Origin of the sequence: Micromonospora sp. WMMA1363 (assembly GCF_030345795.1) — a bacterium.
Classification (GTDB): domain Bacteria; phylum Actinomycetota; class Actinomycetes; order Mycobacteriales; family Micromonosporaceae; genus Micromonospora.
On record NZ_JAUALB010000001.1, the window covers coordinates 112,932 to 170,602 of the forward strand.

46 protein-coding genes and 3 pseudogenes (1 of these 49 only partly in view) are annotated in these 57,671 nt (G+C 70.8%); 29 read left to right on the forward strand and 20 right to left on the reverse strand.

Going from position 1 to position 57,671, the window contains the following annotated elements:
- Positions 1-9: 9 nt before the first annotated feature.
- Entirely contained in the window at positions 10-1,074 is a 1,065-nt protein-coding gene (locus tag QTQ03_RS00575; protein WP_289276205.1) for a beta-ketoacyl synthase N-terminal-like domain-containing protein, read from the reverse strand.
- A complete protein-coding gene (locus QTQ03_RS00580) occupies positions 1,071-2,390 on the reverse strand; it encodes a beta-ketoacyl-[acyl-carrier-protein] synthase family protein (protein WP_289276206.1) in 1,320 nt (439 codons plus the stop codon). The genes QTQ03_RS00575 and QTQ03_RS00580 overlap by 4 nt, the downstream gene beginning before the upstream one ends.
- Positions 2,391-2,632: 242 nt before the next feature.
- On the opposite strand from QTQ03_RS00580, the gene QTQ03_RS00585 reads away from it, so the two are divergent.
- From QTQ03_RS00585 to QTQ03_RS00625, 9 genes are all read left to right on the forward strand, one after another.
- Positions 2,633-2,959: a TcmI family type II polyketide cyclase gene (locus tag QTQ03_RS00585; RefSeq protein WP_289276207.1), complete on the forward strand. Its 327-nt coding sequence runs from the start codon at positions 2,633-2,635 to the stop codon at positions 2,957-2,959.
- Positions 2,952-3,407 (forward strand): cupin domain-containing protein, encoded by a 456-nt coding sequence (locus QTQ03_RS00590; protein ID WP_289276208.1) that lies wholly within the window; start codon positions 2,952-2,954, stop codon positions 3,405-3,407. The genes QTQ03_RS00585 and QTQ03_RS00590 overlap by 8 nt, the downstream gene beginning before the upstream one ends.
- Complete coding sequence (locus tag QTQ03_RS00595; protein ID WP_289276209.1) at positions 3,404-4,681, forward strand: beta-ketoacyl-[acyl-carrier-protein] synthase family protein; 1,278 nt, start codon at positions 3,404-3,406, stop codon at positions 4,679-4,681. Before QTQ03_RS00590 ends, QTQ03_RS00595 begins: the two co-directional genes overlap by 4 nt.
- Complete coding sequence (locus tag QTQ03_RS00600) at positions 4,678-5,898, forward strand: ketosynthase chain-length factor (protein ID WP_289276210.1); 1,221 nt, start codon at positions 4,678-4,680, stop codon at positions 5,896-5,898. Before QTQ03_RS00595 ends, QTQ03_RS00600 begins: the two co-directional genes overlap by 4 nt.
- A 60-nt stretch (positions 5,899-5,958) precedes the next feature.
- On the forward strand, positions 5,959-6,429 hold the full coding sequence (locus QTQ03_RS00605; RefSeq protein ID WP_289276211.1) for an SRPBCC family protein: 471 nt from the start codon (positions 5,959-5,961) through the stop codon (positions 6,427-6,429).
- Positions 6,430-6,456: 27 nt separating this feature from the next.
- Positions 6,457-8,079 (forward strand): FAD-dependent monooxygenase, encoded by a 1,623-nt coding sequence (locus QTQ03_RS00610; RefSeq protein ID WP_289276212.1) that lies wholly within the window; start codon positions 6,457-6,459, stop codon positions 8,077-8,079.
- A complete protein-coding gene (locus tag QTQ03_RS00615) occupies positions 8,076-8,771 on the forward strand; it encodes a TenA family protein (RefSeq protein ID WP_289276213.1) in 696 nt (231 codons plus the stop codon). Before QTQ03_RS00610 ends, QTQ03_RS00615 begins: the two co-directional genes overlap by 4 nt.
- A gap of 209 nt (positions 8,772-8,980) precedes the next feature.
- Entirely contained in the window at positions 8,981-10,492 is a 1,512-nt protein-coding gene (locus tag QTQ03_RS00620) for a right-handed parallel beta-helix repeat-containing protein (protein ID WP_289276214.1), read from the forward strand.
- Between the two features lie 180 nt (positions 10,493-10,672).
- Positions 10,673-12,070, forward strand: coding sequence for an NAD(P)/FAD-dependent oxidoreductase (locus QTQ03_RS00625; protein ID WP_289276215.1), 1,398 nt, complete (start codon positions 10,673-10,675; stop codon positions 12,068-12,070).
- Positions 12,071-12,152: 82 nt separating this feature from the next.
- Here the strand turns inward: QTQ03_RS00625 and QTQ03_RS00630 are convergent, their stop codons facing one another.
- On the reverse strand, positions 12,153-13,181 hold the full coding sequence (locus tag QTQ03_RS00630; RefSeq protein ID WP_289276216.1) for an LLM class flavin-dependent oxidoreductase: 1,029 nt from the start codon (positions 13,179-13,181) through the stop codon (positions 12,153-12,155).
- A gap of 286 nt (positions 13,182-13,467) precedes the next feature.
- Here QTQ03_RS00630 and QTQ03_RS00635 point away from each other — a divergent pair, with 286 nt between their 5' ends.
- Genes QTQ03_RS00635 through QTQ03_RS00645 form a run of 3 tightly spaced genes read left to right on the forward strand, consistent with a single transcriptional unit; the run spans position 13,468 to position 16,590 of the window.
- Entirely contained in the window at positions 13,468-14,325 is an 858-nt protein-coding gene (locus QTQ03_RS00635; protein ID WP_289276217.1) for an LLM class flavin-dependent oxidoreductase, read from the forward strand.
- Between the two features lie 7 nt (positions 14,326-14,332).
- Positions 14,333-15,562: an FAD-dependent oxidoreductase gene (locus QTQ03_RS00640; protein WP_289276218.1), complete on the forward strand. Its 1,230-nt coding sequence runs from the start codon at positions 14,333-14,335 to the stop codon at positions 15,560-15,562.
- 14 nt (positions 15,563-15,576) lie between these two features.
- Entirely contained in the window at positions 15,577-16,590 is a 1,014-nt protein-coding gene (locus QTQ03_RS00645) for a methyltransferase (RefSeq protein WP_289276219.1), read from the forward strand.
- 344 nt (positions 16,591-16,934) lie between these two features.
- Here QTQ03_RS00645 and QTQ03_RS00650 read toward each other — a convergent pair whose 3' ends face one another.
- Positions 16,935-17,942: a methyltransferase gene (locus QTQ03_RS00650; protein WP_289276220.1), complete on the reverse strand. Its 1,008-nt coding sequence runs from the start codon at positions 17,940-17,942 to the stop codon at positions 16,935-16,937.
- Positions 17,943-18,118: 176 nt separating this feature from the next.
- Here QTQ03_RS00650 and QTQ03_RS00655 point away from each other — a divergent pair, with 176 nt between their 5' ends.
- The 7 genes and pseudogenes from QTQ03_RS00655 (at position 18,119) to QTQ03_RS00685 (ending at position 32,783) form a co-directional block, all read left to right on the forward strand.
- Positions 18,119-18,307 carry a ferredoxin gene (locus QTQ03_RS00655; RefSeq protein ID WP_289276221.1) on the forward strand — a complete coding sequence of 63 codons (189 nt, stop codon included), beginning with the start codon at positions 18,119-18,121 and terminating at the stop codon, positions 18,305-18,307.
- 86 nt (positions 18,308-18,393) lie between these two features.
- Positions 18,394-19,974 carry a multicopper oxidase family protein gene (locus QTQ03_RS00660; RefSeq protein ID WP_289276222.1) on the forward strand — a complete coding sequence of 527 codons (1,581 nt, stop codon included), beginning with the start codon at positions 18,394-18,396 and terminating at the stop codon, positions 19,972-19,974.
- A gap of 304 nt (positions 19,975-20,278) precedes the next feature.
- Positions 20,279-27,394: an RHS repeat-associated core domain-containing protein gene (locus QTQ03_RS00665; protein ID WP_289276223.1), complete on the forward strand. Its 7,116-nt coding sequence runs from the start codon at positions 20,279-20,281 to the stop codon at positions 27,392-27,394.
- Between the two features lie 29 nt (positions 27,395-27,423).
- Positions 27,424-27,879: a hypothetical protein gene (locus QTQ03_RS00670; RefSeq protein ID WP_289276224.1), complete on the forward strand. Its 456-nt coding sequence runs from the start codon at positions 27,424-27,426 to the stop codon at positions 27,877-27,879.
- 759 nt (positions 27,880-28,638) lie between these two features.
- Positions 28,639-29,805 (forward strand): annotated as a pseudogene (locus QTQ03_RS00675) (RHS repeat-associated core domain-containing protein); the annotation flags it as partial.
- A 150-nt stretch (positions 29,806-29,955) separates the two neighbouring features.
- Positions 29,956-31,161 (forward strand): IS256 family transposase, encoded by a 1,206-nt coding sequence (locus tag QTQ03_RS00680; RefSeq protein ID WP_289280611.1) that lies wholly within the window; start codon positions 29,956-29,958, stop codon positions 31,159-31,161.
- Positions 31,162-31,247: 86 nt separating this feature from the next.
- Positions 31,248-32,783 (forward strand): ISL3 family transposase, encoded by a 1,536-nt coding sequence (locus QTQ03_RS00685; protein ID WP_502889670.1) that lies wholly within the window; start codon positions 31,248-31,250, stop codon positions 32,781-32,783.
- A gap of 57 nt (positions 32,784-32,840) precedes the next feature.
- Here the strand turns inward: QTQ03_RS00685 and QTQ03_RS00690 are convergent.
- Together QTQ03_RS00690 and QTQ03_RS00695 are read right to left on the reverse strand one after the other, a co-directional pair.
- Positions 32,841-33,857 (reverse strand): annotated as a pseudogene (locus tag QTQ03_RS00690) (IS256 family transposase); the annotation flags it as partial.
- A gap of 101 nt (positions 33,858-33,958) precedes the next feature.
- Positions 33,959-34,861, reverse strand: coding sequence for an IS982 family transposase (locus QTQ03_RS00695; protein ID WP_289276225.1), 903 nt, complete (start codon positions 34,859-34,861; stop codon positions 33,959-33,961).
- A gap of 593 nt (positions 34,862-35,454) precedes the next feature.
- On the opposite strand from QTQ03_RS00695, the gene QTQ03_RS00705 reads away from it, so the two are divergent.
- From QTQ03_RS00705 to QTQ03_RS00720, 4 genes are all read left to right on the forward strand, one after another.
- Positions 35,455-35,616, forward strand: coding sequence for a DUF397 domain-containing protein (locus QTQ03_RS00705; RefSeq protein ID WP_289276227.1), 162 nt, complete (start codon positions 35,455-35,457; stop codon positions 35,614-35,616).
- A gap of 212 nt (positions 35,617-35,828) precedes the next feature.
- Complete coding sequence (asnB, locus tag QTQ03_RS00710; RefSeq protein WP_289276228.1) at positions 35,829-37,688, forward strand: asparagine synthase (glutamine-hydrolyzing); 1,860 nt, start codon at positions 35,829-35,831, stop codon at positions 37,686-37,688.
- A 28-nt stretch (positions 37,689-37,716) separates the two neighbouring features.
- Entirely contained in the window at positions 37,717-38,313 is a 597-nt protein-coding gene (locus QTQ03_RS00715) for a nitroreductase family protein (protein ID WP_289276229.1), read from the forward strand.
- 28 nt (positions 38,314-38,341) lie between these two features.
- The gene (locus tag QTQ03_RS00720) at positions 38,342-39,718 is read left to right on the forward strand and encodes an NAD(P)/FAD-dependent oxidoreductase (protein WP_289276230.1); all 1,377 of its coding nucleotides are present in this window, start codon (positions 38,342-38,344) and stop codon (positions 39,716-39,718) included.
- Between the two features lie 123 nt (positions 39,719-39,841).
- Here the strand turns inward: QTQ03_RS00720 and QTQ03_RS00725 are convergent, their stop codons facing one another.
- The 4 genes from QTQ03_RS00725 to QTQ03_RS00740 form a co-directional block, all read right to left on the reverse strand.
- Complete coding sequence (locus tag QTQ03_RS00725; protein WP_289276231.1) at positions 39,842-40,624, reverse strand: SDR family NAD(P)-dependent oxidoreductase; 783 nt, start codon at positions 40,622-40,624, stop codon at positions 39,842-39,844.
- 120 nt (positions 40,625-40,744) lie between these two features.
- Complete coding sequence (locus QTQ03_RS00730) at positions 40,745-41,425, reverse strand: SDR family NAD(P)-dependent oxidoreductase (RefSeq protein WP_289276232.1); 681 nt, start codon at positions 41,423-41,425, stop codon at positions 40,745-40,747.
- Positions 41,422-42,576 carry a cytochrome P450 gene (locus QTQ03_RS00735; protein ID WP_289276233.1) on the reverse strand — a complete coding sequence of 385 codons (1,155 nt, stop codon included), beginning with the start codon at positions 42,574-42,576 and terminating at the stop codon, positions 41,422-41,424. The genes QTQ03_RS00730 and QTQ03_RS00735 overlap by 4 nt, the downstream gene beginning before the upstream one ends.
- Before the next feature lie 44 nt (positions 42,577-42,620).
- Positions 42,621-43,340, reverse strand: coding sequence for a TenA family protein (locus tag QTQ03_RS00740; RefSeq protein ID WP_289276234.1), 720 nt, complete (start codon positions 43,338-43,340; stop codon positions 42,621-42,623).
- Positions 43,341-43,567: 227 nt separating this feature from the next.
- On the opposite strand from QTQ03_RS00740, the gene QTQ03_RS00745 reads away from it, so the two are divergent.
- Positions 43,568-44,320: an SDR family NAD(P)-dependent oxidoreductase gene (locus QTQ03_RS00745; RefSeq protein WP_289276235.1), complete on the forward strand. Its 753-nt coding sequence runs from the start codon at positions 43,568-43,570 to the stop codon at positions 44,318-44,320.
- A 51-nt stretch (positions 44,321-44,371) separates the two neighbouring features.
- Here the strand turns inward: QTQ03_RS00745 and QTQ03_RS00750 are convergent, their stop codons facing one another.
- Entirely contained in the window at positions 44,372-46,207 is a 1,836-nt protein-coding gene (locus tag QTQ03_RS00750) for an AfsR/SARP family transcriptional regulator (protein ID WP_289276236.1), read from the reverse strand.
- Between the two features lie 556 nt (positions 46,208-46,763).
- Here QTQ03_RS00750 and QTQ03_RS00755 point away from each other — a divergent pair.
- Positions 46,764-47,123, forward strand: coding sequence for an antibiotic biosynthesis monooxygenase family protein (locus tag QTQ03_RS00755; RefSeq protein WP_289276237.1), 360 nt, complete (start codon positions 46,764-46,766; stop codon positions 47,121-47,123).
- A gap of 56 nt (positions 47,124-47,179) precedes the next feature.
- Here QTQ03_RS00755 and QTQ03_RS00760 read toward each other — a convergent pair whose 3' ends face one another.
- Positions 47,180-48,805 (reverse strand): FAD-dependent oxidoreductase, encoded by a 1,626-nt coding sequence (locus QTQ03_RS00760; protein WP_289276238.1) that lies wholly within the window; start codon positions 48,803-48,805, stop codon positions 47,180-47,182.
- Positions 48,806-48,995: 190 nt separating this feature from the next.
- On the opposite strand from QTQ03_RS00760, the gene QTQ03_RS00765 reads away from it, so the two are divergent.
- The 3 genes from QTQ03_RS00765 to QTQ03_RS00775 are packed head-to-tail and all read left to right on the forward strand — an operon-like array spanning position 48,996 to position 52,550.
- Positions 48,996-50,666 carry an acetyl-CoA carboxylase carboxyltransferase subunit alpha gene (locus tag QTQ03_RS00765; protein ID WP_289276239.1) on the forward strand — a complete coding sequence of 557 codons (1,671 nt, stop codon included), beginning with the start codon at positions 48,996-48,998 and terminating at the stop codon, positions 50,664-50,666.
- Positions 50,663-51,151: an acetyl-CoA carboxylase biotin carboxyl carrier protein gene (locus QTQ03_RS00770; protein ID WP_289276240.1), complete on the forward strand. Its 489-nt coding sequence runs from the start codon at positions 50,663-50,665 to the stop codon at positions 51,149-51,151. The genes QTQ03_RS00765 and QTQ03_RS00770 overlap by 4 nt, the downstream gene beginning before the upstream one ends.
- Positions 51,152-51,173: 22 nt before the next feature.
- Complete coding sequence (locus QTQ03_RS00775; protein WP_289276241.1) at positions 51,174-52,550, forward strand: acetyl-CoA carboxylase biotin carboxylase subunit; 1,377 nt, start codon at positions 51,174-51,176, stop codon at positions 52,548-52,550.
- Positions 52,551-52,634: 84 nt separating this feature from the next.
- On the opposite strand, the gene QTQ03_RS00780 is transcribed toward QTQ03_RS00775, so the two are convergent.
- The 8 genes and pseudogenes from QTQ03_RS00780 to QTQ03_RS00820 form a co-directional block, all read right to left on the reverse strand.
- A complete protein-coding gene (locus QTQ03_RS00780) occupies positions 52,635-53,021 on the reverse strand; it encodes a SchA/CurD-like domain-containing protein (RefSeq protein WP_289276242.1) in 387 nt (128 codons plus the stop codon).
- A pseudogene (locus tag QTQ03_RS00790) lies at positions 53,021-53,754 on the reverse strand (SDR family NAD(P)-dependent oxidoreductase). Before QTQ03_RS00790 ends, QTQ03_RS00780 begins: the two are co-directional and overlap by 1 nt.
- 52 nt (positions 53,755-53,806) lie before the next feature.
- Positions 53,807-54,142 (reverse strand): antibiotic biosynthesis monooxygenase family protein, encoded by a 336-nt coding sequence (locus tag QTQ03_RS00795; protein WP_289276244.1) that lies wholly within the window; start codon positions 54,140-54,142, stop codon positions 53,807-53,809.
- Complete coding sequence (locus tag QTQ03_RS00800; RefSeq protein ID WP_289276245.1) at positions 54,142-54,867, reverse strand: SDR family NAD(P)-dependent oxidoreductase; 726 nt, start codon at positions 54,865-54,867, stop codon at positions 54,142-54,144. The genes QTQ03_RS00795 and QTQ03_RS00800 overlap by 1 nt, the downstream gene beginning before the upstream one ends.
- A 20-nt stretch (positions 54,868-54,887) precedes the next feature.
- Positions 54,888-55,364, reverse strand: coding sequence for an anthrone oxygenase family protein (locus QTQ03_RS00805; RefSeq protein WP_289276246.1), 477 nt, complete (start codon positions 55,362-55,364; stop codon positions 54,888-54,890).
- A 46-nt stretch (positions 55,365-55,410) separates the two neighbouring features.
- Entirely contained in the window at positions 55,411-55,665 is a 255-nt protein-coding gene (locus tag QTQ03_RS00810) for an acyl carrier protein (protein ID WP_289276247.1), read from the reverse strand.
- A 99-nt stretch (positions 55,666-55,764) separates the two neighbouring features.
- Complete coding sequence (locus QTQ03_RS00815) at positions 55,765-56,841, reverse strand: oligopeptide:H+ symporter (protein ID WP_289280614.1); 1,077 nt, start codon at positions 56,839-56,841, stop codon at positions 55,765-55,767.
- Entirely contained in the window at positions 56,787-57,320 is a 534-nt protein-coding gene (locus tag QTQ03_RS00820) for an MFS transporter (protein WP_289280615.1), read from the reverse strand. Before QTQ03_RS00820 ends, QTQ03_RS00815 begins: the two co-directional genes overlap by 55 nt.
- 247 nt (positions 57,321-57,567) lie before the next feature.
- Here QTQ03_RS00820 and QTQ03_RS00825 point away from each other — a divergent pair, with 247 nt between their 5' ends.
- Positions 57,568-57,671, forward strand: the 5' end (the start) of a protein-coding gene (locus tag QTQ03_RS00825; protein WP_289276248.1) for a PadR family transcriptional regulator. 499 nt of this gene lie beyond the right edge of the window; 104 of the gene's 603 nt are visible here — the first part of the coding sequence; its start codon is at positions 57,568-57,570; its stop codon lies beyond the right edge, outside the window.

Here is a 57,671-nt window from a genome sequence, read left to right on the forward strand (position 1 = left end):
CGAGGTGGGTCAGCCGACCGGGTGCGGCACCCGGGAGCCAGGCGCCAGGACGGCGGCGGCCACCTGGCCGTCGGGGTCGATCGAGGTGACCAGGGTGACGCCGATCGTGCGCTCCACCTGAGCGTCCACGATCGCACCGGCCACCCCGAACGCCGCCGAGGCGCCGTACGTGTCGCCGATCCGTGCCGCTGGGTCCAGCACCGGCGCGTCGGGCACGATGTCGGCGAGGACCGTGGTCTCGTCGTCGGCGTACCGGCCGGGGGCGGCGGCGCCCCGGACGACCGTGGCGACGTCACCGGCGGCGACGCCGGCCTGCCCCAGAGCCCGGGTCACGGTCCGGTGCAGTGCCGTCCGCCCCTCGTCCGGCTCCGGGAAGAAGCCGGCGGTGAGTGCCAGCGGGGTGGCCAGCACCCGCCGGCCGGCCCGTTCGGCCGTTGCCGCCGTCTCGACCAGGAACACGCAGCAGCCCTCCGCGGGTAGCGGGGTGGCCCGGTCCGCCGCCGACTCCAGCCGCAGCCGACGCGGGCTGAGCGCCTCGAACGCGCCGGCCAGTACGGCGTCGGCCCGGCCGGCCGCGACCAGCCGGCGGGCGCAACCCAGGGCGGTGAGCCCGGTGGCCCTGCCGGCTGTCACCGTGACGTTCGGGCCACGCAGGTCGAAGCGGATGGCCGCCTGGCTGCTGGTGTAGTTCATGATGCCCGGCGGCATCAGGTTGTGGTCGATGAAGTGCGGCTTCGCGCCGGCCAGCGAGCCGCCGGAGACAGCCAGGTAGGAGTCGAGGCTGGCCAGCGCGCTGCCGAGCACGAGACCGCGCCGGGCGACGGGCACGTCGTCGAGCCGGTACGTGGCGAGCAGGGCGCCGACCGTGCCGACGGCCAGTGCGGACGAGCGTTCCTTGAGCCGGACGCGGCGGTTGGGGGTGAAATCCTCGCCGGTGAGTTCGGGCAGCCGGGCGACCGGCGGATGCTCGCCGCGCGTGGCGGCGGGCCGCGCGGCCCGCCGCCCGGCCGCGAACGCCCCGGTCCCGAGACCGTACGGCGAGACGACCGCAAGGCCGGAGATGACCACGTTCATGCGTCGGTTCCTCCCGCCGAAGGCTGCGGCCCGGGGCCGCGCAGGACCAGGGTCGCGTTGTTGCCGCCGAAGCCGAGCGAGTTGACCAGCGCGGTGCGCACGGCGGCTGGACGGGCGACGTTGGGTACGCAGTCGACCTGGCAGTCCGGGTCGGGCTCACGGAAGTTCACCGTCGGTGGCAGGAACTGGTGCTGCATCGCCAGCAGCGCGGCGATGGCCGTGTGCGCCCCGACGGCACCCATGGTGTGGCCGATCATCGACTTGACCCCGACCACCGGCGGCGGGGGCCGGTCGCCGAGGACGTCCCGAATGGCCCCCACCTCCATCGGGTCGCTGGCGCGGGTGCCGGTGGCGTGGGCGAAGATCACGTCCAGCTCGCCGGCGTCGACGCCGGCGTCGAGCAGGGCTCCCGTCATGCACTCGGCGACCCGCCCCCGCACCGGTGCGGTCGGGTGGTCGGCATCACAGTTGAGGTGCAGGCCGAGCACCTCGGCGAGGATCGGGGCGCCGCGCCGCCGGGCGTGGTCGAGGCCCTCCAGGACCAGCATGGCGGCGCCCTCACCCCACATCGTGCCGTCGCGGTGCCGGTCGAACGGCCGGCACCGCTCGTGGGCCATGGCACCCATCCGGACGAAGCCGGCGAACGCCATCCGGTTCACCGCGTCGGCGCCGCCGCAGATCGCGTACTCGGCGTCGCCGGAGCGAATGGCGTCCACCCCGTAGCTGATCGCGTAGTTGCCCGCGGCGCAGGCGGTGGGGATGGTCAGCGTCTCCACGTCGCGCAGGTCGAGCTCGGCCGCGGCGGCCGTGGCGAGACGGCCGGGCTGGAGCAGCCGGGCGAGGTCACCAGGCGGTACCGTGTCCGGTTCGCGCCGTTCCACCTCCGCGAGCGTGTCGAGGTCCAGCGACTGCCCGCACGTGGTGCCGACCGCGATCAGACCGGCCTCGTCGCGGACCGTGGCGAGGTCGAGGCCGGCGTCTCGGACCGCCATCCGGGACGCCGCCGCGGCGAGAGCCGCCACCTGCCCGCTGCTCTTCGGATCCAGGCGTTCCAGCACCGACGCCGGGTCGAAGTCGGTGACCTCGCAGGCGTGGTCGTGCGGAAAACCGGTGGCGTCCCATTTGCTGATCGGTTTTGCGCCGCACCGGCCGGCCCGCAACCCGGCCAGGTACTCCGCCCGCCCGGATCCAATGCTGGAAACGACGCCGAAACCGGTGACGACGACCCGGCCGGTCGGATCATCGGTCCAATTCTTCCCGCTGCGGTGGGGAGTTCGGGGACTCGTCAACGCGGCCTCCGGAATGGATGGGGACACCGGACCCATTGTCGGCGGCCGGGGCCCGGCCGACCACTGGGGGAATCCCTGGTGGCGGGTCACGGCACTGGGCCCTGCCGGCCAGGTGACGCGACTCGCGGGCTGCGCCGTCGAGCGGCTGTCGAGGCCCGCACGGGACCCTCCGTAGCGGTCCGCCGGTTGCCGGCGGCGTCGAGCAGCGTTCGACCGCACCTGTCGGCGGATGCCGCATCATCGGCGGCAACGACTGAGAGGTGATTGGTGTGCATCGAACGCTGATCGTTGCCCGGATGGCCCCCGAGAAAGCGGACGACGTGGCCACGATATTCGCCAGCTCGGACTCCACCGATCTGCCGCGGATGATCGGCGTCACGCGCCGTACGCTGTTCCGTTTCCACGATCTGTACTTCCATCTGGTGGAGGCCGACGAGGACATCTCGTCCCGGCTGTACCAGGCCCGGAGCCACCCGCTCTACGGGCAGATCAACGAGCAGCTGTCCCACCACATCCGGCCGTACGACCCGAACTGGCGCGAGCCGAAGGACGCCATGGCCGAACCGTTCTATGTCTGGGAGGCCCCCGGTGAGTGAACTCGCGCAGACCCCGACCCGTCCGCTGCGGGTCTCCGCCCGCGAGGTGCCGGCCAACCGGCGGCGCGGCGGGGATATCCGGGTGGTGCTCAGCCCGAGGACGGTCGGGTCCACATCCGGCTTCATGGGCACCCTGACCCTCGCCCCCGACGAGTACGTCACCGAGCACTACCACCCGTACTCGGAGGAGTTCCTGCTCGTCGTGGCCGGCCGGCTGACCGTCCGGGTGCAGGACGCCGGTGAGCTCGATCTCGTCGCCGGCGAGGGACTGCTCGTACCGATCGGCAGGCGTCACCGGGTGTGGAACGCCGGCGCCGAACAGGTGCGGGCGGTGTTCCACCTCAGCCCGCTGGCACCCCGGCCCGAGCTGGGGCACGTCGACACCGAGGAACTGCCGTCCGGTACCGGCGGTGCCCCGGTCCCGGACGTGGGGGGCCCGCGCCGATGACCGGACACCGTCGGGTGGTCGTGACGGGCATCGGTGTGGTGGCGCCCGGAGGCATCGGGACCAAGGCGTACTGGGACCTGCTCACCGCCGGGCGTACCGCCACCCGTCCCATCACCCTCTTCGACGCCACCCACTTCCGGTCCCGGATCGCCGCCGAATGTGACTTCGACCCGGCCGCGCAGGGGTTGAGCCCGCAGGAGATCCGACGGATGGACCGGGCGGCGCAGTTCGCGGTGGTCTCCGCCCGCGAGGCGTGGGCCGACAGCGGTCTGCGGGACGCCGGCGTGCCGCCGGAGCGGACCGGCGTGAGCATCGGCAGCGCGGTCGGCTGCACCACCGGGTTGGAGGAGGAGTACCTGGTGCTCAGCGACGGCGGCCGGCGCTGGCTGGTCGATCCGGCGTACGCGGTGCCACAGCTGTACGGGTACATGGTGCCGAGCACGATGGCCACCGAGGTGGCCTGGACGGTCGGCGCCGAGGGGCCGGTGTCGCTGATCTCCACCGGCTGCACTGCCGGGCTGGACGCGATGGGCAACGGTGCCAGCCTCATCTGGTCCGGGCGCGCCGACGTGGTGGTCGCCGGAGCGACGGACGCCCCGCTGTCGCCGATCACCGCGGCCTGCTTCGACGCGATCAAGGCGACCTCGCCGGACAACGACGAGGCGGCCCACGCGTCCCGTCCGTTCGACGCGAAGCGGCGCGGGTTCGTCCTCGGCGAGGGTGCGGCGGTGCTGGTGCTGGAGGAGTGGGAGGCCGCCCGCCGCCGGGGGGCGCACGTGTACGCGGAGATCGCCGGCTACGCCAGCCGCAGCAACGCGTACCACATGACCGGGTTGAAACCCGACGGGCGGGAGATGGCCGAGGCGATCCGGCAGGCCCTGGCGGCGTCCCGGCTCGACCCGTCCGACATCGACTACATCAACGCGCACGGCTCCGGCACCCGGCAGAACGACCGGCACGAGACCGCCGCGTTCAAACGGGCGCTGGGCGACCGGGCGTACCAGGTGCCCGTCAGCTCGATCAAGTCGATGGTCGGGCACTCGCTCGGCGCGATCGGCTCGATCGAGGTGGCGGCCTGCGCGTTGGCCCTGGAGCAGCAGGTGGTGCCACCAACGGCGAACCTGCACAACCCGGACCCGGAGTGCGACCTGGACTACGTGCCGGTCACCGCCCGGGAGCACCGGATGCGTGGCGTGCTCAGCGTCGGTAGTGGCTTCGGCGGTTTCCAGACCGCGATGGTCATCACCAAGGACCGCGGGGAGGCTCCGCGGTGACCCGGGCAGCCGTGGTGACCGGGATCGGGGTCGCCGCCCCCAACGGGCTGGGCACCGAGGCGTACTGGGCGGCGACGCTCGCCGGCCGCAGCGGCATCGACCGGATCAGCCGTTTCGACCCGGCCGGCTACCCGGTGCGGCTGGCCGGCGAGGTCCGCGGCTTCGACGCCGCCGCGCACGTGCCGAGCCGGCTCATCCCGCAGACCGACAACTGGACCCACCTCGGGCTGACCGCCGCCGCGTGGGCCCTCGCCGACGCCGGCGCCGACCCAGCGGCCTTCCCCGAGTACGAGATGGCCGTCGTCACCGCCAGTTCCTCCGGGGGTACGGAGTTCGGGCAGCGGGAGATCGAGCGGCTCTGGACCAGGGGGCCGTCGTGGGTCGGGGCGTACCAGTCGATCGCCTGGTTCTACGCGGCCACCACCGGCCAGATCTCCATCCGGCACGGAATGCGCGGGCCGTGCGGTGTGGTCTGCACCGAGCAGGCCGGGGCGCTGGACGCCGCCGGGCAGGCCCGGGCGCTCGTCTGGCAGGGGACCCGGCTGGTGGTCACCGGCGGCACCGACGCCTCGCTGTGCCCGTACGGGCTGACCGCGCAGCTCAGCAAGGGCACGTTCAGCGGGGGCGATGACCCGCGGCGGGCATACCTGCCGTTCGACGCCGACGCCGGGGGGCACGTGCCGGGCGAGGGCGGAGCCATGCTCATCGTCGAGGACGCCACCGACGCGCGGCAACGCCGGGCACCGCAGGTGTACGGCGTGATCGCCGGCCAGGCGGCCACCTTCGACCCCAGGCCGGGCTCCGGCCGGGAGCCCGGCCTCCGCCGGGCGATCGAACTGGCCCTGGCCGACGCGGGCGTCGCCGCGGGCGAGGTGGACGTGGTGTTCGCCGACGCGGCGGGGGTGCCCGACGCCGACCGGGCGGAGGCGGCGGCGATCACCGCGGTGTTCGGCCCGGCCGGGGTGCCGGTGACCGCGCCCAAGACGATGACCGGCCGGCTCTACGCCGGCGGCGCCGCGCTGGACCTGGCGTGCGCCCTGCTCGCCCTCCGGGACCAGGTGATCCCACCGACCGTGGGGGTGGGCCGGCTGGCTCCGGGGTGCGACCTGGACCTGGTACGGGACGTGCCCCGCGAGGCGCGACTGCGGGCGGCGCTGGTCGTCGCCCGCGGGTACGGCGGCTTCAACGCGGCCGCGGTCGTCGCCGTGGCGGGTTGATCGAAACGGCCGGCCGGGTGGCGTGACCCGGGCCGGTGTCGAGTGAGGAGAGACAGCACCATGGCAGGACACACGGACAACACGATCGTCATCGACGCGCCGATGGACGTGGTGTGGGACATGACCAACGACGTGGCGTCGTGGCCGCAGCTGTTCAGCGAGTACGCCGCCGCGGAGATCCTCGAACGGGACGGCGACAGCGTCACGTTCCGGCTCACCATGCATCCCGACGAGGGCGGCACGGTGTGGAGTTGGGTGTCGAAGCGCACCGTCGACCGACCGCGCCGCGAGGTGCGGGCCCACCGGATCGAGACCGGCCCGTTCGAATACATGCACATCCACTGGACGTACACCGAGGTCGACGGCGGGGTGCGGATGCGGTGGGTGCAGGACTTTCACATGTTGCCGCAGGCCCCCGTCGACGACGAGGCGATGACCGCGCACCTCAACCGCAACACGGTGATCCAGATGGACCGGATCAAGGGGTTGGTCGAGGCCGCGGCGCGCGGCCAGGTGGCCAGGGCGAGCTGAGCCGACGACGAGCCCAGGAGGAACAGCATGTACGACGAAGAGGTTCCGGTACTGGTCGTGGGTGCCGGCCCGGTGGGCCTGTCCACGGCGGTCTTCCTCGGCCGGCACGGGGTGCCCACCCTGGTGGTGGAGAAGCGTCCCAACACCTCCCGGTTGCCCCGCGCCCCGGGTCTGCAGGCGCGCACCATGGAGCTGTTCCGCGCCGCCGGCATCGGCGCGGACATCCGGGCGCTGGAGATCGGCGACTCGCACCGCTACTTCGAGGGCGGGATCCTGCGGGTCAACACGTACTCCGACATCGCGAACGCCCAGGTGCTGGAGGCGCCGTCGCTCGACGGCCCGGAGATCAGCCCCGAGCGGGTGATGGGCTGCGGCCAGGATCGTTACGAGGTGGTGCTGGCGGCCAAGGCGCAGGATTTCGGCGCACAGATCCGCTTCGGTGCCCGGCTGACCGCCATCGCGGCCGACGACGAGGGTGTCACCGCCACGGTGACCGAGTCCACCGGTGCCGAACGGACCATCCGGGCCCGCTACGTGGTCGGCGCCGACGGCGCCGGCAGCTCGGTGCGGGGTCTCCTGGGTGTCGGCCGCTCCGGTCGCGGCTCGGTGTTCCACGCGTTGAGCATCTACTTCCGGGCGCCCGAGCTGGAGCGGATCCTCGCGGATCGGCCGTTCATCCTCTGCTACGCCACGGTGGGCGGGACGATGACCGGGCTGTCCCGGCTGCACGGCTGCGACCCGTGGCTGGCGGCGCCGGTCTACCACCCGGACCGGGGCGAGTCGCCGGCGGACTTCACCGACGAGCGCTGCGTGGCCATCGTCCGGGAGGCCGCGGGACGACCCGACATGGCGGTCGAGGTGGTGGCGAAGGTCCCGTGGGAGGGCTCGCAGCTGGTCGCCGACACCTTCCGGGTCGGCCGGGTCTTCCTGGCCGGGGACGCCGCCCACGTGCACCCGCCGGCCGGCGGGTTCGGTGCCAACACCGGCATCCACGACGCGCACAACCTGGCGTGGAAGCTGGCCGCCGCGTTGCAGGGATGGGGTAGCTCCGCGCTGCTGGACACGTACCACCAGGAGCGGCACGCGGTGGGCGCGGCGATGGCGGAGCAGGCCATGGTCCGCAACCGGATCCGGCACGGACACAGCGACGGCCGCCCCGACAGGGAGATGGTGGACGACATCATCATCACCCTCGGCTACCGGTACCGTTCGGCGGCGGTGCTCGCCCACGATCACCCGCCGGTGCTCACCGCGCCGCTGACCCTGGCGGGCGAGCCGGGCACCCGGGCTCCGCACCTGTGGCTGCGCTCCGGCGCCCGGGAGCTGTCCACGATCGATCTGTTCTGGGACTCGTTCGTGCTGCTCAGTGGCGTCGAGGACGACGGTTGGCATCAGGCGGCGACCCGGCTGGCGGCCCGGACGGCGGCGCCGCTGACGTCGGTGCGTGTCGGCCCGGGCGGGGACGTCACCACGACCGGTGTCGACTGGGCTGCGGCGTTCGGCGTCTCCGTGCGCGGCGCTGTGCTGGTCCGGCCGGACGCGTTCGTCGCCTGGCGCAGTGTCGAGGGCTCGGGCGAGCCGGAGGAGGTGCTCACCGATGTGCTCGCCGTGGTAGCCGGCGCCGAGCGGCTGACACCGGCGGTGTCGTGACGGCGGGACCGGCGGCCCGGGTCCGACCCCAGGACGAGCTGGCGGACATCGCGGCGCCGTTGGTGGAGCGGGTCACCGCCCACCGGTTCTGGGCCGGGCTGCGCGACGGGACGCTCCCGCCGGAGGCGTTGTGGTGGTTCGCCGAGCAGGACGCCCGATACGTCGTGCCCGCGTACGCGCGGGCGTTGGCCCGGTGCGCGGCGGGCGCCGAGCGGGCGGAGCACGCCGGCCTGCTGGCCGGGGCGGCGCAGGCCACGATCGGCTCACTGCCCCGGCTGGACCGGGAGTTGGCCCGGCTGGCGGTATCGCTCGGACGCCCCGCCGACCCGGCTCCGGCCGGCCCCGGCCCGGCGGTGCACGGGTACACCTCGGTGATGGTCGCGGCGCCGGTCACCTCGTTCGCCGCGGGGGTGGGCGCGCTGCTGCCGATGAGCTGGTTCCACCTGCTCGTCTCCGACGACCTGCGGCGCCGCGCCGACCGGTCGTCGCGGTACGGGCCGTGGATCGAGCAGTATCTGGCGTACGACGGGTTCGGCGACTACGTCGCCGGCTGGCTGTCGATGGTCGACGAGATCGTGGCGGCCGGCGGGGACGAGGACCGGAGCCGGCTCGTCGAGTGGTTCTTGACTGGCGCTCGCTGTGAGTTGGGTTTCGCGGACGCAGCGTGGCGCCGGCAGGGGTGGGCGGTGTAACGACGGTCGCGGGTCCCGGCCGTCGAGCCCTCATCGAGACGGCGACTCCACGATGGACCGGCCACCGCCCGTCCGCACCGGGCCCGCCGTCCCCGCAGCCGGGGCGGTGGGACCGGGGCCCAGCCACTGGAGTCCGTGTCATGACAGATACCCCCGGCCGTCCCCGAACACTTCTCCGCGGCGTACGTCGAATCGGAGGTCGCATACTCATGGTCTCCCTGAGCGCGAGCCTGGCGGCGGCGGTCACCCCCGCCTCGCCGGCGAACGCCGGCTCCTGGCAGGCCCGGACGTACCACGTCGACTGCCTGGCGGGCGACGATTCGGCCGACGGCATGCTGCCGAGCACCGCCTGGCGGTCGCTGGCGCGGGTCAACCAGGCCACCTTCGGCCCCGGCGACTCGATCGTCTTCCGCCGGGGCACCACCTGCGAGGGTGTGCTGGAGCCGAATGGGTCGGGCACCCCGTCTGCGCCGATCAGGGTCGGGGCGTACGGCTACGGCCTTCGGCCGAAGATCGTCGCGCCGGGCACCCGGGCGGCCGTCTTCCTGCGCAACGTGCAGGGCTACGAGATCCGTGACCTTGAGGTGACCAACCCCGGGCCGGCCGACGGCACCGCTCGGGTCGGCATCTACGTGCTGCTGGAGGATTTCGGTATCGGCCGGCACTACCTGGTGCAGAACGTCCACGTGCACGATGTTCCGGGCTGTGACTGCCTGGACCCGGATCTGGAGAACAGCGGCGGTATCCTCTTCGAGGCCGCCGGCGACGCGGTGCCCACCGGCTTCGACCGGATCAAGGTGGCGGGCAACACCGTCAGCGGCGTGGACAACGTCGGTATCGGCACGCTCTCCAGCTGGTCCAAACGCGACCTGTTTCCCGGCGGGAGCAACCATTTCGTACCGATGACGCACGTGCGGTTCCTCCGTAACGTGCTGTCCGACCTTGGTGGTGACGGCATCCTGGTGATGAACGGTGTCGACTCGCTGACCGCGCGCAACAAGGTCGACGGCTTCGGCCTGCGGGCCGCCCAGTCGCACGCGGGGATCCTCGCCTACAACTCCGACCGTCCGGTGATGCAGCGTAACGAGATCACCGGCGGCGCCGCCTTCCCGCCGTCGTTCTCGCTCACCGTCGACGCCGGCAGTCAGGACCCGCTTTACCAGTACAACTACAGCCACGACAACGACGGGCCGTTCATCCTGTTCTGCGCGTCGGAGGGGTCGCACGGCGACGGGGCGGTCATCCGCTACAACATCAGCGACAACGACAGGGACGTCGACCTCAACGGCTTCATCATCCCGGTGGTCGCGGCGGGCTGCGACAACGGGATCACCAACTCGAAGTTCTACAACAACACGATCTACGCGCCCAACGCGGAGAACCTGGCGGGCGCGTTCCCGCACACCTCGATCGCCTTCACCAACAACATCTTCTCCGGTAAGGAGACCGGCGCGCGAATCGACGACCCGGTGGGTGTCTACGACCACAACCTGTACCACAACGTCACCGCCGTGGCGGCCAACACCACGAACGCGGTGAGCGGCGACCCGCTGTTCCGCGACCCGACCGTCGACCGGCCGGTCGGGTTCGGGCTCCGGTGCGGCTCGCCGGCCATCGGTGCGGGCGCGGCCGTGCCGGACAACGGCGGCCGCGATTTCTGGGGCAACCCGGTCACCGGCGACACGCCGAACATCGGCGCCTACGAGGGCCCCTGCCGGTAACCGACCGCTCCCGGGCAGCCCCACCGCGCGAGCGGTGGGGCTGCCCGCGGTTCCGTCCGGGTTGGGCTCCTGCTCCGCCGCCGGCCTGCGAATGGACCTGATCGTGCTGGCCCGGCCGGTGGGGTTGCCCCTCGACCCGCGATCGACCGGCAACCCATCGGCGATCATCATGCTGTCGGTATGCGAGAAGCAACCCAGATTCTGATCATCGGTGGCGGCCCGGCGGGCTCCACCACGGCCGGCCTGCTGGCCCAGGAGGGCTTCCAGGTCACCCTGCTGGAGCGGGACCGCTTTCCTCGTTACCACATCGGAGAGTCGATTCTGCCGTCCTGTCGCCCGATCTTCGAGAAGCTGGGCGTCTGGGAGAAGATCGAGGCGCACGGGTTTCAGCCGAAGGGCGGCGCGTACTTCGCGTGGGGCCCGGAGGAGTGGGAGGTGCGCTTCACCGACCAGGGCTCCGACAACACCAACGCCTTCCAGGTCGTCCGCAGCGAATTCGACCAGATCCTGCTCGACCACGCGCGGGAACTCGGCGTCGAGGTGGTGGAGGGGGTCACCGTCCGTGACGTCGAGTTCGACGGGGACCGGGCGGTCGCCGCCCAGTGGCAGGAGACGAAGAATGCCGACACCGGTGGCCGCATCACCTTCGACCAGCTGGTCGACGCCTCCGGGCGGGGCGGCGTCCTGGCCACCCGGCACCTGCACAGCCGCCGGTTCCACGACGTGTTCCGCAACGTCGCCGCCTGGTCGTACTGGAGGAACGCGCGGCCGCTGGGCAAGGGACCGGACGGGGCGATCGCGGTCTGCTCGGTGCCGAACGGCTGGTTCTGGGCGATACCGCTGCACGACGGGACGCTCAGCGTCGGCCTCGTGACCGGGCGGGACCTGTTCAACGACGGCCGGCAGCGGCTGGGCGGCATCCAGGCCGTCTACGACGAGGCCCTCGCCACCTGCCCGACCGTGCTGGAGATGCTCGACGGTGCCGAGCGGGTCGCCGACACGAAGGTCGAGCAGGACTACTCGTACGTGTCGGAGACCTTCGCCGGGCCCGGCTACCTGCTCACCGGCGACGCGGCCTGCTTCCTGGACCCGTTGCTCTCCACCGGTGTGCACCTGGCCACCTACAGCGGGATGCTCGCCGCGGCCAGCATCTCCAGCGTGCTCCGTGGCGAGGTCGGCGAGGACCAGGCGGGACACTTCTACCAGACTGTCTACCGGCACGCCTACGAGCGGCTGCTGGTGCTGGTGTCGGTGTTCTACGAAAGCTACCGCGGCAAGGACTACCACTTCTACAACGCGCAGCGGCTCACCGGCGACGAGCGGGACCGCCTGCACCTGCAGGCGGCGTTCGACCGGATCATCACCGGCATCGCCGACCTCAACGACGCCGAGCACGCGTACCAGCTGGTCCAGTCGCACCTGCACGGCGACACCAGCGGTGACCCCAACCCGCTGAACAACCTCAACCGGGTCCACGAGATGAAGCAGTCCCCGTTTCATCCCGACAACGCCGTGGCGGGCCTCTACCTGGCGTTGCACCCCCGACTCGGGCTGAAGCACCGGGAGCCGGCGGCCTGATCCCACCCTCGCCCCACCTCCCCCAGCGGAGGTGGGGCGTCGTCGGGCTCAGCCGGCGCGGACGGCGCCGCGGCCCGCCGGGTCAGGCCGTCGTCGCCCGGTGCAACCGGCGGAGCAGGCCCGCCGGGTCGGCCAGCGGCGGCAGCGCCGCCAGGATGCCGGACACCCCGACCTCCGCCAGCCGGCGCAGGTGGGCGCCGACCTCGCCTTCGGTTCCGGTGATCCCGGTCAGCTGCAGAGCCAGGTCGACCAGACCCAACTCCGCCAGCAGCCGCGCGTTCTTGCCGCCGACCGTGTGGTCCCACACGTCGTAGCGCCGCTCCATCTCCTCCACCGCGGGCAGCAGCTCGGGCGGGACGGTGGAGCGCATGTGCGGTGACTTCAACCGCAGCGCCACGTCCGAGGCGAGCGCGGCGCCGATCTCGGCGTTCGCCTCGGCCTGGCTGTCCTGGACCGAGACGAAGCTGAAGCCCCACACCCGCACCGCGTCCGGATCCCGACCGGCGGCTTCGGCGGCGGCTCGGACCTGGGCCACCTTGCGGGCCACCCGCTCGGTGGACATGCCGATGGTGGTCACCACGCCGTCGGCCAGCTCGCCGGCGAGCCGCAGGCTCTTCGGGTAGTCGGCGGCCACCAGCACCGGCACGTCCCGGACCCGGTCCAGCGGCTCGGTGTCGAAGCCGTCCACCCGGGCCGACCCGCCGCGCAGCACGGCCCGTACCGCGGTCACGTAGTCGCGCAGCTCGCGCGGGGTGGCCACCGGGGACCGGCCGACGATCCGCCGGACGCTGCCGCCGTTGCCGACCGCGAGCATCGCCCGGCCGCCGGTCACCTGGTCCAGGGTCGAGATCGCGGTGGCGGTCGCCGCCGGGTGGCGGAAGAACGGCGTCGTCACCATCGGGGCCAGCGTCGCCCGTCGCGTCTCGTACGCCGCGACGGTGAGCGACACGTACATCTCGTAGGCGCGGGCCGGTGTGTCGCCGACCCCGATGACGTCGTAGCCGAGGTCGTCGGCCAGTCGGACGACGCTCCGGAACTCCGCGAGGTCGTCCGCCCATTCAATGATCGCTCCGAGTTTCAGGGGGCATCCCTCCGCCGGTACGGCTGGCACGGCCGGTGCGCAGCTCACGGACATTGCGCGCGGGCGCGCGACCTCCATCGGACATGACCGACCTCGAGAGGGTGTCGAGCGCGTCCGTACCCCGGGCGCCGGCTGCTGGCCGGCGGTGCCGCCAGCCCCCGCCCCGACCGCCGGTCGACCGCCGGTCGACCGCCGCTCGACCGCCGCTCCGGTGCGCCCGGCCACAGTGGCCGCACCACCGCTCGGAGCGGGCGGTGCCGCCGGGCGCCCGAACGCTCGGCAGGAAACCCGACCGGTGAATCCCAGGGAGTCCGCAATGGATATCGGAGTCTGCCTGCCGACGACCATCCCCGGCGCGCAGGGACGGCAGTTGATCGAGTTCGCCCGCCGGGCCGAACAGCTCGGCTTCCACAGCCTGACCGTCGCCGACCGGGTGGTGTACGACAACTACGACGGCATCGTCTCGCTGGCCGCCGCCGCGGCCGTGACCGAACGGATCAAGCTGGTCACCGGGATCCTGCTCGCCGCGTACCGGCCCAGCCCGGTGGACCTGGCCAAACAGCTCGCCAGTCTGGACCGGCTCTCCGCCGGCCGGCTGATCATCGGTGTCTCCGCGGGTATGCGGGCGGACGACTACACCGCCACCGGCACCGACTTCCACACCCGGGGCCAACGGCTCGACGCGATGCTCGACGAACTCCGCCAGGTGTGGCAGGGTGCCGGGCCGGTGCCCGGAGTCGGGCCGCGGCCGACCAACGGCGACATCCCGATCTGGGTCGGCGGCCACTCGCCGGCCGGCCTGCGCCGGGCAGCCCGCTACGGCATCGGCTGGATATCCCCGGGTGGGCCGCCGCACAAGTACCCGGAGCTGGTAACCAAGGTCAAGGAGCTGTGGGCCGAAGAGAAGCGCGCGGGCGAACCACGGATGGGGGCCAACCTCTACGTGTCGCTCGGTCCGGACGGGCACCGACTCGCCATGGAGCACATGCACAGCTACTACGCGCACATGGGCCAGCTGGTGGAGCACCTCGCGAAGGGTGCCATCACCGACGAGGGCAAGCTCCGCGACGTGGTCGACGGGTACGCCGCGAACGGCTGCGACGAGCTGCTGATCCTGTCCTGCACGGCCGATCCGGACCACCTCGACCGGATCGCCGACGTGGTCCTGGGCTGACGGCGCGATGGGAGGCCAGAACGTCGGGCGGCCGCGGGTGCTGGTCGTCGGCGGCGGCATCGGCGGGCTCTGCCTCGCCCAGGGGTTGCGGCAGGCGGGGATCGCCGACGTCACGGTCTACGAGCGGGACACCTCCGCCGAGGGCCGGATGCAGGGGTACCGGCTGCGGATCAGCCCCGAGGGCGAGGCGGCCCTGCGCGAGTGCCTGCCCCGGCGGGCGCAGGACCTGCTCACCGCCACCGCGAACGACCGGCACCAGCTCGGCCTGGTCGCCTTCGACGAGCGGTTGAACCCGCTGCCCGCACCGACCTTCGACGACCCGCGCGGCGACGCGCCGGACAGAATCGACGCGGTCGACCGGGCAACGCTGCGCCGGGTGCTGCTCGCCGGCATCGGGGACGCGGTGCGGTTCGGCAAACGGTTCGTCCGCTACGAGCAGGCCGGCGGCGAAGTCGTGGCACACTTCGCCGACGGCGACCGGGCGGTCGGGGACGTGCTGGTGGCGGCCGACGGGGCGCATTCCGCGATCCGCGCGCAACTTTGCCCCGACGACAACATCCAGGATCTGGGGGTGCGGGCGATCCTGTCCCGTACGCCCCGGGCGGTGGCGATCGCCACCGGACTGCCGGAGTCGCTGCGGGACCGGTTCGTCAACGTGACCGCACCCGACGGGCTGCGGCTGGCGCTGATGCCGATGGTGTTCCGGACGGCGCCGGCCCGGGCTGCCGTGGAACTCTGGCCGGGGTTGGAGATGGGCGGGTCCGAGGACTACTACATGTCGGTATTCAGCGTCCACAAGGATCTGCTCGGCCTGACCGACGACGAGTTCTTCGGGCTGACCGGCGAGCGGCTGCGTCAGCTGGTGCTGGACCGTACCGTCGGGTGGCACCCGGACCTGCGTGGCGTCTTCGCCCATGCGCAGCCCGCGGAGACCTACCCGCTGGCCCTGCGGGCGACGGTGCCGGTGCGGGCGTGGGAACCCGGACCGGTGATCCCCCTCGGCGACGCGGTGCACCTGATGCCGCCGACCGGGGGAGTGGGCGCGAACACCGCCCTGCGCGACGCGAGCGCGTTGTGCCGGGCGTTGACGGCCGTCGCCCGGGGCGAGGCGGCCCTGGTCGAGGCGGCGACCGGTTACCAGGCCGAGATGGTGCGGTACGCCACCGAGGCGATCGAGATGTCCCTCAAGATCGCCCGATGGTCCATGAAGAAGATCGACGTCGGTGCTCGAGCGTAAAGGCAGGCGGTTCAGTGACCACGACAGCGACAGACGTCAGCCGGCCGGCCGGCATCCTGCGGCTGGCCAACTCCTTCTGCGACGCCAAGGCACTGCTGACGGCGGTGGAACTCGGCCTCTTCACCGCGCTTCGACCGGGCCCGGCCAGCCTGGATGAGATCCGTACCAGGCTCGGCCTGCACGGCCGGGGCCTGTCCGACTGGCTTGACTTGTTGGTCGAGCTGAGCCTGCTGGAGCGAACGGACAGCCGCTACCGCAACGCCGAGGGTGCCGACCGGTTCCTGGTGCGCGGCGAGCAGTCGTACATCGGCGGCTTCATCGAGCGGTCCAACCGCAACCTGTATCCGGCGTGGGGCCGGCTTTCCGACGCGCTGCGGACCGGCAAGCCGCAGTCGGGCAGCAGCTTCGAGGCGGTGGTGGCGAACCCGCAGATCCTGAAACAGTTCATCCACTCCATGGATGCCCTGACCCGGGTGCTCGGCCCGCAACTGATCGAGGCGTTCGGCGAGTGGGCCGACCACAGGTCGGTGCTCGACGTCGGCGGCTGCCGGGGCAGCCTGGCGGCGCAGATCGTGACCGCGCACCCGAACCTGGCCGGGCACGTCTTCGACCTGCCGCAGATGGAGCCGTTCTTCGCCGAGCAGGCCGCCGAGACGGGGCTCACCGACCGGCTGATCTTCCATGGTGGCAGCTTCTTCGAGCAGCCGCTGCCGACGGCCGACATCGTGGTGCTGGGGCACGTGCTGCACGACTGGGACCGCGACCAGCGCGGGTTCCTCGTCGAGAAGGCGTACCACGCGGTCAACCCGGGCGGTGTCCTGCTGGTGTACGACCGGATGCTCGACCGCCCGTCCAGCCGCGTGGAGAACCTGGTGATCAGTCTGGACATGTTGCTGGTCACCGATGGCGGCTCCGAGTACACCGTGGGTGAGCTGCGTGAGCACGCCGAGGCCGCCGGTTTCGCCAAGATCGAGGATCGTCTGCTGGGTGACGACGACACCCTGGTCGTGGCCCGCAAGCCCGCCTGACAGGACCGCGAGGCCGGGGTACGCCGACGGCGCGCCCCGGCCGCTGCTGGCTGACCGAGGGGCCGACCGTGCCTGATCGCCGGGTCAGCCGTGCCCGACCGTCGGCTGACCGAGGGGCCGGGCCGTGCCCGACTGCCGGGTGGCCGAGAGGGCTGGGCCACGCCCGACAGAGGCCCGGGATGGGCGATGTCGCAACGAGCGGTATGCCTGTCAGGCATAAATATGCCTGACAGGCATACCGCTCGTTCGGCACACCTGCCTGGGCGCCCCCGGCTCCGGGCAGCCAGTTCTCGCGGGGAGACGAGCCGGTGCCCGATCTCAGGGAAGGCGGCCGGGGTGGCCGGTCAGGCGGCGCGGTGGCAGGTCACCAGGGTTTCGTTGTCGTCCAGGGGGCGCCGGCGCACGGATGTGAAGCCGGCCGCTCTCGCGTAGGCCGCCAGCTCGCCGACCGGGTACTCGGAGCCCTCCTCGGTGACCAGCGCCATGATCAGGCTGGCCACCAGGTTGTCGACCCGGGGTGTCGCCTCGTCGAGCATCCGGTCGTGCACCAGCAGGACGCCGCCCGGGCGGACCGCGCGGTACCCGGCGCGGACCAACTCCTCGCGTTGCCGGGGCCGCCAGTTGTGCAGGATGTGCCCGAACACCACCACGTCGGCCGGCGGCAGCGGGTCGGCGAAGAAGTCGCCGGCGTGGAAGGTAACCCGGTCGGCGGTGCCCAGCTCGGTCATGTGCTCGGCGAAGACCGGGGCGAGCTGCGGCAGGTCGAACACGTGCCCGGCCAGGTGCGGGTGAGCCAAGGCGAGCTGCCCCACCAGGCTGCCCCGGCAGCCACCCACGTCCAGCACCGACCCGTACGCCAACCAGTCGACGGCGGCCAGTAGCCGCGGCAGGAGCGGGCGGAGCGCACCATCCATCATGTGCGCGTACCGGCGGACCCCGGCCGGGTCGGCGAGCATCCCGGCGAAGTCGTCCGCCGGGGTACGCGGCCGTCCGGTGCGCAGTGTCTCGGTCAACCCGTTCCACACCGGGTACAGGTTGGCCTTCGCGCCGCGCAGGAAGCCGGTCACGTCCCGCGGCCCCCGGCCGGTGAGGAACCGGTCCACGTCGTCGGCGTTGCCGTACCGCCCGTCCTCGACGTGCAGCAGGTCCAGCGCGACCAGCAGGCTCAGGAAGTCGTGCAGCCCGCGCCCGGACAGCCCCAGCCGGTCGCGGATCTCCCCGGCGGTGGCGGGGGCGTCCCACAGCGCGCGGAACAGGTCCAGCTCGACCGCGGTCAGCAACGCCTGTGCCTCGCAGAAGGCGTTGCCCAGGCGGAGCAGACGCGCGGGGGATGCGGTGACCGTGTCCGTCATCGGACGGCTCCCTTCGCGGATCCAGGATGCCCCGATGGTGCCGGCCCGGCTTGGAACGCCGCTCGACGCGCGGCTGTACCGGCCCTCGAGTGCGCTGTCGGACGATCGGGCGCGCGCGGCGTGCTCCGGCGGACACCCGCCGCCACGACCGGACGACACGGCGATCGGTGGTCATCATGCGTGTGATTGCGACCAAGGAGACCTGCGCGGTGAGCAGCCTCTGCGTCTACCAGGCGCCGGAGGTCTTCGACCAGGACGAGGAGGGTCAGGTCGAGGTGCTCGACCCCGAGCCACCGGCCGAACTTCACGAAGACGTCCGGATCGCGGCGCGCGGCTGTCCCACCCGGTCCATCCGCGTCGAGTAATCTGGGCCACACCGAGCGTACGGGCCGCGGTCCGCGCCCGTCCGGCCCACGAACCGGCCCTCGGCCGCCTCACGATGGAGACACCGTTGCTGGCGAGTTCCCCGCAGGACACCCCCGCCCAGGCGAGCCCACCGGCCGTGACCACGGGCCGCCGACGGTCCACCCGGCGCCGCATCCTGAAGGCCGGCCTGATCGGCGTGCCGGCGGTGCTGGCCGTCGGTGGTGCGGGCTTCGGCATCTGGTACGCGGTCAGCGACGTGGACACGGTGGGCAGGGTCGACTTCACCAACCCGCTCGCCATCCCGCCGCTGCTCACCGGGCGCCAGGAGGGCGGGCGCCAGGTGTTCGACCTGACCGCCAGCGGTGGCGAGCGCCAGTTCCGCCCGGGCCGGGCGACCCGGACGTGGGGTTTCGACAACGGGCACCTCGGCCCGACCTTGCGGGCGAGGCGCGGCGAGACGGTGCTCGTCAACGTCCGCAACGGACTGCCCGAGACCACCACCGTCCACTGGCACGGCATGCACCTGCCGGCGGCGATGGACGGCGGCCCGCACCAGCCGATCCGCCCCGGCGCCACCTGGTCGCCGAGCTGGACGATCGACCAGCCGGCCGCGACACTCTGGTACCACCCGCACCCGCACGGGCGCACCGCTCGCCACGTCTACCGGGGCATGGTGGGGATGTTCATCGTGGACGACCCGGCCGCGTCGGCCGCCCGGCTGCCCACCCGGTACGGCGTCGATGACATTCCGGTCATCGTGCAGGACAAGAACTTCGATCGCCACAACCAGCTCGACGACGGATACTCGCGGATCGCCGACGTCGGGATCCTCGGCGACACCGTGCTGGTCAACGGCACTGTCGGGCCGTACCACGAGGTGACCACCGAGCGGATCCGGCTGCGCCTGCTCAACGCCTCCCCGTCCCGGAGCTACCACTTCGGGCTCTCCGACGACAGGTCGTTCGCGCTGGTCGGCACCGACGGCGGTCTGCTGCCCGCGCCGTACGCCACCGGCCGGGTGCAGCTCTCCCCGGGCGAGCGCGCCGAGATCGTGGTCACGATGCGGCCAGGGGAGCGGCTGGTGCTGCGCAGCTACCCGCCGGAGCTCGGCCTCGACCCACTGAACAGCCGGATCACCGGCGGCGACGACCGGCTCGACGTCCTGGAGCTGCGCGCGGCCGACCGGCTCTCCCCGGCGCCGGAGCCGGCCGCCACGCTGGCCGACCCGCCCCGGCTCGGGGTGGACGCCGCCACGCCGGTGACCCGCCGCTTCGAGCTGGCCGGCACCAGCCAGATCAACGGTCTGACGATGGACATGGGCCGGATCGACTTCGGGGTCACCAGGGGCACCACCGAGGTGTGGGAGGTGATCAGCCCGTTCCCGAAGCCGCACAACTTCCACGTGCACGGCACCCAGTTCCAGGTGTTGTCGGTGAACGGCGCCCCGCCGCCGCCGGAGTTGGGCGGCTGGAAGGACACCATCTACGCCACGCCCGAGGTGCCGATGCGGTTGGCCCTGCGCTTCCCGGAGCACACCGACCGGAACCTGCCCTTCATGTACCACTGCCACGTGCTGCTGCACGAGGACAAGGGCATGATGGGCCAGTTCGTCGTCACCGAGCCCGGTCAGACCCCCGGCAGCCCACCCCACACCGACCACAACTGACGCCGGATCGTTCCGGCGGGGCGCTGGACCAGCGCTTCTGATCGACAAATCATAGGTGTAGCTCGATGCGGGCTTGACGGGTTCTCGATCTCCCCCGATACTCCCGGGGATTGTTGATCAACCAGCCCCCGGAGTTCGCGTGTCTGCTCACCGTCGTATGGCTTTGGCCCGTCGTCGAACGTGCCGTCTGGCGCCGCTGTTGGTGGGGTCCCTGCTGGCGTCGTTGGTGGGTTGGGTTCCGCCGGCGCGGCCGGCGCCGGCGGTCGAGCCGGGGGGCAGGGATCGGTCGGCGGCGGTGTCGGCGGTGTCGGGTGAGCAGGTCCGCCGGGCGCAGATGCGGCGGTGGCGGGCGGCTCCGGCGAGGTTTCCGGGGGCGGGGTCGGCGGTGGTGGACATGCCGGCGCAGACTTCGGGCCGGCGGCGGGGGACGGCGAACGTGGGTGGACTGCCGGTGACGGTGTCGTCGGTGGGGTTGTCGACGGATGTGCTGTCGGGGCGGGTGCTGGCGGAACGGGCGGCGGGTCGCGGTGCGCCGGGCAGGGTGCGGGTCGACGTCGTGGACCGGGCCGTGGCGAAGCGGGCCGGGGCAGCCGTGGCGTTGAAGGTGTCGCGGGCGGACGGCTTGTCGGGCGATGCCCGGGTTCGGGTGGAGATCGGGTACGGCGAGTTCCGTGACGCGTTCGGGGCGGATTGGAACCAGCGGTTGGACGTGCTGCTGCTGGCCGACTGTGCGGCAAGCGCGCCGGAGAAGGACGCGTGTAGGAGCCGTACGCGGTTGGCGTCGGTCAACGACGCGTCGGCGTTGACGGTGTCGGCGGATGTGGATCTGATGGCCGCGCCGACGGCGGTGGTGGACGAGCCGCTGGTGGAGGCGTCGCCGGTTGATGACAGCCCGGCTGCGGTGGGTTTGCCGTCGGTGCGGGTGACCGGTTCAGATTCGCAGATCGCGCAGCCGCCGGCGGACCCGGTCGACCCGGCCGGGTCGAAGTCGACTGAATCGCGGAGTGTCGGCGCGGCGCCGCTTGCGGCGGGTGCTGGTGACGGCGCGGTGATGTTGGCATTGGCCGCGGACGGGGCGTCGGAGACGGGGACGTTTGGGGCGACGCAGTTGTCGCAGGCGGCGTCGTGGCAGGCGGGTGGTTCGTCGGGCGGGTTCTCGTGGTCGTATCCGGTTGGGGTGCCGCCGGTGCCCGGTGGCCTGACGCCGGAGGTGTCGTTGGATTATTCCAGCGCGGCGGTGGACGGGCAGACGGCCAACAACAACACCCAGCCGGGTTGGATCGGTGAGGGGTTCAGCTATGAGCCGGGGTTCATCGAGCGGTCGTACCGGTCGTGTGACCAGGACACGAACGTGACGCCGTACTGGTCGACGACGGCGTCGATGAAGGATCTGTGTTGGCGGTTGCCGAACGCGCGGCTGGTGTGGAACGGCAAGGCGACCGAGTTGGTGCCGGATGACGCGAGCGGTTCGCCGAACACGGCGACGCCGAAGGTGTGGCGTCTGGCCGATGACGATGCGACGAAGGTGGAGTACATCTCCGACCAGGGGACGGGGATCACCGGGTACTGGCACAACGAGCGGTGGCGGCTGACGACCTCGGACGGTACCCAGTATTGGTTCGGGTTGTCGGCGGTGCCGGGTTCGGGCGCGTCGACGTCGTCGGTGCTGGGTGTGGCGATCATGGGCAACCACGCGGGGGAGCCGTGCTTCTCCTCGGCGGCCGTGACGTCGTCGTGGTGTCGTATCGCCTACCGGTGGAACCTGGACTATGTGGTGGACGTGCATGGCAACGCGATGTCGTACCACTACAACCGGGAGGAGAACGCGCAGCGGATCTTCAATTCGAACGCGTCGTATGTGGGGTACTACCGAGCGTCGACGTTGGCGCGGGTCGAGTACGGGCTGCGTGCCGGCGTGACGAGTGGGTCTGCGCCGGCGCGGGTGGTGTTCACCACGTCGGACCGGTGCTGGGAGAACTGTTCCACACATGGCGGTAACTGGCCGGATGTGCCGTGGGATCTGGAGTGTACGGCGTATCCGTGTGGGGGTCCGACGTTCTGGTCGACGAAGCGGCTGACCAGGATCGACACGCAGGTGTGGACGGGTTCGGCCTATCGGACGGTGGACTCCCACGCGTTGAACTCGACCGTGCCGGGCACGGGACACTCAGGCGTCGGTGGTGTGTTGGCGTTGCTGTCGATCCAGCGTACGGGTTCGGACTCGGGCACGGGCGTGGCCGGCGGGAACGTCACGACCCCGCCGGTGGTGTTCGGCTACGGGGCGTCGATGCAGAACCGGGCGCTGTTCGCGGCGGGTTCGGGCGGGGCGGAGTCGTGGAAGTTCAGGTTGCGGCAGATCGATACCGAGTCCGGTGGCCAGATCAAGATTGGCTACAGCGGGGTGGACGCGGCGTGTGTGGGTGGGCAGGCCTCGCCGAATCCGGACAGTAACCCGCGTCGGTGTTTTCCTCAGGAGTATCAGGGCGCGTGGACGTGGTGGCACAAGTACGTGGTCACCCAGGTCATCGAGCATGACACCCGTGGCGGTGCTCCCGATGTCGTCCGCTCCTACTCCTACGGCATCACCGCGTCCGGGCTGCGCGGCGCAGGCGGGTCGATCGGGTCGAACACGTCGGTGTTGTGGCACCACGACATGAACGCGTTCGCCACCGGGCTGGCGCACCGGAGTTGGTCGCAGTGGGCGGGGTACCCGCTGGTGACGGTGACGACCGGTTCCGGGTCGACGGTGTCGAAAACGATGAGTCTGTACTTCCGGGGCATGAACGGTGACCGCACCGACGCCGGTGACGGCACCCGCAGCGTGACGATCACGGACACCGACCACGGGACGGCCACCGACGCCCCCTACCGGGCGGGGTTCCTCAAGGAGCGGATCACCTTCGACGGGGCCAAGGTGCTGTCGAAGGAGTTCTTCGACCCGACGTCGACCCGCACCGGGGTGCGGACGTTGAGCGCGACGTGGGCGGCGTCGGCTCCGGTGGAGGCGTGGCGCACCGAGACCGGCTGGACCAAGATCATGGACTGGGTCGAGGCAACCGGCACGTGGCGCACGTCGCAGACGAGGTGGCCCAGCTATGACGCCTACGGTAACCCGCTGCAGGAGGAACAGCTCGGCGATCTGAGCAGCGGCGCCGACGACGTGTGTGTGCGTACCACGATGAACCTCAACACCACCGGGGACCTGCGCCGTTTCGACGGTGCGACCGGTGCCGCAGCGCAGGGGACGGGGCTGACCAGCTTCGGCTCGTTCGACCACGTGTTCACCGGTGGTGACGTCACCGGTGACGGGAAGACCGACCTGCTGGCCCGTAAGATCTCCGACGGGGCGCTGTGGGTGTTCCGCGGCGACGGCAGCGGCGGTTTCGACGCCGGCACCCAGGCGCTCACCGGCTGGAACGTCTACGACATGCTGCTGTCACCGGGTGACTTCACCCGCGACGGCAGAAGCGACATCATCGCCCGTAAGCCGGATGGCACCCTGTGGCTGCACACCGGTACCGGCGCGGGTGGGTTCACCGCCACCGGTGTGCGAGTTGGTGTCGGGTGGGGCGGCTTCGACACGATCTTCTCCGTTGGTGACTTCGCTTCCAACGGTGTCGGTGACGTCATCGCCCGCAAGCCCAACGGTGATCTGTACCTGTACTCGGGCAACGGCTCGGGCGGATGGACCAACGGCAACGGCGGCACCCAGATCGGCAACGGCTGGCAGAGCTTCGACGCGATCACCGGCTGGAAGGACTACTCCGGCGACGCGTACCCCGACATCATCGCCCGCGGCCGTGGTGGACTGCTGCTGTACAAGGGCAGAGGCAACGGCGGGTTCCTCTCCGGTGTGACGAAGCTGCCCTACGGCATGGCCGCCGTGGACGTCGGCGGTGAGCTGGTCGCGGTCGGTGACGTCACCGCGGACGGTACCGAGGACCTGATCACGCGGACGCCGACGTATCAGACCGGCACCGTGCAGCGGCAGGAGACCACGGCCGGCCCCTGCGCGGCCATCCCCGCCTATCCCGCCGACGCGCTCGCCGACGAGCGCTACTACTACGACCAGCCGGGTGCGTCGTCGCCGAGCCTGGACCGCAAGCCGTCGCTCGGCGATGTCACCCGCGTCGACAACGTCACGGACTACACCGGCGCCACCGCGAACTGGGTCACCACCAGCCAGGCGGTGCACGACGTCTACGGCCGTCCGGACAAGGTCACCGACGCCCTGGGCCGGGTGACCGCCACCGCCTACACCGACACCAACGGCCTGACCACCCAGATCCGGGTCACCAACCCGCTGTCGCACACCGTCACCACCGCCCTCGCCCCCGGCCGCGGGCTGCCCGTGACCGTCGCCGATCCCAACAACAAGACGAGCACCGGCCAGTACGACGCCTTGGGCCGGCTGACCAAGACATGGGCCAACCGGCCCACCACCGGCACGCCGGACGCGGAGTACACGTACAACCTCAGCAACACCGCCGCCTCGTACGTCACCGCCAAGACGCTCGGGCCCAACGGCAACCAGATCGTCTCCCACCAGATCCTCGACAGCCTGCTGCGACCCCGCCAGACCCAGACCACCACACCGGACAGCAAGCGGGTCGTCACCGACACCGTCTACGACAACCGGGGCCTGGTCGCCAAGTCATCGGTGTTCTACAACAGTGCCTCCGGCCCGACCACCACCCTCGTCACCGCCACCGACACGGACATCGACCAGCAGACCCGCTTCGTCCACGACGCACTCGGCCGGCAGACCGCCGCGGAAGCCTGGTCGCGCAACTCCTACAAGTGGCAGACCACCACCGTCTACGACGGTGACCGCACCGCCACCATCCCACCCGCCGGCGGCACCACCACCCAGGACCTGGTCGACGTACACGGCAACGTCGTCGAGAAACGCCAGTTCCACACCAGCGGCAGCCTCACCGGCGGCTACGACGCCACCACCTACACCTACAATCGGCGCGGCGAACTCACCGACGTCACCGACCCCGCCGGCAACACCTGGACCTACAGCTACGACCTGCTCGGGCGGCAGATCCAGGCCGTCGACCCGGACGCCGGGACCACGCTCACCGAGTACCACGGCAACAGCACACTGCTGAAGGCCACCACCGACGGGCTCGGCAAGCGGCTGTACTACAGCTACGACAGCCTCAACCGGCGCACCGAGGTACGCGAGGACCATTCGGCAGGGCGGTTGATGGCCGCGTGGACCTACGACACGATCGCCAAGGGCCAGCTGACCAGTTCCACCCGGTATGACACCGGCGGGCTGGCATACACCACCAGCGTCGGCTCCTACGACGACGCCTACCGCCCCCTGTCCTCGACAGTGACGATCCCGGCGTCCACCGCGAACGGCGCCCTCGCCGGCACGTACACCACCTCAACCACCTACAAGCCCAACGGGGCGGTGGCGACGGTCAGCCTGCCCGGCGTCGGTGGTCTACCCGCCGAGACCCTCACCTACGGCTATGCCACCTCCGGTGTGTCGACCACGCTCACCTCCGGCCAGGGCACCTACATCCACAACACGAACTACGGCTACGACGGGCAGGTGTCCCAACTGTTCCTCGGCGCCAGCGGCAAGCAGATACGACTCACCAACACGATCGACGCCGCCACCCGCCGCGTGACAGCCGCCCAGGTCGACACCGAGAACCAAACCACTCCCGGCACCTGGGATGACACGTTCACCACCGAGTACGGCTACCAGCACAACGGCCTGATCGCCGTCATCGCCGGCAAAACCAACGGCTCCCGCGACCAGGTCGAATGCTTCACCTACGACCACCAGCAACGCCTCACCGAAGCCTGGACCGAACCATGGTGGAGCTGCGACACACCCCAACGCGGCGGCGCCGACCCCTACTGGCGGCAGTGGACCTTCGACGCCAGCGGCAACCGAAAGACCCAGGTCGACAAACAACCCGACGGCACCGACACCACCTGGACCTACACCACCCCCACCCCCGGACAGGCCCGACCCCACTCACTGACCAGCGTCACCGCGACCGGACCCCAGGCCGGCACCCCCACCCGCACCTTCACCTACGACAACGCCGGCAACACCCTCACCCGCACCACACCCACCGGTAGCACCCAAACCCTCACCTGGGACCCGCAAGGGCACCTCGCCACCCTCACCGAGAACGGTGGAACCACCAGCTACCTCTACGACGCCGACGGCAACCGACTCATCACCCGCACTCCTGACAAGACCACCCTCTACCTCGGCCACACCGAACTCGCACTCGCCACCGGCAGCGACCAGGCCGACGGCACCCGCTACTACAACGGCCACGCCGTCCGCGACGTCACCGGCCTCAAATGGACGGTCAACAACCACCAAGGCACCGGCCACATCCAGATCGACGCCGCAGCCCTGACCAGCCAACGCCGCCGCACCATGCCCTACGGCGAGAGCCGTAACACCCCACAATCCCCCTGGCTCGGCACCAAGGGCTTCGTCGGCGGCACCACCGACCCCACCGGCCTCACCCACCTCGGCGCCCGCGAATACGACCCCACCCTCGGCCGCTTCACCAGCATCGACCCACTCCTCAACCCCAACGACCCCCAACAACTCAACGGCTACAGCTACGCCAACAACAACCCCACCACCCTCAGCGACCCCGACGGACTCATCCCCCTCGCCACCAGCGGCGGCGGCGCCGAAGAAGAAAAACACCACAACGACAGAAACCAAAAAGTCACCTACAACACCCACAAGAAAAAGTGGACCGTCGTCAAGCCAAAGCCAAAGCCAAAGCCAAAGCCAAAGCCAAGGAAGGTTCCGCAGGACAAAACCGGTGGGAATAGGCCCGCCATCATCCTCGGGCCATTTGCCGTTGCGGCACCGAACCGCGAGGTGCTCGAGGCTGAAGTCAATAAGTACTCCGTCGACGGCTCGATGCTCGCGGGTGATCTTCCGGCCAAAGAGTATTATGTAGGTAGGGAGGTATGTAAAGCGCACCCTGACTGGTGCACGCTAGAGGCGCTCGAGTCTGCAAAGTTGATCGATCAGATCGACGGCTTGGGTTACCATGCGCTTGCTGGTGGCTTCTACGCCAGCAAGCGGCCACCGCACAAGGCGACTGTTACGGTTTATGATGCAGCAGGAAACATCGTTCTACGCACCAACCTTGTCAGCGGAAACATGACTCCTCAGGAAAAGGCGGCGGGGTTCCCCCGAAATAGCCTCCTGACGCACACGGAGTCGAGAGCAACTCGTCACCACCCGCTACAGCCAGGCCAGACCATGTTGATTGAGGGCGAGTATGCTCCGTGTAGCGCGTGCAAGTACGCGATGCGCGTAGCAAGTAAGGGCGGCGGGACTTACGTCTACACGTGGGACGGGAACATGAGGGTGTCGGTCGGCGGTAGGGCGATCCGTCGTCGCTGAATAGCCCGACCTTCCAGAGAGGGTTGAAAGTGAGCATGTCGAACGACCCGCAGACTTGGGAAGTGCAGAGCGTTGAGATCGATCAGTATCTCGAGAAAGGCTGGTACTCGGTCGCCATCAACGCAACGAAGGGCAACGACGAGCTGTACTTAGAAATTCAGCTCGACACTGACGAGGAAGAGCGCGATGACGGCTACTGCATTGTCGACTCGCCTATCTATCCCGATTCCATGCATCTGTCGGAAGATCGTCTACGGCGGATTGCCCTCCACCGTACTCTTTATGGTGGAATTGAGGAGTGCGGTCTAGTTGGACCGCTGCTGTACTTTGTGTTGTCGGATACAGCGCAGGATGCATTCGGCTGGCCAAGGCGGCTCGAACTGTCACTTTATTCCACGATGGCCCAGCTCGACTCGCTGCGCGAGGGATTGCTTAGGGTCTTTGGTGCGGTAGGCGATGCTGCGCGTCCGTTGCTGCGGATGTAGAATCTGCTTGGTAGTCTGTCGTTGGATCTAGGGTGGGTGGACTGTGGGGCCTGATGCGCCGATTGGTGAAGCAGATGCACGCGCAATTCAAGAACGATGGTCCAAGGCTGGACTTGTTTCCGCTGATGTGCATCTTATCGCGACCGAAACTGAGGAACCTTCTCGGCTTTCGAACAGTCTGGGCCAGTGCATCTGGGCGGTGTCTGAGCAGGGCCTATTCCTGCAACCTTTGTCGGACGAGTTGGCGCTAACTGAGCTTGGCTTCGGTTGGGCATGGAGACTTGGGGTCGTCCCGACGGAGGAGGGCATCCTCCTGGAAGTGGTTGAAAGCCTGACAGGAAGGACTCAGCACTGCGGGAGGATCCAGAATCCCGATCCCTTCTTTGTCGATCGCCTACTTGCATTGACGAGAGATCGGGGGCATCTCCTTGAAGGTCCTCCAGCAGCATCTGTGTAGGATTCTGTGCGATCGGCCCAACGGGTATGCACCTCGTCACCGTGGGTGCCAGGGCCGTTGCTGTTCGGCGGCTGATGGTTTGAGCTGGGATCACGTGATTGACCTCTGTGGAAGTGCTCGGGGCGGGTGACCTCGTCTAGGTGATCATGGAGGTCTCTATGCTCCCAGCCGGCGTTCCCACAACCTCATCACCGCCGTGACCGGCAGCAGCCCGAGAGCGCAATTATTACGCTGTGCAGTGGCCCCGGAACGCCACCGCGAGCACCAGGTGAATGAACGCCAGCCAGTCGGTCCCGTACCTCCGCCGCGTGACAGCCGCCCAGGTCGACACCGAGAACCAAACCACTCCCGGCACCTGGGATGACACGTTCACCACCGAGTACGGCTACCAGCACAACGGCCTGATCGCCGTCATCGCCGGCAAGACCAACGGCTCCCGCGACCAGGTCGAATGCTTCACCTACGACCACCAGCAACGCCTCACCGAAGCCTGGACCGAACCATGGTGGAGCTGCGACACACCCCAACGCGGCGGCGCCGACCCCTACTGGCGGCAGTGGACCTTCGACGCCAGCGGCAACCGAAAGACCCAGGTCGACAAACAACCCGACGGCACCGACACCACCTGGACCTACACCACCCCCACCCCCGGACAGGCCCGACCCCACTCACTGACCAGCGTCACCGCGACCGGACCCCAGGCCGGCACCCCCACCCGCACCTTCACCTACGACAACGCCGGCAACACCCTCACCCGCACCACACCCACCGGTAGCACCCAAACCCTCACCTGGGACCCGCAAGGGCACCTCGCCACCCTCACCGAGAACGGTGGAACCACCAGCTACCTCTACGACGCCGACGGCAACCGACTCATCACCCGCACTCCTGACAAGACCACCCTCTACCTCGGCCACACCGAACTCGCACTCGCCACCGGCAGCGACCAGGCCGACGGCACCCGCTACTACAACGGCCACGCCGTCCGCGACGTCACCGGCCTCAAATGGACGGTCAACAACCACCAAGGCACCGGCCACATCCAGATCGACGCCGCAGCCCTGACCAGCCAACGCCGCCGCACCATGCCCTACGGCGAGAGCCGTAACACCCCACAATCCCCCTGGCTCGGCACCAAGGGCTTCGTCGGCGGCACCACCGACCCCACCGGCCTCACCCACCTCGGCGCCCGCGAATACGACCCCACCCTCGGCCGCTTCACCAGCATCGACCCACTCCTCAACCCCAACGACCCCCAACAACTCAACGGCTACAGCTACGCCAACAACAACCCCACCACCCTCAGCGACCCCGACGGACTCATCCCCCTCGCCACCAGCGGCGGCGGCGCCGAAGAAGAAAAACACCACAACGACAGAAACCAAAAAGTCACCTACAACACCCACGAAAAGAAGTGGAAAGTCGTCAAAAAGAAGCAGCCCAAGATTATATCCCCGCCGAAACCGCCAACTAAGGCTAAGGCTGAGGCCTGAGAGGGACTGTACAAATAACGGCTGATCGACCGATCAAGGGAGAGACGCCAGATGACGACCGAGACCACCGTGGGACAGCCGGCCGTGGAGCCGGTGGGTGCGGTCACGGATGAGCAGTTGATCGCGATGCTGGTCGATCGGGCTCGTGGTGACGGGTTGAAGCTGACCGGCGAGGGTGGGCTGCTGCAGCAGCTGACGAAGCGGGTCCTCGAGTCGGCGTTGGATGGGGAGATCACCGACCACGTCGGCTACGACAAGCACGACCCGGCGGGTCGGGGTAGCGGGAACACCCGTAACGGCAGCCGGACCAAGACGGTGCTCACCGACGTCGGGCCGGTCGAGGTGCGGGTCCCACGCGACGCCGCCGGGACGTTCGAGCCGCAGATCGTGCGTAAGCGGCAGCGGCGTCTGACCGGCGTCGACGACATGGTCCTGTCGCTGTCGGCCAAGGGCCTGACCCACGGCGAGATCGCCGCGCACCTGGCTGAGGTCTACGGCGCTGAGGTGTCGAAGCAGACCATCTCCACGATCACCGACAAGGTCATGGACGGCATGGCCGAGTGGCAGAACCGGCCCCTGGACCGGGTCTACCCGGTCGTGTTCATCGACGCCATCAACGTCAAGATCAGGGACGGTCAGGTCGCGAACCGGCCGATCTACCTCGCGATGGCGGTCACCGTCGACGGCCACCGCGACATCCTCGGTATCTGGGCCGGTGACGGCGGCGAGGGCGCCAAGTACTGGCTGCACGTGCTCACCGAGTTGAAGAACCGCGGCGTGGCCGACGTGCTGATGCTGGTCTGTGACGGGCTCAAGGGACTGCCGGAGACGGTGGAGACGGTGTGGCCGCGCACGATCGTGCAGACGTGTGTGGTGCACCTGCTGCGCAACTCGTTCCGCTACGCCGCCCGGCAGGACTGGGACAAGATCGCCAAAGCGCTGCGGCCGGTCTACACCGCGGCGACCGAGGACGCCGCCACCGAGCGGTTCCTCGAGTTCGCCGAGGCGTGGGGCCGTAAGTATCCGGCGATCGTGAAGCTGTGGGAGAACGCGTGGGCGGAGTTCGTGCCGTTCCTCGCCTTCGACGTGGAGATCCGCAAGGTCATCTGCTCCACGAACGCGATCGAGTCCGTCAACGCCCGTATCCGCAGGGCCGTGCGAGCTCGTGGCCACTTCCCGAACGAGCAGGCCGCACTCAAGTGCGTCTACATGGCCTTGATGAGCCTCGACCCGACCGGAGCCGGCCGCCGACGCTGGACCATGCGCTGGAAAGCACCACTGAACGCCTTCCAGATCGCCTTCGAAGGCCGGCTCACCCCGGCCAACAACTGACCACCTCAACAACCAAGATCAGCCGTTAACTTGGCCCTGTCTCACTTTCGGTGGTGACGGAGGGTGGCGGGTGTCGTTGTTCCTATGTGGAGGATGTCAACAGACTTGTACGGACGGTGTTCTCGGGGCTGTCCCCGCTGGTCATCGAGGACGTGACCGACGAGGGTGAGCGGATCGTGGTGCGGGCCCGGACGCCGCGTGACACTGCGGTCTGCCCGAGGTGCGGGGCCTCGTCCGGACGGGTGCACGGCTATCACTGGCGGACGGTCGCCGACGTTCCGGTCGACGGGCGCCGGGTGGTGGTCCGTGTGCGGGTGCGGCGTCTGGTGTGCCCCACGCGCGGCTGCCGCCACACCTTCCGTGAACAGGTTCCCGGGGTGCTGGAGCGATACCAGCGCCGCACAGCCCGTTTGAACAGGCAGGTCAAAGCCGTCGTCAAGGAGTTAGCGGGCCGGGCAGGGTCGCGTCTGCTGGCGATACTCGCCATGGGCCTGTCCCGTCACACGGCTCTACGCGCCCTGCTGTGCATCCCGCTGCCCAATGAGCGGACGCCTCGGGTGATCGGCGTTGACGATTTCGCTCTACGCCGGCGGCACCGCTACGCCACCGTGGTGATCGACGCCGAGACCCATGAGCGGATCGACGTGCTACCCGACCGCACCGCCGACACCCTCGAAGCGTGGTTACGCGCACATCCCGGCGTCGAGGTCGTATGCCGCGACGGCTCGGCGACCTACGCCGAGGCCATTCGCCGCGCCCTGCCCGACGCGGTGCAGGTCGCAGACCGGTGGCACCTGTGGCACAACCTCTGTGAAGCCGCCCTCAGCGAGGTGAAGGCGCACAGTACCTGCTGGGCCCCCGTCCTGGACGCACCCATCTACGACGGCCCCCGCGCGCGGACGACCCAGCAACGCTGGCACCAGGTCCATGACCTGCTCGACCAAGGCGTGGGCCTGCTGGAGTGCGCCCGCCGTCTGCAGTTGGCCCTGAACACCGTCAAGCGCTACGCGCGAGCCGACCGGCCCGAGCGGATGCTCCGCGTCCCCAAATACCGTGCCAGCCTCGTCGACCCCTACCGCGAACACCTACGCAAACGTCGAGCCGAGGACCCCAGCGTCGGCGTCAAGCACCTCTTCGACGAGATCAAGACCCTCGGCTTCACCGGCTGCCTCAACCTCCTGCACAAGTACATCAACCAAGGCCGCGCGGACGCCGACCGCAGCCACATCTCCCCACGCCGCCTCGCCCGGATGATCCTCACCAGACCCGACAACCTCAAACCCGAGCGCCGAGATCTACTGGCACGGCTCACCGCAGCCTGCCCAGAGATGACCCAACTCGCCGCCGCTGTCGGACGCTTCGCCGAGCTCCTGACGCCTCAACCCGCAAACACCGACCGGCTCTCGCACTGGATCCTGCAGGTTCGCACGGTCGATCTACCTCATCTGCACGCCTTCACCCGAGGCCTGGAACGCGACCGCGACGCCGTGAACGCCGCGCTCACGCTCCCCTACAGCAACGGCCCCACCGAAGGCGTCAACACCAAGACCAAACGAATCGCACGTCAAATGCACGGACGAGCAGGCTTCACCCTGCTCCGCCACCGCATCCTCCTCGGATAACAGCACCCACCGTCACCACCGAAAGTGAGACAGGGCCGTTAACTTGACACTCCCGATACGGGCGTTGACGGACTCGATCGCGTTCGTGGAGCAGATGACCTTGCGGATCTCCACGTCGAAGGCGAGGAACGGCACGAACTCCGCCCACGCGTTCTCCCACAGCTTCACGATCGCCGGATACTTACGGCCCCACGCCTCGGCGAACTCGAGGAACCGCTCGGTGGCGGCGTCCTCGGTCGCCGCGGTGTAGACCGGCCGCAGCGCTTTGGCGATCTTGTCCCAGTCCTGCCGGGCGGCGTAGCGGAACGAGTTGCGCAGCAGGTGCACCACACACGTCTGCACGATCGTGCGCGGCCACACCGTCTCCACCGTCTCCGGCAGTCCCTTGAGCCCGTCACAGACCAGCATCAGCACGTCGGCCACGCCGCGGTTCTTCAACTCGGTGAGCACGTGCAGCCAGTACTTGGCGCCCTCGCCGCCGTCACCGGCCCAGATACCGAGGATGTCGCGGTGGCCGTCGACGGTGACCGCCATCGCGAGGTAGATCGGCCGGTTCGCGACCTGACCGTCCCTGATCTTGACGTTGATGGCGTCGATGAACACGACCGGGTAGACCCGGTCCAGGGGCCGGTTCTGCCACTCGGCCATGCCGTCCATGACCTTGTCGGTGATCGTGGAGATGGTCTGCTTCGACACCTCAGCGCCGTAGACCTCAGCCAGGTGCGCGGCGATCTCGCCGTGGGTCAGGCCCTTGGCCGACAGCGACAGGACCATGTCGTCGACGCCGGTCAGACGCCGCTGCCGCTTACGCACGATCTGCGGCTCGAACGTCCCGGCGGCGTCGCGTGGGACCCGCACCTCGACCGGCCCGACGTCGGTGAGCACCGTCTTGGTCCGGCTGCCGTTACGGGTGTTCCCGCTACCCCGACCCGCCGGGTCGTGCTTGTCGTAGCCGACGTGGTCGGTGATCTCCCCATCCAACGCCGACTCGAGGACCCGCTTCGTCAGCTGCTGCAGCAGCCCACCCTCGCCGGTCAGCTTCAACCCGTCACCACGAGCCCGATCGACCAGCATCGCGATCAACTGCTCATCCGTGACCGCACCCACCGGCTCCACGGCCGGCTGTCCCACGGTGGTCTCGGTCGTCATCTGGCGTCTCTCCCTTGATCGGTCGATCAGCCGTTATTTGTACAGTCCCGTTGGCCGGTGGTCCAGTTGTGCCAGATCGCGGCGGTCATGGCGAGGATGCGTTGTGCGACGCGTACGAGTACGCCGGTGCCGGTACGGCCGCCGTGTCGTTCGAGGTCGAGTTGACCTTTGAGGGTTTGGTTGACGGACTCGATGTTCTGTCGCACAGCGCGCAGCAGTGTCCGTCCGGGGCGTGGCTTCTCGGTGCGGTAGGCGGGGCGGATCATGGTGACGCCGCGTTCGGTGAGCTGTCGTTCGGTGGCGGCGTCGCGGTAGCCCTTGTCCACGACCAGGATCAGCCCGTCGGGGTGGGTCAACAGGCCGGTGTCCAGGTCGAACAGGTCCATGAGTGCTTCGCGTTCGTCGGTCTTGGCGGTGGTCAGGGCGAATGCCACGGGCAGTCCGTGCACGGTGGTGACCAGGTGCAGACGCAGGCCCCAGAAGCGACGCGAGTGCGAGGCGCAGTAGCCGTAGGTGGCCCACCCGGCCAGATCAGAGCGTGTGACGGTCTCGCGGGAGCGTCCGCATTCCACCGGGGTGGAGTCGGCGATGCGCACCGGGTGCTGCCACAGGTCGGTGTCCAGGGCCAGGACCCGGATCAGGTGGGTGATCTGCGTGCCGAGTGTCCGTAGCCGCTTGTTGTACCCGGGCTGTTTCGGGATGTAGGGGAACAGGTGGGTCAGGTTCATGCGGGCGTGACGGATCCAGCGGGCTTCTTTGTGGTAGCCGAGCAGGGCTTGCAGCACCGCGAGGGTGATCAGTTCGGCGTCGGTGATCTTCGGGGCGATCCCGACCGCGGGTCGCCACCGGGTGAGCTGGGGCGACGACTTCAACACGTCGTCGATCTTCACGTACAGTGCGGTGGCGAGGGTGTCCCGATCGACGTGCACGTGGCCTCCATGGTCATCGTTGCTTCGCAACTTCGATCATGGACGCCCTCGCCTCCCTTCACTACCCCGTACCCCTCGGAATAGATCGTCTAGAGGCTCTGCTAGCCGCGCTCCGGGCGCTGTGATGGCCGATGACCTTGATCCCGCCGATGTGCGCGCCTATCCCGATCCGTATGGCGCGCCCCGGGTGCCGGACGGTGACCGGGTCTGCCGGCCAGCGCGGCCGTCGGACAGGTCGCCGGGGTCCCTACCGGTCACGGTCCGGCAGAGGGTGCTGGCGACGGTCGTGGTGGTGATCGTTGTTGCCGCCATCGTGATCCGGGTTGTGCGGTGACGGACGGGCGGCCGGGGCCGGTGACGGTCGACCGGTGGCGGCGGACCCGCGCCGAGCACCGCCAGCGCGCGGGCCGCTGCCCGGTCTGCGGCACCCGGAAGCGGTGTCGGCCGTGGACGGACGCGTTCGGCGAACTGGTCGCCCACGACCTGCTTTACCTCGGACCGCTCCCACCACCCCCGATAGGCGACCGGCCGCACCCGACGGCCGGCGAACGAAGGGAAGAGAAACCATGGAACCGGTGGCATGGAGGAAGCCGATGCGCTGTAACGCCACAAGCCTGAACTGTGTTGAGGTCATGGTCGACGGCGACGGGAACCGGGTCGTCCGGAATTCACAGCGTCCGGACCAGACGGTGACCTTCAGCCGTGGCGAGTGGTCGGCGTTCGAGGACTCGGTCCGCGACGGGCAGACGTTCTGATCGCGCACCTGGGGCCAGCCTTGCAGGTCTGGCCCCAGGCCTCCTACGGTCCCCGACCCGAGTTTGTCCGTCAACAAGGGTGAGGGATCGGAGACGGTGTGACTGGCTCACCTTCGGGCACCGAACACTCCCGTCGAGTCGCCGTCGAGGTCGGCTGGAACGGCGCCCGGCAGGCTCACGCGTAGTCGGACGCGAGGCGAGGGGTGATGCGCATGTGCGGCATCGTCGGCTGGGTGGACTTCGGGCGTGACCTGACGGGGGAGCGCGCGACGCTGCGGGCGATGACGGACACCCTGACCAACCGTGGGGTGGACGACTCCGGCGGGTGGATCCGGGGGCACGCCGCGCTCGGGCACACCCGGACCGCGGTCATCGACGTGGCCGGCGGCGCGCAGCCGCTCACCGTCGCGCGGGACGGCCGGGCGGTCGCCACGATCGTCTACAACGGTGAGGTCTACAACTTCAAGCAGCTGCGGACCGAGCTGCGCGCCCGGGGGCACGAGTTCCGTACCCGCAGCGACACCGAGGTGGTCCTGCGGGCGTACCTGGAGTGGGGGGTGGAGTGCGCGGCCCGGCTGGAGGGCATCTTCGCCTTCGCCGTCTGGGACCTGCGCCGCCAGGAACTGGTGCTGGTGCGCGACCGGCTCGGCGTCAAACCGCTCTTCTACGCCCGCCGCCCGGAGGGCGTCCTGTTCGGCTCCGAGCCGAAGGCGCTGCTGGCCAACCCGCTGGTCCGGCCGGTGGTGGGAATGGCGGAGCTCCAGGAACTGTTCGCCACCGCCAAGCAGCCCGGCATGTCGGTCTTCCGCGACCTGCGCGCGGTGCTGCCCGGCACGACCCTGACCGTCAGCCGGGCCGGGATGGCCCAGCGGCGGTACTGGGCGCTGGAGGCCCGGCCGCACACCGACGACCTGGACGGCACCGTCGGGCACATCCGGGAGCTGCTGCACGACATCGTGCTGCGCGAGCTGGAGTCGGAGGTGCCGCTGTGCACGGCGCTCTCCGGCGGGATCGACTCCAGCGCCGTCTCGGCGATCGCCGCGTACTGGCGGTGGAAGCTCGACGGTGCGCGGATCCGCACCTTCGTCACCACGTTCGACGACTACGCCGCCCGGTTCCAGCCGGACGACGTCCGCTTCGCCCCGGACGAGGTGTTCGCCGACGAGGTCGCCCGGCACCTCAAATCCGAGCACGTCCGCATCCAGCTCGGCACCCGGGACCTGATGGACCGGGCCGCCCGCGACGCCGTGCTGTGGGCGCAGGACATGCCCACCACGCTCGGCGACATGGACACCTCGAACTACCTGACCGCCCGCCGGATCAAGGAGCACTCGACGGTCGCGCTCAGCGGCGAGGTCGCCGACGAGATCTTCGGCGGCTACAGCTGGATGTACGACCAGCAGCTGCTCGCCGCCGACATGTTCCCGTGGGTGGCCAAGGAGTACCTCCAGCCCGGGTCGCCGCGCGGCCAGGGCCGGGGCCTGTTCGACCCGGGCTTCATGGCCAAGCTGGACCTCGGCGCGTACTACCGGGACCAGTACCGGACGGCCCTCGCGGCGGCGCCGTGCACCGGCGACGAGGACGACACCGAGCGGCGGATGCGCGGCATCACCCACGTCACCCTCAGCTGGTGGCTGCCGATGCTGCTGGACCGGGACGACCGGCTCGCCATGGCCAACGCCCTGGAACTGCGGGTGCCCTACGGCGACCACCGCCTGGTCGAGTACCTCTACCACACCCCGTGGCGGATGAAGACCTTCGACGGCCGGGAGAAGAGCCTGCTCCGCGCGGCCGCGCGCGGCCTGGTGCCGCACTCGGTGCTCGACCGCGCCAAGAGCCCGTGGCCGGTGACCCAGGATCCGGCGTACGCGGCGATGCTCCGCGACGAGCTGTCGGCGCTGGTGAACGACCGGTCCTCGCCGTCGCTGCCGCTGCTCGACCTCCCGGCGGTCCGGGCCACCCTGGACCGGCCGTCGGAGATCGCCCACCAGTGGGTGAGCCGGATGAACATCGAGATGGTGCTGCAGTTCGACGCCTGGCTGCGGCGGTACGACGTGCAGCTCGCGATCTGACCCGAGCGATCTGACCCGAGGTGGTTTCATGGACTTCCCCGACGTGCTGCGCCGCCGCCAGATGGTGCGCAGCTACACCGACCAGCCTGTCTCCGACGAGGCGCTCGACCGGATCGTGGGTGCGGTGCGGCGGGCCCCGAGCGCCGGCTTCAGCCAGGGGTACCGACTGGTCGTGGTCACCGACCCCGGGCTGCGGCGCAAGGCCGCCGACATCGCCGAGGCCCGCTACGTCGAGTTGGGTTTCCCCCGCTGGATCGCGTCGGCCCCGGCGCACATCTACGTCGCCACCCGGGAGGCCTCCTACCACGAGCGGTACGGCGGCGAGGAGGTCCGGCCCGGCTGGTCGGAGATTCCCTGGCCGGTGCCGTTCTGGTGGTTCGACTGCGGGGCTCTGTTCATGCTGCTGCAGCTCGCCGCCATCAACGAGGGCCTCGGCACCGGGTTCGTCAGCTCCGTCTACACCGACGAGCTGGCCGCGCTGGCCGACGTGGTCGACCTGCCCGCCGACGTGGCGCTGACCGGCATCATCACCGTCGGGCACGAGGACCGCGGCACGCGGATGCCGGTGCCGCCGAACGCGGCGCGGCGCAAGCCGCTCGCCGATGTGGTGCGGTGGTGCCGGTGACCGCGCGGGCGGGACGGCGGGAGGGCCGATGAGTCAGCGTGTGCTCGTCCTCGGCGGCGGCATCGCCGGCACGGCCGCCGCGATCGCACTCGGCCGGCGCGGCCACCCGGTGACGGTGGTGGAACGCGACCTGCCGCCGACCGACCCCACCCAGGACCCGTTCCTGCACTGGTCGCGGCGGGGCGTGCCGCAGTTCCGGCTGCCACACGGCTTCTCCGCCCGGGCCCGCAACCTGCTGCTGCGGCACGCCCCGGACGTGCTCGCCCGGCTGCGGGCCACCGGCGTCGAGGAGATGAACCTGTTCAAGCGGCTCGTCCCGGAGGACCAGTGGGTGCCCGCCGACGACACGTTCACCAACGTGTGGGCGCGGCGGGCCGTCTTCGAGCTGGCGCTGCGGCTCGCCGCGGAGGAGGAGCCGGGCGTCGAGTTCCGCTGCCCGGCGGTGGTCAACGGCCTGCGCTTCGACCGGTCGTCCGCCGTTCCCCGGGTCGTCTCGGTCCGGCTCGCGGACGGCGACCGGCTCACCGCCGACGTGGTGCTGGACTGCCTGGGTCAGCGCTCCCCGGTGCCCCGCTGGCTGGCCGGCGAGGGAATCCGGGTGCCCACCGAGGCGCAGGACTGCGAGACCGTCTACTACAGCCGCTACTTCCGCTTCACCGACACCTGCCAGCTGCCCCGGACGTCGGTGGCCACGCTGCGCGGCGAGTTCGCCGACGGCTGGTTCATCGGCTTCCCCGGCGACCACGACACGTACGCCTTCTCCTTCGAGTGCCACCCGGACAACCGCGACGCCCGCGCGCTGCGGCACACCTCGACCTGGGCGGCGGTGGCACGCGGCATCCCGATGCTGGCGCCGTGGGTCGACCCGGCCAACGGCACCGCGCTGGAAGGCGTCCAGGTGATGGCGGGCAACCGCAGCCTGCGCCGGCGGTACGTGGTCGACGGTCAGCCCGTCGTCCTCGGTCTGCTCCCGGTGGGTGACTCGCTCTGCGCGTCCAACCCCGCGTACGGCTGGGGCTCGGCGATGGCCCTGACGTACGCGTTCGCCGCCGCCGAGGCGGTGGCCGTCGGCGGCGGCGACCCGGCGGCGACGGCCCTGGCCTACGACGCGGCGGTCGCCCGGGAGGCCGACGCGGTCTACCGGGAGTCGTCGGCGATGGACCGGGCCCGCATCTACCGGATCACCGGCAAGCCGGTGCCGGCGGAGGACCGGGCGGAGATGGATCGCCAGGACCTGATCGCACAGGCTCTTTCCGGCGGGGTGCTGCACGACCTCGAACTGGGCCGGGCGTTCAACCGGCGGGTCAACCTGGTCGGCCCGGCGGAGACGGTCCTGGACGGCGCCGACCTGGTCCGCCACGCCGAACGCCTCCGGGCAAACCTCACCGCCACCACCGGCCGCTGAGGAACCACTACCACCGGTCGCGGAGTGCGCAGCGTCCAAGCGGCCCTCGGCACCGAGGGATGGTGCCGGGGGCCGCTGCGGGCTCAGGCGCCGTGGGGTCGGGTAGGGGTGCCGTGGGTCGGTTCAGTTGGGTCGCTGGTAGCGCGAGGGGGGCGCCATGCCGGCGTCGATCGGCAGGTCCACCCCGGTGACGCTGCGGATCCGGCCGGAGGCGAACAGCACCACCAGCGCGGCGATCTCCTCCGGCTCGATCATTTCGCCGGTGGCCAGGCCGGCCATCTTCGGCACCATCGCCAGGAACTCCTCCGGCGTCATCCCGGCCTTCTCCGCGATGTGCCGGTTGGTCCACAGCCGGGTCCTCACCGGACCGGGGGAGATGGTGTTCACCCGTACGCCCCGCGGGGCGAACTCCGCCGACAGCGCCCTGCCGATGTTGGCCACGGCGGCCTTGGCGGCCGAGTAGTGCGCGAGGCGAGGGTCGGCCAACGTGCCGTTCATCGAGCCGATGTTGACGATCGTGCCCCCGCGCTCGACCAGGCTGGGCAGTGCGGCCCGGGTCGCCCGGACCATCGTGAAGACGTTCAGGTCGAGGGTCTGCCGCCAGACGTCGTCGGTGATGTCCAGGAAGCCGGGGGCGAGGGTGACGCCGCCGCCGACGTTGTTGACCAGGACGTCGATGCCACCGAACTCGGTGCGCGCCCGCTGCACCAGCAGCGCCGGTCCCTCCTCGGTGACCAGGTCGACGGTGAGGGTGTGCGGGGTGGCCTCCTTCAGCTCGGGGCTGACGGTCCGTGCGCCGCCGTACACGTCGGCACCCGCGGCGGTGAGCGCCCGCACCACGGCGAGCCCGATGCCGGCGCCGGCCCCGGTGACCACCGCTTTCTTGCCGGACAGGTCGATTTGCATGCTCGGTCTCCTGTTGGTCGAAGGGCCCGCCTCATCGAGGAGTCCCAAGTGATGATCGAAGGCCCGGTGCGGCCGAGGGTCGCGTGATTCGGGGGCTTGTGGTCGACGGCCGCTCGCGGGCTACCGCGGGAGGTGTCGTTCGGTGAGGAACTGCCCGGTCGGCCCGCCGGCCGGCAGGGAGGCCACGTCGGCGATGAACCGCGCCGGTACCTCCGGCGGGGTCGTCGTCCGCGGCATCATCCGGGTCCGGACCCGCCCGGGGTTGACCGCGTTGACCAGCACCCCGGTCCCGGCGGTCTGCCCGGCCACCAGGGTGGTGAGCCCGTTCAGGGCGCTCTTGGACAACGAGTAGCCGGGCGCGCCGGCGAACAGGGCGCCGCCGAACTCGGCCGTGGTCCCGCTGGAGACCACGACCACCCGACCCCAGCCCCGCCGGATCATTCCCGGCACGAACGCCTGGAGCACCCGCCACGTCCCCAGCAGGTTGACCCGCAGCGTCTCCTCGACCAGGTCGAGGGGGGTGGTGAGCGGGCCGGTGCCGCCGTCGAGCAGCACCCCGGCGTTGCAGACCAGGACGTCGACCGGCCCCACGTCGGCGGCGGCCGTGCCGACGCTGCCCGGGTCGGTCACGTCGAGCTGCCGGGCGCGTACGTCGGGCCCCAGGTCCGCCGCCGTGTCGCTGGCCGCCGCCGGGTCGCGGGCGGTCACCGTGAGCGCCATCCCGCGGGCCCGCAACTCGGCGGCGACCGCCCGGCCGATTCCCCGGTTGGCGCCGGTGACCAACGCGTGGCGGCGGTTCACCAGGTCACCGGAACCTCGCTGAAGCCCTCCATGAAGCCGCCGAGGGCGCGGGGGAGCCTGGCGGCCGGTACGGCCAACCGGATGTCCGGGAACCGGCGCAGCAGCGTCTCCGTGGCGACCTGAAGCTCCATCCGGGCCAGCGCGGCGCCGACACAGTAGTGGATGCCCGCGCCGAAGGTCATGTGGTGGTTCTCCGGGCGGCGGATGTCCAACGTGAACGGATCGGTGAAGACCTGCTCGTCCATGTTGGCCGACTCCTCGGAGAGCAGCACGCTGGAGCCCTTCTTCAAGACCGTGCCGTCGGCGAGCTCGATGTCCTCCAGCGCGTACCGCAGGGTGCCGATCGAGGAGCCCATGATCTGGGTACGCAGCAGTTCCTCCACCGCCGACGGCACCGCCGACCAGTCGGCCTGGATCTCCTTGACCAGGTCCTGCCGGTGCAGCAGCACGGCGGTGCCGGTGCCGATCTGGCTGGCCGTGGTGACGTAGCCGGCGATCAGCAGACTGCGCGTCCAGTGGTGCAGCTCGTACTCGGACAGCCGGTTGTCGTCCTCGTCGCGGACCTTGATCAGGCTGGTGATCAGATCGTCCTCGCCGGGGTTGGCCCGCTTGTACTCGATCAGCTCGACCAGGTACCGCCACAGCTCGCCGCGGCACCGCTCCACCTCGTCGGGCGGCAGTTTGGTGACCGACAGGAAACCGTCGACCAGCGACCGGAACCGGTCGCGGTCCTCCGGCGGGATGCCGAGCAGCTTGCAGATCACCAGGATCGGCAGCGGGAAGGCGAGCGCCTCGTTCAGGTCGACCGGCTTCTCTCCGGTGGCCATCGCGTCCAGCAGTTCGTCGGTGACCTGCTGGGCGTACGGGCGGAGCAGCTCGATCCGGCGGGCGGTGAACGCCCGGGTGACCAGCCCCCGCATCCGGGTGTGGTGCGGCGGGTCGCCGTCTATCTTCGGGTCGACGAACAACTCGTTGTCGGCGGCGATGCGCGCCACGTCCGGGCGGGCGACGTTCTTGCTCAGCCGCGGGTCGGCGAAGAGGCTGCGGACGTCGGCGTAGCGGGTCACCATCACGGCGGTGTCGCCGCTGGGCAGGCGGACCTCGACGAGGGCCTGTTCCCGCAGGCCGCGCAGTGCCTCCGGCATCTCCATCGGGGGGGTCCACGGGAAGGGGTAGGGGATCGGGGCCTGGGCAGTCATCTCGCGGTGCCCTCTCTCGTCGACTCTCCGAACGGCAGCCGCCGGTCCCCGTCGCCGGAGAGGGACGCGGTGCAGGACTCGGCGAATGCCCATTCGTAACGGATGCTGATGGAGAACTGCTCGATGAGCGTGGCCCGCCGCCGGGCCGTGCCGTCCTTGCCGACGTCGTCGGCCATGTCCAGGAACGCGGCCACCGCGTACCGGTAGGACTCCCCCGGGTGGTAGGCCTCGACCCAGGGCCGGTAGCGGGAGTCGGGCGCGGTGTCGCGGAGCAGCCGGTCGGAGACCTCGGCGTTGAACCACACCATCGGCAGCAGGGCGCCCACCCCGGCGGGGAAGGACGCCGCGGTGGCGGCGGTGAGGAACGCGGTGTGCGCCTCGGTGACCGGGTCGATCGGCGGGTCGCCGAGGGGTTCCGGCAGGCCGGTCGCCGCGGCCAGGCCGGCGCTGTTGGCGCGCAGCCGGTCACGCGCCTCCAGCGTGCCGGCCACCGACCGGCCGAGCAGCAGGGTGTGTGTGTCGTCGTGGGCCGCCGCCGCGCAGCGGGCCAGCGCCCGCGCGTACGTCGGAAGCAGGTACCCGGTGTCCTGGGCGAGGAAGTGGGCCAGCGCCGCTGGTGGCAGCGAACCGTCCCGGATCCCCGACCAGAAGGGGTGGTCCTGCACCGCGCGCAGCACCGGACCCCGGATTTCCCGCAGTTCTTCGTGCAGCGGCATCGGCCGTCCTCAGGTCCAGGCGGGCTGGTCGCGTCGCACGCTATCGGTGTGTGCTTGAACCCGGCTGGAGGGTGGTTGCGTGATCCCGGCCGGAGCTGCCGTCGGCCGCGGCCCGCGCCGGAGCTCATGGGTCCGGCCGTGGCCGTCCTCCCCAGCCGGCGTCGAGCCCGGCGGCGGAGATTGGCCCCTCCGGCACCGTGCCGGCGAGGACGTCGTGAGGGGTACCCATGGATCTCGGCCTGACGGGGAAGCGGGTGCTGGTGACCGGGGCGACCCGGGGGATCGGCCGGGCCACCGCGCGGGCCTTCGCCGACGAGGGGGCCCGGGTCGCCGTCACCTACCACACCTCGGCGGCGGCCGCCGAGCAGGTGGTCGAGGACTTGGGCGGGGAGGACCGCGCGCTCGCGGTGCCGTACGACCTGGCCGACCCGGCCTCGGCGCGGGCGGCGGTGCGCCGGGTGGAGGAGCGCTGGGGCGGGGTCGACGTGTTGGTGGCCAACGCCCAGACCTGGGTGTGGATCAACCCGGAGGACCTACCGTCGTACCAGGACCTGCCGCTCCAGGAGTGGCTGGACCGGTTCCGGGAGAACGTGGAGGGCCACCTGTGGACGGTCCGGGAGGTGCTCGGTGGGATGCGCCGGCGTGGGTGGGGCCGGGTGGTCCTGCTCTCCTCGGTCACCGCCCTGCACGGCAACCCGGGGTCGGAGGTCTACGGGGCCGCGAAGGCGGCGCTGCACGGCTTCGTCCGCGGGCTGATGTGGACCCGGGACGGGGTGCTGGCCAACGTGGTCGCTCCCGGCGGGACGCTGACCGAGAGCCTGGACGATGTCGACCCGGAGTTGGTCGCACGGGCCGCCCGGGACACCCCGAGCGGCCGGCTCAGCACCGCGGCGGACGTGGCCCGGCTGGTGGTCTTCCTCGCCTCGGCGGCGAACGGCAATGTCAACGGGGAGATCGTCCGGACCGCCGGCGGCCGGTGACCGGTAGGTGGTGGAGGTTCGGCCCCGGCGCCGTCCGTGTCCGCGGGGGGTTCAGGCGTTGGAGCCCAGGCGAGGCTCGATGAACTCGTGGTTGAGGCGTTCCCGCGCGTAAAGCCGGGTCAGCCGGTGCAGCTGGTAGCGGACCACGCCCTGGTCCGCCCGCGCCTCCAACAGGTTGCAGGCGACCAGGCGGCTGAGCTGTGTCTCCACCGCGTCGGCGGCGCCGCCGAGCAGGTTGGCCGCGGTGGCGGCGGTGAAGTGCGGCGGCGGAAGCAGGCTGAGCAGGCGTAGGGCGCTGCGGTCGTGCGGCTCCAGCCGGTAGTAGGTCTCGTCGTAGTTGGTGCGGACGTCGAACTCGGCGAATCGCAGCTGGTCCAGCGCGGCCGGCCCGTGCTCGATCAGCGCGGTGATCTTCCGCAGTGGCCACGTGGGCGCGGCGGCGAGCCGGGCGCCGACGCAGCGCAGCGCCAGCGGCAGGTATCCGCACCGGTCGGCGATCCGTTCGGCCTCCCCGGGCTCGGCGTCCACCCGCGACGCGCCCACCATGGCGCCCAGTAGCGCCACCGCCTCACCGATGGTCATCACGTCGAGCTTGGTTACCTGGATGCCCGGTAGCACCTGCAACCCCCACCGGCTGGTCACCACGACGGCGCTCTCCGGCGTCGCCGGCACGAGCGGGGCGATCTGGGAGGCGGTGGCCGCGTCGTCGAGGACCACCAGCAGTCGTCGGCCGTTGGTCCAGGTGCGGTAGAGGCTGCTGCGTTCCTCCACGGTCGGCGGAATCTGCTGCTCCGGTACGCACAGCGCCCGCAGGAACCCGGCGAGGACGTCCAGCTGGGGGGTCGGGGTGCGGGACGAGCCACGCAGGTCGGCGAAGAGCTGTCCGTGCGGGTACCGGGCCCGTTCCAGGTGGCCGACGTGCAGCGCCAGGGTCGTCTTGCCCACGCCGGTCATGCCGCAGATGGATACCGCGGCGGGCGCGGTGCGCTGGTCCTGCCCGGCGGCGAGGACCGCGCGGACCCGCCGCACCACCTCCTCCCGGCCGGTGAAGTCGGGTACGTCGGGTGGCAGTTGGGCGGGCACCGCCGTCCGGATCGGGGCCCGCTCGGCGGGCGCGGTGGGGCGGGGGGCCGGCCGGCTCTCCCCCGGCTCGGTGTTGAGCAGGGACCGGTGCAGCCGCTGCACGGCGGGGGACGGTTCCAGCCCCAGCTCGTCGATGAGTAGTTCCCGCAGCCGCCGGTAGACCTCGAACGCCTCGTACCGTCGGCCCGACCGGTCCAACGCGGTCATCAGGTTGGCGTGGAACCGCTCGTGCAACGGGTAGCTGCGGACCAGTTCCTTGAGTTCGCTGATCAGTTCCTCGTACCGGCCGAGCTGCATGTCGGCCTCGATGCGCATGCCGAGCACGCGGAGCTTGTTCTCCTCGAGGCGGGTCATGTGGGCGGAGAGGATCTCGCCGGCGTTGACCCCGAGCAGGGCGGGGGCGCGCCAGAGCGCGAGTGCTTCGGTGAGCAGTTCGCTGGCACGTTGCGCGTCGCCGTGTTCGCGTTCACGGCGGCCCTGCTGAGCCAACCTCTCGAAGTGGTATACATCAATTTCATTGTCGTTGACGTCGAGCAGGTAGCCGCAGGACTGGGTGTGCAGCCGGGCCAGGCCGGACGGGTCGAGCACGTCTTTGCGTAGCTTGTAGACGTATGTCTGCAGGGTGGTCATCGCGCTGTCCGGCGGGTTGTCCCCCCACAACTCGTCGACGAATTCGCTGACCTGCACGACCTGGTTGCGGCGCACCAGAAGAAAAGCCAATACCTGGCGAACCTTCGGTGCGGTCGGGGTGATATCCCGATCCTCGTGAGTAACGGACAGTGGGCCAAGAATGCGGAACACCATTCAGCTCCCCCAGAAATGGTGCGCGTTGATCGTTGGTCCGAAAGGCGGGACGCCGAAGCCGTAATTGTGTTGGTGAGCCGACCCCGGACACCTTGTCCGACCGCTTGGTCGCATGATCGACATGCTCAGTGGCGCAACTGCTACAGACTGTAAGTTGCGGCCACTGTACGGTCAAGGTTTCGCGGGTCAACTGTCCGACGTTTCCCGTGAGTAGGTTACGTGCTAATCACGCGTGGTGCGCCGCCGTCGACAAAGTGTCCGCTCGGCGCCGCTGCGAGACCGGGTAAGTGGCGCATAATCCCTTGTTCCATCGGCACACTGGACAAAAACTATCATCGATGCTGTCCTTTTTGCGTCGCTCGGCGGAATTGATGTGGACGCCGCCCATTTCCGCCCCGCCCCGAATCCGGTCCGGGTCGAGTACGCCTCGAGGACCGGTGCGCAGCCGTGCCGGCACCAGCCCGGCTTCAGCCATACCCCAGCGGATCGGGGTGTGCTGTGCCGACGGTCCGGACGGGACCGCTGCCACACGTGGCGCGAGGAAAGGGTGACCCACATGTCCGACCTGGAGGCACGGCCCGCGTTCGATGGTGCCGCACCGCAGCGATCGGCGCCCCGGGTCCGGGTCCTGGTCTACGCCGCCGCCCCCTCCGACGAGCCCGACGCCGTGGCGACCGCGTACCACCGGATCAGCCGCGATCTGGCCGGCACCCCGGGCCTGCTGCGCAACGAACTGCTCCGGGCCGCCGACGACGACCGCGCGTTCGTCGTGATGAGCGAGTGGACGAGCCTGGCCGCCTTCCGCGCCTGGGAGGTCGGGGCGACCCACCGCGACGCCACCGCCCCGCTGCGCGACTACCAGCGCGTGCCCGGCCCCCACCCGTTCGGCATCTACGAGGTCACCGCCACGTACTGATGCGGTGGGTACACGGGATCACCCACCGCATCGGTCCCACCGGACCGCGCACGTGGTCAGTCGGCCCGACCCAGCACGGTACGTAGTGCCTCCCGCAGCGCGGCGGCCGGATCGACCACCGCATCCGGAGAACACCAGGCCACGTAGCCGTCCGGCCGCAGCAGCGTCGCCCCGGCGGCGCCGTACCGGGCCGCGAATACCCGCTCGACGTCGACCAGGTCCGCGCCGGCCGCCGCCGACCCGATCCGGTACGCCCGCAGCGGCACCGACAGCTCCCGCGCCACCAGCGACCCGACCCCGTCCCAGCGGACCGCCGCGCTGCCGGTCAGCAGCACGAACGCGTCGTGGCAGAGGTCGTGCACCGAGATGCGCCGCCCGCCGCGATCCAGCCACAGGTGCGGCGCCCGCAGGCCCGGCATGGCACGCCGGGGCAGCTGGCGCCCGTATACCGTGTCGTGGGTCGCGCCGACCGTCGCCGTCGACCGGTAGCGTTGCCCGAGCGTGCAGAGCACGTCGTCGACGTCCTCGGTCGCCGGCTCCTCGCCGAAGCGGGCCCGCTGTCGCGCGACGGTGATGTCGGCCAGGGCCAGCGCGGCCGGCCGGCGCTCCGCCTCGTACGCGTCGAGCAGGCCCTCGCCGGCCCAGCCGCCGAGCACGCCGGCGAGCTTCCAGGCCAGGTTGTGGGCGTCCTGCACGGCGGCGTTCGCGCCCATGGCACCGGCCGGCGGCCAGACGTGCGCCGTGTCCCCGACGAGGAACACCCGCCCGGCCCGGAACCGGTCGGCCACGCCGACCGCCTCCTCCCAGGCGGCCACGTCGAGTACCTCGACCGGCCGGTCGACGCCGAGGAACGACCTGGCCAGCTCCCGGCAGCGCTCGGCGGTGTACGACGACGTCGGGGTACGCGCCGGGTCGAAGCTCACGCTCATCGCCCACTCGTCCGGTACCGAGGTGGTCAGGAACGAGGCGAGGCCGAGCTCGTCGTTCACCACGATCCAGAACATAGCCCGCTGCCGGACGATCCCGGCCAGGTCGGCCCGGACCAGGAACGTCACCCAGTGCTGGGTGACCCCCGGCCCGGCCCGGTCGATCCCGACCGTCTCCCGGATCCGCCCCCGGAATCCGTCCGCCGCCACCAGGAAACGGGACCGGACAACACGCCGGGCCCCGCCCGCCGCGTCCTCGACCACCGTGGTGACGCCGTCGTCGTCCGGCCTTGTCGACACGCACCGGGTGCCGAACCGGACGTCCGCCCCGCGGGCGCGGGCGGAGTCGACCAGGATCGGCTCCACGCTGCGCTGGTCGGCCATCACGAACTCGGCCGGGGTCAGCTCGGGCAGTGGCTTGCGGGTGTCGTCGGCCAGCAGCCACGTCCACTCCGCGCTGAGGGCCTCGCAGCGGACCACCCCTGCCTCGTCGTCGAACGGCCGGCCGGCCCGGCGGATCGACTCCGCGATCCCCAACGGCCGGTACAACTCCATGGTCCGCTGGTTGATCCCCCGCGCGCGGCCCTGCACCGAGCTGCCGGGATGCCGGTCCACCAGCACCGTCGCCACCCCCTGGTGGGCGAGGAACAGCGCCGCCGCCAGGCCGGCGTAGCCACCCCCAACCACCAGGACGTCCGTCGTCTCGTCGTACGTTTCGGCGGCGGGCTCCCGCCGCCCCGTCCGGCCACTCGGCATCCGCGTTCTCCCTCTCTGGCGACCGCGTGCCGCCCGTACCGCCGGACCAGCCCTGCGCCGACCGGCCGCGTCCGGACAGCAGGATCAGGGTCGGCCCTCGAGCGTCGGTGGACCGTGCGCCGGCCGGTGCCGGATGGCGGTTTCAGTCCGCTTCCAACCGGCGTTGAGGCGGCGGGGGGACGCTGCCGGGGTGAGCGTCCCGACCCTGTCCCCACCCGCGCCGGAGTGGGTCAGCTGCGGTACCTGCCGCGGCCTGACCTACGGTCCGCGCTTCGACCGGGACCTGCGGGTGTGCCCCGGCTGTGGTCACCACAGCCGGCTCACCGCCGGTCAACGCATCGAGCAGCTGCTGGACCCGGGATCCGTCCGGCCGCTGGAGCCGCCGACCGTGAGTGAGGACCCGCTCGGCTTCGTGGACTCCCACCCGTACCCGGACCGGCTCCGCGCCGCCCGCGGCAGCACCGGCCTGGTCGAGGCGGTCACCTGCGTGACCGGCACCCTGATGGGCCACCCGCTGGTGGCTGCCGTGATGGATTTCCGCTTCCTTGGTGGCAGCCTTGGCGTCGGGGTCGGCGCGGCCATCACCGCCGCCGCCGACACCGCGCGCGACATCCGCAGCCCACTGCTCCTGGTCACCGCCTCCGGCGGGGCGCGGATGCAGGAGGGCACGCTCGCCCTGATGCAGATGGCGAAGACCAGCCAGGCGATGGCCGAGTTGGACGAGGCCGGCATCCTGACGATCTGCCTGGTGACCGACCCGACGTACGGCGGGGTGGCAGCCTCCTTCGCGACGCTCGGCGACGTCGTCGTCGCGGAGCCCGGCGCCCGTATCGGCTTCGCCGGCCGGCGGGTGATCGAGCAGACCATCGGGCACGCGCTGCCCGAGGGCTTCCAGACCGCCGAGTTCCTGCTGACCCGCGGCCTGCTCGACGCGGTGGTTCCGCGTTCGGCGCTCCGCCCGACGCTCGCCCGGCTGCTGGCCGCCGGTACCCCGGTCGGCGGCACCCCGGCGGCGACCCGGATTCGACTCGTCCGCGATCCCGCCGAGCTGCCCGTCCGCGAGGCCGCGGACGTGGTGGCGGCGGCCCGGCACCCACAGCGCCCCACCACCCTCGACTACCTCGTCCAGGTCTTCGACGACTTCTTGGAACTGCGGGGCGACCGGGCCTCGGGCGACTGTCCCGCCATCGTCGGCGGGATCGGGCGGCTCGACGGCCGGCCGGTGGTCGTCATCGGCAGCCAGAAGGGCCGGGACACGGCCGAGCGTGTCCAGCGCAACTTCGGGATGGCACTGCCGGAGGGCTACCGCAAGGCAGCCCGGCTCATGCGGCTCGCCGCCAAGCTGGGCCTGCCGGTCGTCACCCTCGTCGACACCCCCGGTGCACACCCTGGCGTGGACGCCGAGGAGCGTGGGCAGGCGTGGGTCATCGCCGAGACCATCCGCCTGATGTCCAGGTTGCCGGTGCCGGTGGTCGCGGTGGTCACCGGCGAGGGCGGCAGCGGCGGAGCGCTGGCCCTCGCCGTCGCCGACCGCGTTCTGGCCTGCGCCGGCGCAATGTACTCGGTGATCAGTCCGGAAGGGTGCGCCGCGATCCTGTGGAAGGATCCGGCCGCCGCACCCCGGGCCGCCGCGGCGTTGCAGATCGGCTCCCGGGACCTGCTGCGCCACGGCATCGTCGACGCGGTGGTGCCCGAGCCGCCGGACGGCGCGCACGAGGACCCGGTCACCGCGGCGGATCTGCTTCGAGCCGCGCTGATCGAGTCCCTTCAGGAGATCGCCGCGGTCGCGGCGACGGATCTGGTGGCCGGCCGCCGGCGACGGTTCCGGCGGTTCGGCACCGAGGAGTCGAGGTGGGCATGACCAACGAGGCGACCGACCCGGCCTCCCGCGGCATCGACGAGCTGTGCCGGCAGGCGACCCAGCTCGCGCGGACCGCCCCGGCGCCGCTGCGTAGCGTTCGGGTGCAGGCCGGCGAGCTGCTCGTGGCGCTGGAGTGGCCGGACACACCGGCTGTCCCGACGGTCGGGGTGGCAGTGCCTGCCGTGCCGGCGGTCACCCCCGTCGCGGGGGAGACACCCCCGGCGGTCGGCACGTTCACTGTCGCGGCGCCGCTGGTGGGCACCTTCTACCGGTCCCCGGCGCCCGGTGCGCCGCCCTTCGTCGAGGTGGGCCAGGACGTCGCGTCCGGCCAGCAGGTGGCGATCGTCGAGGCGATGAAGCTGATGAACCCGGTGGAGGTCGACCGGCCGGGCCGGGTGGTCGAGGTGTGTGTGGCCGACGGCGCCGAGGTCGAGTACGGCGAGGTGCTCTTCGTGCTCGCGTCCCCCGAGGGGGACGCGGCGTGACCCCGACCAGGAGGTAGGACACGTGTTCTCCACCGTGCTGATCGCGAACCGGGGCGAGATCGCCCTCCGGGTCGCCCGGACCTGCCGGGAACTCGGCATCCGGACCATCGCGGTCTGCTCCGACAGCGACCGTGACTCGGCGGTGGCCCGGTACGCCGACAAGTGCGTCCGGATCGGACCGTCCGCGGCCCGGCTCAGCTACCTGAATCCCGCCGCGATCGTCACCGCGGCCCTGCAGAACGGCGCCGAGGCGGTGCACCCCGGCTACGGTTTCCTCTCCGAGGACCCGGACTTCGCCGAGATCTGCGCGGCCAACGGGCTGACCTTCGTCGGCCCGCCGGCCGCGCTGCTGCGCCGTCTCGGGGACAAGGCGCAGGCCCGCGAGATCGCCCGCGCGGCCGGCCTGCCGGTGCTGCCCGGTAGTTCCCGCTCACCCGCCTCGCTGGAGGAGGCGCGTGAGACTGCTGCCCTGATCGGTTACCCGGTGATCATCAAGGCGACGGCGGGTGGCGGCGGCCGGGGGATGACGGTCGTGCGGGATCCGCGCGAGTTCGGCCGCTCGTGGGTTCGGCTGCGGGTGGTGGCCCAGGCCACCTTCAACGACCCTCGCCTCTATCTGGAAAAGTTCCTGGGGAACGCCCGGCACGTCGAGGTGCAGCTGCTCGGCGACGGGGCCGGCGGCGTCATCCATTTGGGGGAGCGCGACTGTTCGGTGCAGCGGCGCCGCCAGAAGCTGGTGGAGGAGACCCCCGCGCCCGGCCTGCCCGGGGAACTGGCCGACCGGATCCGGTCGGCGGCGGTGCACGCGGCCCGGGAGGTGCGCTACGCCGGCGCCGGCACCTACGAGTTCCTGGTCGGCGACGACGGCGAGTTCGTCTTCATGGAGGTCAACTGCCGGATCCAGGTGGAGCATCCGGTCACCGAGCAGGTGACCGGCATCGACCTGGTACGCGAGCAACTGCGGGTCGCGGCCGGGTACGGACTGTCGGTGACCCAGGAGGACGTGCGGCCCCGGGGCGTCTCCATCGAGGTCCGGGTCAACGCGGAGGACCCGGAGCGGGGCTTCCTGCCCACGCCGGGGTTGCTCGACGAGTTCCTGCCACCGAGCGGACCGTTCGTCCGGGTGGACACACACGGCTTTCCCGGCTTCCGGGTCACCGCCGACTACGATCCGCTGTTGGCCAAGGTCACCGTCTGGGCCCCGGACCGGCGCCAGGCCATCGAGCGGGTCGACCGGGCGCTGGCCGAGTTCCGGGTGGCCGGCTGCGGCGTGCACACCACCCGCGACTTCCTCCGCCAGGTGGTGGCGCACCCGGTGTTTCGGGCCGCCAAGCACACCACCGGCTTCGTCGACGAGATGGCCGTCGAGGACGCCGTGCGGCTCCGCCTCGCGAGCTGAGCAGATCGGTCGGGGCCGGCCGATCCGGACGCGAACCCGAACGCGGCGGACCGGAGGATCCCGGTCCGCCGCGTCGGCGCGCGGTCAGCGCGGCTGTGGGGCCACGTAGTCGTCCCGCGACAGCTGCGAGATGCAGCGCATCGTGGCGTTGCGGAAGTACGTCTGGAAGCCCTCGGTCGTCTTCGTGTCCCGCTGCTCGGCCAGGTACGGGGCGAGCTTGCCCTCCAACAGGTGCACCCCCTGCTGCTTGGCCATGTGCCGGCCGATCGCGGCGAAGTCCCCCCGGTAGTGGATGACCCGTACCATGAGCTCGCCCTGAATGAACACGGCGGTGCCGAGCAGTTCGCCGACCTCGCTGCCGTCGTCGTCCCGCAGCACCGGCGAGTCCACCCGCCGGAAGTTCGCGAAGATCTCGGCGATCTCCTCCTCGTGCCCCTGCTTGACCTGGTAGGTGATGGCGGCGTATGGCATCAGATTCCTCCGTCCACGTGCAGGATGCTCCCGCTGACGTAGCGGGACTCGTCACCGACGAGGAAGAGCACCGGCCCCGCCACCTCGTCGGCTTCACCGAGCCGGCGCAGCGCGGTCATGCCCTTGATCAGCTCGGCGACCGGTGGCGGCGGTCCGCCGCCGGGTTCGGTGACGATGACCCCCGGGCCACCGTGTTGACCCGGACTCCCCGGTCGCCGACCTCGCGCGCCAGTGAACGGGTCAGCCCGACCAGCGCCGACTTCGACGCCGCGTAGTGCGCGCTGTGCGGCCGACCGCGTAGCGCCGCCGACGCACCGACGAGAACGATCGAGCCGCCCTCGACGACCAACGGCAGCATGGCCTTCGTCACCAGGAACGCGGCGGTCAGGTTGATGTCGACGACCCGCGCCCACTCCTCGGCCGTCAACTCCTGCAGCGAGGCACGGCCGTCGACACCAGCGTTGTTCACCACGGCGTCCAGCCCGCCGAGCGTCTCCCGACAGACCTCCGCCAGCCGGGACACGTCCCGCTCGTCGGTGACGTCGGCCTGCACGACCCGGTGGCCGGCGCCCTCCTTCTCCAGTTCCCGGGCGAACTCCTCGGCGTGCTCGCGGTCGTGGCCGTAGCAGGTCACCAGGCGGGCTCCGGCCCGCGCGGCGGCAAGCGCGGTGGTCCGGCCGATGCCGCGCGTGCCGCCCGTGATCAGGATCCGTTTCGCGGCGAGCGAACCCACGTCGGTGCCTCCCCTTCGTCCGTGGTGCTGGGTCGGGCGGCCGGTACCCGGGTCACCGGGCCGCCGCCGCGCCGGTCATCCCGTACACGACGCGCATGGTCGTCATCGACCCGCCGGAGCGGTACGGGTGCAGCTTGGTGCGGTGCTCCACGTGCGCGTCGCTGTGCTCGAACTCGCGGAAGCGCGGCTCGTCGACCCAGTCACTGACCACGTAGTAGACCGACTCCTCCTCGGTGCTGCGGGACAACCAGTGGCCGAGGTTCGCCGGGTGCTGGACGATCGCGCTGCCGACCCGGTGCCAGGTCTGCTCGAACTCCCGCTCCATGCCGGGGTGGATGGTCATGCGCAGCATGACCCGGAAGACCTCCGAGCCGTCCCCGGCGGCCATCAGATCCCCCCGTCGACGTTGATGGTCTCGCCGCTGACGAAGCTCGCGCTGTCACTGGCCAGGAACCGAACCACCGCGGCGATCTCGTCGGCCTCGCCGAGCCGGCCCAGCGGGATCAGGTTCTTGTACCGTTCCAGCACCGCCGGCGGGGTGTCCGTCTCGGTCTGCACCGGGCCGGGAGCCACCACGTTCACCCGGATGCCCTGCGGTCCCAGCTCCTTGGCCAGCGATCGGGTGAGTCCGATCAGCCCGAACTTGGCGGCGGTGTAGTGGGCGCGCAGCGGAATGCCGACGGTCGCCACCCGGGAGCCAACGTTGACCACCGAGGAGCCCGCGCCGAGCAGCGGCAGCGCCGCCTGGGTCACCCGGGCCGCGGCGGTGAGGTTGTTGTCGATGACGGACCGCCACTCGTCCGGCGGCAGCTCGGCGAACGGCACGTGACTGATCACGCCCGCGTTGTTGACCACCGCGTCGAGGCGCCCGAACCGCAGCCGGGCCTCCTCGACGAGCGCGGCGACGTCCGCGGCGTTGGTGATGTCGGCCCGGACCACCTGGTGGGTGCCGGGGGTGGCCTTGAGTTCCTCGACGAGGCTGCCGACCACCTCGCTCTCCGTCCGGTAGCAGGTCACGACGTCGGCTCCGGCGCGGGCGAAGGACAGCACGATCGCCCGTCCGATGCCCCGGCTGCCGCCGGTCACCAGCACTTTCTTCCCGGCAACGTCCATGGTGTCTCCTTCCTGGGGTTTCAGGGGCTCGCGGCGGCGCCGAGCAGCACCGCCACGGCACTCACGTTCACGGCGAACGCCAGCACGGCCAGCGTCGTGCGCAGCAGGTTCCAGTTCCGCCAGCGGACCCGCGGGTCGGTCCGCGCCCAGTCGGCGGGCGGGCGTCGCGGGTCGAGCGACATCACGTACCGGTTGATCGGCACGTTCTTCACCACCGAGATCACCATCACCAGCACCAGCAGGGCGCCGGCGGTGCCGAACAGCGCCCGAGCGGCGCTGTCGTCGACGGTGGCGACGAGTACCAGGACCAGGGCACAGGCGGTCGCGTTGAGCGCCGGCATGAGCGGGTCGTAGCGTCTCCAGAGGAACTGCACGGTCCCGACGTAGGTCTGGTACGGCACGGCCAGGCTCATCGGTGCCAGCCCGATGACTGTGGAGACCATCACACCGACCGCCACGCCGTTGGCCACCAGCGCGACCGCCACCAGAAGTGGCATCACGTCGAGACACCCGGTACGGGGCCGATCGGCCGTCCGGGCCCCGTCACGACACCACCGCGTGCCGGTTCACGTAGTCGACGAGGCGGGCCGGGGTGGTCAGGTCCGGCACGTCGTCCTCGCGGACCTTCACCCCGGACTCGTGCTCGATGCGGGCGGTCAGCTCCAGCACCGCGAGCGAGTCGTAGCCCAACTCCTGGAACTCTCGGTCGCCGACGTCGCCGTCGAGGTCGACCGACTCGTCCACGCCGGCGCTCTCGCGCAGCAGCCGCCGTACGTCGTCGAGATCGATTGTCGTCACCACTGACCCCTTCCGTGCCCGGCCGGCCCGGTCCGGGCCGGCTCAAGGTTGTCGGCCGGCCGTCGAGACGTCGTGGAGTCCCGGTGGACGGCCGCTGCGTCATTGCTGACCCGCCGGGCGGGCGACCCGTGGCGCGGGCGGCGTCGGCGGCGCGGGCTGGGGTGCGTCGTCGACGAACGGCGCATTCAGCCGGCGGCGGAAGGCCAGGAACAGGGCGCCGATCGCCAGCGCGACCACGGCGAGCGAGACGTAGTAGACCGGCCCCGAGAGCACGTCGATCAGCGCCGCCACCTGGGCGCTCAGGCCGCCACCCAGCGCGGCGAACAACCAGTAGACGCCGATCGCCTGGCCGAGGAAGGCCCGCGGGACGAGGTCGGCGATGGCGCTGATGCTGACCGCGGCCACCACGATCTCGCCCAGGGCGTGCAGCAGGTAGACCGAGAGCAGCCAGAGCGGGGACACCCGGTCGCCCCCGGCCGCGAGCGCCGCCGCCACGGTCATCAGCAGGAAGCTGACTCCGGCCAGCAGGAGACCGAAGGCGAACTTGTCGGGTACGGCGACCCGTGCGCCGAGCCGGGTGAGCTGCCAGGCGATCAATGGCGCGACCAGCAGCATGAACAGCGGGGTGGCGCCCTGCAACCAACTAGCCGGGAAGGTGAAGCCGAAGACGGTGCGGTCGGTCGGCTCCTTGGCGAACAGCGTCAGCACGGAACCGTCCTGACCAGCCAGCAGCCAGAAGACGGTCGCGGCCAACATCAGCCGGAGCATCACCGACAGCCGCCACCGGTCGTCGCCGGTCAGCTCCGGGTTGCGGCGCAGCCGCCGGTACGCGCCCCACGGCGCGGCGATGAGCAGCAGGCCGACGATGCCGAGCGCGGCCTGCGGCGGGACCACACCGGCGCTCAGGCCGACGATCAGCAGCAGGACGAGCATGCCGGCGATCGGGACCAGTCGGTGCAGCAGCCTCCGGCGTTCGGCCGGCGACAGCGGGCGGGCCCGCCGCGCGCCCGTGCTGCCGAGGGCACGCCGTCCGACGGCCGTGGTCAGCACGCCGACCGCGACGACCGCGCCGATGGTGGCGAAGGCGAGCCGCCAGCTCACCCGCTCACCGAGCGCGCCGATCACCAACGGTGCGAGCAGGCCGATCGCCTGGATACCGACGAAGAACGCGGCCAGCGTCGCCTCGCGCCGCCCCGGGTGCCGGCGAGCATGTTGACCAGCGCCTGGTGGTTGGGCTTGAACAGCCCGAAACCGGCGGAGACGAAGAGCAGGCCGAGCAGGGACAGCGGGGACGGCGGCAGGGCAAGGCTGAAGCAGCCGAGGGAGATCAGGGCGAGTCCGGTCACCAGCGCGCGCTGTTGGCCCAGCACCCGGTCGGCGAACCAGCCGCCGGGCAGCGCGAACATGAACGTGATGCCGATGAACGCCCCGAACAGTGCGGCGCCGCTGCCCGGGCTCAGGCCGAGTCCACCCTGGTCGGTCGGGGCGACCGCGTACAGCACCAGGATGGCCTGCATGCCGTAGAAGCCGAAGCGTTCCCAGAGCTCGGCGACGAACAGGCTGCGGAACCAGCCACTGGTGAACAGGCGGTCGGTCGGTGCGGTGCGGTGCGGCGCGACGGCGGCCGCGGCGGAGGACCTGGTCGTGTCCACCATGGGAGGTCACCTCCGGCTGTGGGCGGTCGGGCCCCAGCCTCGGGTAGCGGTGTCGCGCCCGGATCGAGCGCCGCTGGACCCGGGCTCGCGGGTTGCCGGCGGTTCGGCGGGCCCGGCATCCGCGTCGAGTCACCGTCGGCTCGCGTCCGTGAGGCTGCGGATCACTGTCCGCATCCTGGCAACTACGAATGGTTGACATCGAATGGTTGATCCTGGATAGTCGATATCGACCTTTTAGGAGTGCCCGATGGAGCGACGTCGAGTGCCCAACCCGTTGGCGCTGGCCGTGCTCGCCTGGCTGCTCCTGGAGCCGATGCACCCCTACGAGTTGGGGCGCCGACTCCGGCAGAG

Coding starts and splice junctions, on each gene's coding strand:
- QTQ03_RS00755 (WP_289276237.1), top strand. CDS start 46,764: ATGTCCGACCTGGAGGCACGGCCCGCGTTCGATGGTGCCGCACCGCAG.
- QTQ03_RS00625 (WP_289276215.1), top strand. CDS start 10,673: ATGCGAGAAGCAACCCAGATTCTGATCATCGGTGGCGGCCCGGCGGGC.
- QTQ03_RS00635 (WP_289276217.1), top strand. CDS start 13,468: ATGGATATCGGAGTCTGCCTGCCGACGACCATCCCCGGCGCGCAGGGA.
- QTQ03_RS00640 (WP_289276218.1), top strand. CDS start 14,333: ATGGGAGGCCAGAACGTCGGGCGGCCGCGGGTGCTGGTCGTCGGCGGC.
- QTQ03_RS00780 (WP_289276242.1), bottom strand. CDS start 53,021: ATGCCATACGCCGCCATCACCTACCAGGTCAAGCAGGGGCACGAGGAG.
- QTQ03_RS00805 (WP_289276246.1), bottom strand. CDS start 55,364: ATGCCACTTCTGGTGGCGGTCGCGCTGGTGGCCAACGGCGTGGCGGTC.
- QTQ03_RS00735 (WP_289276233.1), bottom strand. CDS start 42,576: ATGGAGATGCCGGAGGCACTGCGCGGCCTGCGGGAACAGGCCCTCGTC.
- QTQ03_RS00575 (WP_289276205.1), bottom strand. CDS start 1,074: ATGAACGTGGTCATCTCCGGCCTTGCGGTCGTCTCGCCGTACGGTCTC.
- QTQ03_RS00650 (WP_289276220.1), bottom strand. CDS start 17,942: ATGACGGACACGGTCACCGCATCCCCCGCGCGTCTGCTCCGCCTGGGC.
- QTQ03_RS00610 (WP_289276212.1), top strand. CDS start 6,457: ATGTACGACGAAGAGGTTCCGGTACTGGTCGTGGGTGCCGGCCCGGTG.
- QTQ03_RS00800 (WP_289276245.1), bottom strand. CDS start 54,867: ATGGACGTTGCCGGGAAGAAAGTGCTGGTGACCGGCGGCAGCCGGGGC.
- QTQ03_RS00680 (WP_289280611.1), top strand. CDS start 29,956: ATGCTGGTCGATCGGGCTCGTGGTGACGGGTTGAAGCTGACCGGCGAG.
- QTQ03_RS00715 (WP_289276229.1), top strand. CDS start 37,717: ATGGACTTCCCCGACGTGCTGCGCCGCCGCCAGATGGTGCGCAGCTAC.
- asnB (WP_289276228.1), top strand. CDS start 35,829: ATGTGCGGCATCGTCGGCTGGGTGGACTTCGGGCGTGACCTGACGGGG.
- QTQ03_RS00725 (WP_289276231.1), bottom strand. CDS start 40,624: ATGCAAATCGACCTGTCCGGCAAGAAAGCGGTGGTCACCGGGGCCGGC.
- QTQ03_RS00705 (WP_289276227.1), top strand. CDS start 35,455: ATGCGCTGTAACGCCACAAGCCTGAACTGTGTTGAGGTCATGGTCGAC.
- QTQ03_RS00605 (WP_289276211.1), top strand. CDS start 5,959: ATGGCAGGACACACGGACAACACGATCGTCATCGACGCGCCGATGGAC.
- QTQ03_RS00745 (WP_289276235.1), top strand. CDS start 43,568: ATGGATCTCGGCCTGACGGGGAAGCGGGTGCTGGTGACCGGGGCGACC.
- QTQ03_RS00720 (WP_289276230.1), top strand. CDS start 38,342: ATGAGTCAGCGTGTGCTCGTCCTCGGCGGCGGCATCGCCGGCACGGCC.
- QTQ03_RS00770 (WP_289276240.1), top strand. CDS start 50,663: ATGACCAACGAGGCGACCGACCCGGCCTCCCGCGGCATCGACGAGCTG.
- QTQ03_RS00820 (WP_289280615.1), bottom strand. CDS start 57,320: ATGGTGGACACGACCAGGTCCTCCGCCGCGGCCGCCGTCGCGCCGCAC.
- QTQ03_RS00595 (WP_289276209.1), top strand. CDS start 3,404: ATGACCGGACACCGTCGGGTGGTCGTGACGGGCATCGGTGTGGTGGCG.
- QTQ03_RS00620 (WP_289276214.1), top strand. CDS start 8,981: ATGGTCTCCCTGAGCGCGAGCCTGGCGGCGGCGGTCACCCCCGCCTCG.
- QTQ03_RS00740 (WP_289276234.1), bottom strand. CDS start 43,340: ATGCCGCTGCACGAAGAACTGCGGGAAATCCGGGGTCCGGTGCTGCGC.
- QTQ03_RS00795 (WP_289276244.1), bottom strand. CDS start 54,142: ATGGCCGCCGGGGACGGCTCGGAGGTCTTCCGGGTCATGCTGCGCATG.
- QTQ03_RS00760 (WP_289276238.1), bottom strand. CDS start 48,805: ATGCCGAGTGGCCGGACGGGGCGGCGGGAGCCCGCCGCCGAAACGTAC.
- QTQ03_RS00750 (WP_289276236.1), bottom strand. CDS start 46,207: ATGGTGTTCCGCATTCTTGGCCCACTGTCCGTTACTCACGAGGATCGG.
- QTQ03_RS00655 (WP_289276221.1), top strand. CDS start 18,119: ATGCGTGTGATTGCGACCAAGGAGACCTGCGCGGTGAGCAGCCTCTGC.